The sequence below is a fragment of the Achromobacter sp. Root83 genome (assembly GCF_001428845.1).
Classification (GTDB): Bacteria; Pseudomonadota; Gammaproteobacteria; order Burkholderiales; family Burkholderiaceae_B; genus Achromobacter.
The window spans coordinates 115,344-171,610 of record NZ_LMIU01000028.1 but is presented as its reverse complement, the minus strand read 5'-3'; the positions used below and the strand labels follow the sequence as shown (position 1 = coordinate 171,610).

The 56,267-nt window shown below is 66.5% G+C and carries 51 protein-coding genes (2 of these 51 cut by a window edge); 20 read left to right on the top strand and 31 right to left on the bottom strand.

The features are described 5' to 3' along the window. The 7 genes from ASE30_RS28115 to ASE30_RS28085 form a co-directional block, all read left to right on the top strand. A protein-coding gene (locus ASE30_RS28115; RefSeq protein WP_057287560.1) for an ABC transporter permease crosses the window boundary here: on the top strand, positions 1-9 show its 3' end. It extends 894 nt beyond the left edge of the window; only the last 9 of its 903 coding nucleotides appear in the window; its start codon lies off the left edge, out of view; the stop codon is at positions 7-9. Next, positions 6-1,007 (top strand): ABC transporter ATP-binding protein, encoded by a 1,002-nt coding sequence (locus ASE30_RS28110; protein ID WP_057287559.1) that lies wholly within the window; start codon positions 6-8, stop codon positions 1,005-1,007. The genes ASE30_RS28115 and ASE30_RS28110 overlap by 4 nt, the downstream gene beginning before the upstream one ends. Further along, complete coding sequence (locus ASE30_RS28105; RefSeq protein ID WP_057287558.1) at positions 1,004-2,026, top strand: ABC transporter ATP-binding protein; 1,023 nt, start codon at positions 1,004-1,006, stop codon at positions 2,024-2,026. The genes ASE30_RS28110 and ASE30_RS28105 overlap by 4 nt, the downstream gene beginning before the upstream one ends. Positions 2,027-2,052: 26 nt before the next feature. Then, positions 2,053-3,708, top strand: coding sequence for an amidohydrolase (locus ASE30_RS28100; protein ID WP_057287557.1), 1,656 nt, complete (start codon positions 2,053-2,055; stop codon positions 3,706-3,708). A gap of 1 nt (position 3,709) precedes the next feature. Beyond that, entirely contained in the window at positions 3,710-4,711 is a 1,002-nt protein-coding gene (locus tag ASE30_RS28095; RefSeq protein WP_057287556.1) for a GTP-binding protein, read from the top strand. Between the two features lie 143 nt (positions 4,712-4,854). Continuing rightward, the gene (locus ASE30_RS28090) at positions 4,855-5,247 is read left to right on the top strand and encodes a nuclear transport factor 2 family protein (RefSeq protein WP_057287555.1); all 393 of its coding nucleotides are present in this window, start codon (positions 4,855-4,857) and stop codon (positions 5,245-5,247) included. 23 nt (positions 5,248-5,270) lie between these two features. Continuing rightward, the gene (locus tag ASE30_RS28085; RefSeq protein ID WP_057287554.1) at positions 5,271-6,686 is read left to right on the top strand and encodes an FAD-binding oxidoreductase; all 1,416 of its coding nucleotides are present in this window, start codon (positions 5,271-5,273) and stop codon (positions 6,684-6,686) included. Here ASE30_RS28085 and ASE30_RS28080 read toward each other — a convergent pair. The 7 genes from ASE30_RS28080 to ASE30_RS28050 all read right to left on the bottom strand — a co-directional run bounded on the left by ASE30_RS28080 (position 6,666) and on the right by ASE30_RS28050 (position 14,301). Further along, positions 6,666-8,243 carry a PLP-dependent aminotransferase family protein gene (locus tag ASE30_RS28080; RefSeq protein WP_057287553.1) on the bottom strand — a complete coding sequence of 526 codons (1,578 nt, stop codon included), beginning with the start codon at positions 8,241-8,243 and terminating at the stop codon, positions 6,666-6,668. The two genes, ASE30_RS28085 and ASE30_RS28080, sit on opposite strands and share 21 nt — an antisense overlap. A gap of 184 nt (positions 8,244-8,427) precedes the next feature. Beyond that, positions 8,428-9,255 (bottom strand): ABC transporter permease subunit, encoded by an 828-nt coding sequence (locus ASE30_RS28075; RefSeq protein ID WP_057287552.1) that lies wholly within the window; start codon positions 9,253-9,255, stop codon positions 8,428-8,430. After that, on the bottom strand, positions 9,248-10,081 hold the full coding sequence (locus ASE30_RS28070) for a taurine ABC transporter ATP-binding protein (protein ID WP_057287551.1): 834 nt from the start codon (positions 10,079-10,081) through the stop codon (positions 9,248-9,250). The genes ASE30_RS28075 and ASE30_RS28070 overlap by 8 nt, the downstream gene beginning before the upstream one ends. A 101-nt stretch (positions 10,082-10,182) precedes the next feature. Continuing rightward, positions 10,183-11,211, bottom strand: a complete 1,029-nt coding sequence (gene tauA / locus ASE30_RS28065; protein ID WP_057287550.1) for a taurine ABC transporter substrate-binding protein — start codon at positions 11,209-11,211, stop codon at positions 10,183-10,185. Between the two features lie 348 nt (positions 11,212-11,559). After that, a complete protein-coding gene (gene folE, locus ASE30_RS28060) occupies positions 11,560-12,105 on the bottom strand; it encodes a GTP cyclohydrolase I FolE (protein WP_057287549.1) in 546 nt (181 codons plus the stop codon). A 121-nt stretch (positions 12,106-12,226) separates the two neighbouring features. Continuing rightward, the gene (locus ASE30_RS28055) at positions 12,227-12,883 is read right to left on the bottom strand and encodes a response regulator transcription factor (protein WP_057287548.1); all 657 of its coding nucleotides are present in this window, start codon (positions 12,881-12,883) and stop codon (positions 12,227-12,229) included. Further along, complete coding sequence (locus ASE30_RS28050; protein ID WP_057287547.1) at positions 12,880-14,301, bottom strand: cache domain-containing protein; 1,422 nt, start codon at positions 14,299-14,301, stop codon at positions 12,880-12,882. The genes ASE30_RS28055 and ASE30_RS28050 overlap by 4 nt, the downstream gene beginning before the upstream one ends. 314 nt (positions 14,302-14,615) lie before the next feature. Here ASE30_RS28050 and ASE30_RS28045 point away from each other — a divergent pair, with 314 nt between their 5' ends. Both ASE30_RS28045 and ASE30_RS28040 read left to right on the top strand, forming a co-directional pair. After that, positions 14,616-16,703 (top strand): carbon starvation CstA family protein, encoded by a 2,088-nt coding sequence (locus tag ASE30_RS28045; RefSeq protein ID WP_057287546.1) that lies wholly within the window; start codon positions 14,616-14,618, stop codon positions 16,701-16,703. A gap of 24 nt (positions 16,704-16,727) precedes the next feature. Then, complete coding sequence (locus ASE30_RS28040) at positions 16,728-16,940, top strand: YbdD/YjiX family protein (protein ID WP_156407805.1); 213 nt, start codon at positions 16,728-16,730, stop codon at positions 16,938-16,940. A gap of 1,229 nt (positions 16,941-18,169) precedes the next feature. Here ASE30_RS28040 and ASE30_RS28035 read toward each other — a convergent pair. After that, positions 18,170-19,345 carry an MFS transporter gene (locus ASE30_RS28035; RefSeq protein WP_057287545.1) on the bottom strand — a complete coding sequence of 392 codons (1,176 nt, stop codon included), beginning with the start codon at positions 19,343-19,345 and terminating at the stop codon, positions 18,170-18,172. 162 nt (positions 19,346-19,507) lie between these two features. Between ASE30_RS28035 and ASE30_RS28030 the strand changes: the two genes are divergently transcribed. From ASE30_RS28030 to ASE30_RS28005, 5 genes are all read left to right on the top strand, one after another. Next, complete coding sequence (locus ASE30_RS28030) at positions 19,508-20,059, top strand: Dps family protein (RefSeq protein ID WP_057287544.1); 552 nt, start codon at positions 19,508-19,510, stop codon at positions 20,057-20,059. A 190-nt stretch (positions 20,060-20,249) separates the two neighbouring features. Next, positions 20,250-21,191, top strand: coding sequence for a hypothetical protein (locus tag ASE30_RS28025; RefSeq protein ID WP_057287543.1), 942 nt, complete (start codon positions 20,250-20,252; stop codon positions 21,189-21,191). Positions 21,192-21,285: 94 nt separating this feature from the next. Then, the gene (locus ASE30_RS28020) at positions 21,286-22,215 is read left to right on the top strand and encodes a hypothetical protein (protein WP_235515369.1); all 930 of its coding nucleotides are present in this window, start codon (positions 21,286-21,288) and stop codon (positions 22,213-22,215) included. 386 nt (positions 22,216-22,601) lie between these two features. After that, a complete protein-coding gene (locus tag ASE30_RS28010; RefSeq protein WP_156407804.1) occupies positions 22,602-23,378 on the top strand; it encodes a hypothetical protein in 777 nt (258 codons plus the stop codon). A 222-nt stretch (positions 23,379-23,600) separates the two neighbouring features. Then, positions 23,601-24,824, top strand: a complete 1,224-nt coding sequence (locus tag ASE30_RS28005; RefSeq protein ID WP_057287540.1) for a diguanylate cyclase — start codon at positions 23,601-23,603, stop codon at positions 24,822-24,824. On the opposite strand, the gene ASE30_RS28000 is transcribed toward ASE30_RS28005, so the two are convergent. From ASE30_RS28000 to ASE30_RS27970, 7 genes are all read right to left on the bottom strand, one after another. Continuing rightward, the gene (locus ASE30_RS28000; RefSeq protein ID WP_057287539.1) at positions 24,800-26,086 is read right to left on the bottom strand and encodes a type II toxin-antitoxin system HipA family toxin; all 1,287 of its coding nucleotides are present in this window, start codon (positions 26,084-26,086) and stop codon (positions 24,800-24,802) included. The two genes, ASE30_RS28005 and ASE30_RS28000, sit on opposite strands and share 25 nt — an antisense overlap. Beyond that, on the bottom strand, positions 26,079-26,396 hold the full coding sequence (locus tag ASE30_RS27995) for a helix-turn-helix transcriptional regulator (RefSeq protein WP_057287538.1): 318 nt from the start codon (positions 26,394-26,396) through the stop codon (positions 26,079-26,081). Before ASE30_RS27995 ends, ASE30_RS28000 begins: the two co-directional genes overlap by 8 nt. A gap of 279 nt (positions 26,397-26,675) precedes the next feature. Beyond that, positions 26,676-27,383 (bottom strand): peptide-methionine (S)-S-oxide reductase MsrA, encoded by a 708-nt coding sequence (gene msrA / locus ASE30_RS27990; RefSeq protein WP_057287537.1) that lies wholly within the window; start codon positions 27,381-27,383, stop codon positions 26,676-26,678. 34 nt (positions 27,384-27,417) lie between these two features. Then, the gene (gene msrB / locus ASE30_RS27985) at positions 27,418-27,918 is read right to left on the bottom strand and encodes a peptide-methionine (R)-S-oxide reductase MsrB (RefSeq protein ID WP_057287536.1); all 501 of its coding nucleotides are present in this window, start codon (positions 27,916-27,918) and stop codon (positions 27,418-27,420) included. Positions 27,919-28,002: 84 nt separating this feature from the next. Further along, on the bottom strand, positions 28,003-28,344 hold the full coding sequence (locus tag ASE30_RS27980; RefSeq protein WP_057287535.1) for a pentapeptide MXKDX repeat protein: 342 nt from the start codon (positions 28,342-28,344) through the stop codon (positions 28,003-28,005). Positions 28,345-28,384: 40 nt separating this feature from the next. Beyond that, on the bottom strand, positions 28,385-29,143 hold the full coding sequence (locus ASE30_RS27975) for a molybdopterin-binding protein (protein WP_369819389.1): 759 nt from the start codon (positions 29,141-29,143) through the stop codon (positions 28,385-28,387). 43 nt (positions 29,144-29,186) lie between these two features. After that, positions 29,187-29,894, bottom strand: a complete 708-nt coding sequence (locus ASE30_RS27970) for a cytochrome b/b6 domain-containing protein (RefSeq protein WP_082601773.1) — start codon at positions 29,892-29,894, stop codon at positions 29,187-29,189. A 144-nt stretch (positions 29,895-30,038) separates the two neighbouring features. On the opposite strand from ASE30_RS27970, the gene ASE30_RS27965 reads away from it, so the two are divergent. Next, positions 30,039-30,758 (top strand): response regulator transcription factor, encoded by a 720-nt coding sequence (locus ASE30_RS27965; RefSeq protein ID WP_057287533.1) that lies wholly within the window; start codon positions 30,039-30,041, stop codon positions 30,756-30,758. Continuing rightward, positions 30,755-32,233, top strand: coding sequence for a HAMP domain-containing sensor histidine kinase (locus ASE30_RS27960; RefSeq protein WP_057287532.1), 1,479 nt, complete (start codon positions 30,755-30,757; stop codon positions 32,231-32,233). Before ASE30_RS27965 ends, ASE30_RS27960 begins: the two co-directional genes overlap by 4 nt. Positions 32,234-32,332: 99 nt before the next feature. On the opposite strand, the gene ASE30_RS27955 is transcribed toward ASE30_RS27960, so the two are convergent. From ASE30_RS27955 to ASE30_RS27930, 6 genes are all read right to left on the bottom strand, one after another. Continuing rightward, on the bottom strand, positions 32,333-34,948 hold the full coding sequence (locus ASE30_RS27955) for a PEP/pyruvate-binding domain-containing protein (protein ID WP_057287531.1): 2,616 nt from the start codon (positions 34,946-34,948) through the stop codon (positions 32,333-32,335). Beyond that, a complete protein-coding gene (locus ASE30_RS27950) occupies positions 34,945-35,607 on the bottom strand; it encodes a TetR/AcrR family transcriptional regulator (protein ID WP_057287530.1) in 663 nt (220 codons plus the stop codon). The genes ASE30_RS27955 and ASE30_RS27950 overlap by 4 nt, the downstream gene beginning before the upstream one ends. A 76-nt stretch (positions 35,608-35,683) precedes the next feature. Continuing rightward, complete coding sequence (locus ASE30_RS27945; protein WP_057287529.1) at positions 35,684-36,841, bottom strand: nitronate monooxygenase family protein; 1,158 nt, start codon at positions 36,839-36,841, stop codon at positions 35,684-35,686. Positions 36,842-37,028: 187 nt separating this feature from the next. Then, positions 37,029-38,417: a tripartite tricarboxylate transporter permease gene (locus tag ASE30_RS27940; protein WP_057287528.1), complete on the bottom strand. Its 1,389-nt coding sequence runs from the start codon at positions 38,415-38,417 to the stop codon at positions 37,029-37,031. After that, the gene (locus ASE30_RS27935) at positions 38,414-38,899 is read right to left on the bottom strand and encodes a hypothetical protein (RefSeq protein ID WP_057287527.1); all 486 of its coding nucleotides are present in this window, start codon (positions 38,897-38,899) and stop codon (positions 38,414-38,416) included. Before ASE30_RS27935 ends, ASE30_RS27940 begins: the two co-directional genes overlap by 4 nt. A gap of 70 nt (positions 38,900-38,969) precedes the next feature. Next, a complete protein-coding gene (locus ASE30_RS27930; protein ID WP_057287601.1) occupies positions 38,970-40,259 on the bottom strand; it encodes a hydroxymethylglutaryl-CoA reductase, degradative in 1,290 nt (429 codons plus the stop codon). Between the two features lie 145 nt (positions 40,260-40,404). Here ASE30_RS27930 and ASE30_RS27925 point away from each other — a divergent pair, with 145 nt between their 5' ends. Further along, positions 40,405-41,808: a PLP-dependent aminotransferase family protein gene (locus tag ASE30_RS27925; protein WP_057287600.1), complete on the top strand. Its 1,404-nt coding sequence runs from the start codon at positions 40,405-40,407 to the stop codon at positions 41,806-41,808. Here the strand turns inward: ASE30_RS27925 and ASE30_RS27920 are convergent. From ASE30_RS27920 to ASE30_RS27905, 4 genes are all read right to left on the bottom strand, one after another. After that, positions 41,799-42,611 (bottom strand): anaerobic ribonucleoside-triphosphate reductase activating protein, encoded by an 813-nt coding sequence (locus ASE30_RS27920; protein ID WP_200964493.1) that lies wholly within the window; start codon positions 42,609-42,611, stop codon positions 41,799-41,801. The two genes, ASE30_RS27925 and ASE30_RS27920, sit on opposite strands and share 10 nt — an antisense overlap. Continuing rightward, on the bottom strand, positions 42,577-42,759 hold the full coding sequence (nrdD, locus tag ASE30_RS27915) for an anaerobic ribonucleoside-triphosphate reductase (RefSeq protein WP_057287526.1): 183 nt from the start codon (positions 42,757-42,759) through the stop codon (positions 42,577-42,579). The genes ASE30_RS27920 and nrdD overlap by 35 nt, the downstream gene beginning before the upstream one ends. A gap of 99 nt (positions 42,760-42,858) precedes the next feature. After that, positions 42,859-44,853: a ribonucleoside triphosphate reductase gene (locus tag ASE30_RS27910; RefSeq protein ID WP_057287525.1), complete on the bottom strand. Its 1,995-nt coding sequence runs from the start codon at positions 44,851-44,853 to the stop codon at positions 42,859-42,861. Positions 44,854-45,026: 173 nt separating this feature from the next. Next, a complete protein-coding gene (locus ASE30_RS27905) occupies positions 45,027-45,377 on the bottom strand; it encodes a DUF3325 domain-containing protein (protein ID WP_057287524.1) in 351 nt (116 codons plus the stop codon). Positions 45,378-45,769: 392 nt separating this feature from the next. On the opposite strand from ASE30_RS27905, the gene ASE30_RS27900 reads away from it, so the two are divergent. From ASE30_RS27900 to ASE30_RS27890, 3 genes are all read left to right on the top strand, one after another. Beyond that, positions 45,770-46,384: a hypothetical protein gene (locus ASE30_RS27900; protein WP_057287523.1), complete on the top strand. Its 615-nt coding sequence runs from the start codon at positions 45,770-45,772 to the stop codon at positions 46,382-46,384. Between the two features lie 10 nt (positions 46,385-46,394). Further along, positions 46,395-48,770, top strand: coding sequence for a catalase (locus ASE30_RS27895; protein WP_057287522.1), 2,376 nt, complete (start codon positions 46,395-46,397; stop codon positions 48,768-48,770). A gap of 117 nt (positions 48,771-48,887) precedes the next feature. Continuing rightward, positions 48,888-49,466 (top strand): YSC84-related protein, encoded by a 579-nt coding sequence (locus tag ASE30_RS27890; protein ID WP_057287521.1) that lies wholly within the window; start codon positions 48,888-48,890, stop codon positions 49,464-49,466. 66 nt (positions 49,467-49,532) lie between these two features. Here the strand turns inward: ASE30_RS27890 and ASE30_RS27885 are convergent, their stop codons facing one another. The 6 genes from ASE30_RS27885 to ASE30_RS27860 form a co-directional block, all read right to left on the bottom strand. Next, positions 49,533-50,030 (bottom strand): transporter suffix domain-containing protein, encoded by a 498-nt coding sequence (locus tag ASE30_RS27885; protein ID WP_057287520.1) that lies wholly within the window; start codon positions 50,028-50,030, stop codon positions 49,533-49,535. Beyond that, on the bottom strand, positions 50,027-51,097 hold the full coding sequence (locus ASE30_RS27880; protein ID WP_057287519.1) for a DUF2955 domain-containing protein: 1,071 nt from the start codon (positions 51,095-51,097) through the stop codon (positions 50,027-50,029). The genes ASE30_RS27885 and ASE30_RS27880 overlap by 4 nt, the downstream gene beginning before the upstream one ends. 5 nt (positions 51,098-51,102) lie before the next feature. After that, on the bottom strand, positions 51,103-52,266 hold the full coding sequence (locus ASE30_RS27875; protein ID WP_057287518.1) for an HlyD family secretion protein: 1,164 nt from the start codon (positions 52,264-52,266) through the stop codon (positions 51,103-51,105). Next, a complete protein-coding gene (locus ASE30_RS27870) occupies positions 52,263-53,810 on the bottom strand; it encodes an efflux transporter outer membrane subunit (protein ID WP_235515373.1) in 1,548 nt (515 codons plus the stop codon). Before ASE30_RS27870 ends, ASE30_RS27875 begins: the two co-directional genes overlap by 4 nt. A gap of 281 nt (positions 53,811-54,091) precedes the next feature. Continuing rightward, the gene (locus tag ASE30_RS27865; protein WP_057287516.1) at positions 54,092-56,017 is read right to left on the bottom strand and encodes a hypothetical protein; all 1,926 of its coding nucleotides are present in this window, start codon (positions 56,015-56,017) and stop codon (positions 54,092-54,094) included. Between the two features lie 14 nt (positions 56,018-56,031). Further along, on the bottom strand, positions 56,032-56,267 hold the 3' portion of the coding sequence (locus ASE30_RS27860) for a caspase family protein (protein ID WP_082601772.1). The gene runs 2,746 nt beyond the window's last position; the window shows 236 of its 2,982 coding nt (coding positions 2,747-2,982); its start codon lies off the right edge, out of view; it ends in the stop codon at positions 56,032-56,034.

Here is a 56,267-nt window from a genome sequence, read left to right as displayed (position 1 = left end):
CGGGCATGAACGCGCCCGACCGGTTGCCGGTACTGGAGGTCGATGGCCTGAGCCTGGAATTCCGAACGCGGGGACGCGCGGCGGAGGTGCTAAGCGATGTGAGCTTTGACCTGCGCCCCGGCGAAACGCTGTGCCTGGTGGGCGAATCCGGATGCGGCAAGAGCATGACGGCGCTGGCCATCATGCGGCTGATCCCGCCGCTGGCGCGCATCGGGGCCGGCAGCGTGCGGCTGCGCGGCGCCGACCTGGCCTCCCACGACGACGAAACGATGCGCCAGGTGCGGGGCAACAATATTTCCATGATCTTCCAGGAACCCATGACCGCGCTCAATCCGGTGTATTCGGTGGGCGAGCAGATCGCCGAGCCCTTGCGCCTGCACCAGGGCCTGAACAAGGTCCAGGCGCGCGAGCGCGCCATCGACATGCTGAAGTCAGTGGGCATCCCGCTGCCCGAGCGCCGCGTGGACGACTACCCGCACCAGATGTCCGGCGGCATGAGGCAGCGCGTCATGATCGCGATTGCGCTGGCTTGCGACCCGGACGTGCTGATCGCCGACGAGCCGACCACGGCGCTGGACGTGACGGTGCAGGCGCAGATCTTCGACCTGTTGCGCGAGCAGCAGGCGCGCCGCGGCACCGCCGTGCTGCTCATCACGCACGACATGGGTGCGGTGTCCGAGATGGCGGACCGCGTGGTGGTCATGTATGGCGGCCGGGTGGTGGAGCAGGGCAGCGTCGGCCAGATCCTGGCGCATCCGCTGCATCCCTACACCCAGGGACTGATCGCCTGCCTGCCGGAACTGGACCGGGCGCCCGGCGACGCGCGGCCGGACCTGCCGGAAATTCCCGGCGTGGTGCCCTCGGTGTGGGAACGCGGCGAAGGCTGTCCTTTCCAGGACCGCTGCAAACACGCCATGGCGCGCTGCCGCGACGCGTTTCCGCCCGTGACGCGCATGGACGACGGCCAGGGCGTGGCCTGTTGGCTCTATCCGGAGGCGCAGCGATGACGCATGCACAGTCGTCTTCCCTGCTGTCGGTGCGCGACCTGGCGGTGCACTTCCCGATCGGAGGCCGCGGGCGCGATGGCGCGCCCTTGGTCGTGCGGGCGGTGGATGGCGTGTCGTTCGACCTGGAGCGCGGGCGCACGCTGGCCATCGTGGGCGAGTCCGGCTCGGGCAAGACCACCACGGCGCTGTCCGTGCTGCGCCTGGCCGACCCCACCGGCGGCAGCATCCATTTCGACGGCAAGGACCTGACCGCCATGCGCGGCGCGCCATTGCGGCGGATGCGGCGGCACCTGCAGCTTGTCTTCCAGGATCCGTATTCGTCGCTCAACCCGCGCCAGCGCGCAGAGGAAATCGTGCGCACGCCGCTGGACCTGATGTGCATCGATCCCCCCGGCGGGCGCGAGGCGCGCGTGGCCCTGATGTTCGAGCTGGTGGGCCTGCGGCCCGAACAGCGCCAGCTCTTTCCGCACCAGTTTTCGGGCGGCCAGCGGCAGCGGCTGAACATCGCGCGGGCGCTGGCCAGCGCGCCGGACCTGATCGTCTGCGACGAGCCCGTATCGGCGCTGGACATCGCCATCCGCGCGCAGATCCTCAATCTGCTGCGGCGGATCCAGCGCGAACAGGGGCAGTCGTTTCTGTTCATCTCGCACGACATGGCGGTGGTGGAGCACATCTGCGACGACATCGCGGTCATGTACCTGGGCAAGATCATCGAGCGGGCCTCGCGGCGCGCCTTTTTTTCCCGCCCGCTGCATCCCTACAGCGTGGCGCTGATGTCCGCCGTGCCCACGGTGAAAGGCGGCCGCGACAGGGCGGCGCGCCGGGTCAAGCTGACGGGCGATCCGCCCAGTCCGGTGAATCCGCCGCCGGGCTGCCGCTTTGCCGGACGCTGTCCGGTGGCGCGGCCGGTGTGCGCCACGCAGGAGCCCGCGCTGCGGGAGGTGGCGCCCGCCCATCACGTCGCCTGCCATTTTGTCGAATCCCGCGACGGCGTGGCGGTATCGCCGCTGCAGGAGTGAACCCGTCAACTTCCAAGGACAGCCCGATGCTTCAGCCCGCAGCCCCGACGACCATCTATGCAGCGCGAACCATCCTCACCATGAACCCCGCGCAGCCGCGGGCGACCCACGTCGCCGTGCGCGACGGCCGCATCCTGGGGGTGGGCAGCAAGGAGGATCTGGCCGGATGGGGGCCGGCCACGGTCGACGAGCGCTACGCGGACCAGGTGCTGATGCCGGGCCTGGTGGAAGGGCACTGCCATCTGCCCGAAGGCGGCATGTGGAAGTTCGTCTACGTGGGCTTCTACGACCGCCGCGGACCCGACGGCCGGCTGTGGCCGGGCCTGAAGCGCTTTGAAGACGTGGCAGGCAGGCTGCGCGATTTCGAGCGGGCGCTGGCGCCGGGCGAGACGCTGATCGGCTGGGGCTTCGACCCGATCTTCTTCGGCGGGGACCGCATGACCATCCGTGACCTGGACGCCGTGTCTGCGGACAGGGCCATCGTGGTGATGCACGCCAGCATGCACCTGATGAATGTGAACACGCCCATGCTGGCGCAGGCGGGCATCGACCGCGATACCGATATCGAAGGGATCAGCCGCCTGGCGGACGGGCGGCCCAGCGGGGAACTCTGTGAGTTCGCCGCCATGTTTCCGGTCATGCGGCTGATCGGCAGTCCGTTCCGCACGGTGGGCATGACGGAAGAGGGCCTGCGGATGTTCGGCAAGGTGGCCCAGTGGGCCGGGGTGACGACCGCCACGGATCTGGTCAATGAACTGGGCGACGAGGGGCTGGCAACGCTGGCGCGCGTGACGGCCGAGCCGGACTTCCCGGTCAGGATCGTGCCCGCCGCGTCGGCGCTGACCTACGCCGGCGACCCGGCGCGCTGCCTGGAGAAGCTGGAAGCCGCCAGGCGCCTCAATCACGACAAGCTGCGCCTGGGCATGGTGAAGCTGGTGGTCGATGGATCTATCCAGGGCTTCACCGCGCGGGTGCGCTGGCCGGGCTACTACAACGGCGCGCCCAACGGCATCTGGGTCATCGCGCCGGCCGAGCTGGACACGATGGTGCAGACCTATCACGACGCGGGCGTGCAACTGCATATCCATACCAACGGCGACGAGGCCACGCAGCTTGCCATCGACGCCGTGGACCGGGCGCTACGGCGCACGCCGCGCCGGGACCATCGCCACACGCTGCAGCATTGCCAGATGGCGGACGCGGCGCAATTCAGGCGCATGGCCAGCCTGGGCATGTGCGTGAACCTGTTCGCCAACCACATCTTCTATTGGGGCGACGCGCACTACGCGCTGACCATGGGCCCCGACCGGGCGAACCGCATGGATGCCTGCGCGTCGGCCGCGCGCGCGGGGGTGCCGTTCGCGATCCATTCCGACGCGCCCATCACGCCGCTGGGGCCCTTGTTCACGGCCTGGTGCGCGGTGAACCGGCAGACCTCGTCGGGCCGCGTGCTGGGCGAATCCGAACGCATCGGCGTCGATGCGGCGCTGCACGCCATCACCCTGGGCGCCGCCTACACGCTGCACATGGACCACCTGGTGGGCTCCATCGAAGTCGGCAAGCATGCAGACTTCTGCGTGCTGCAGGACGATCCGGCGGCCGCGCCGGCGCAGGACCTGAAAGACCTGAAGGTGCTGGGCACCGTCATCGGCGGCCGTCCGCTGGCGCTTCAGGACGCGTGAGATGGCGCGGATTCCCCTGACGGTGGTGGGCGGTTTTCTGGGTGCCGGGAAGACCACCTTGCTGAACCATGTGCTGGCGGCGAGCGCCCGCCGCGCGGCCGTGCTGGTCAACGATTTCGGACCCGTCGACGTGGACGCCGGCCTGATCGCGCAGCGCGCCAACGACGTGATCCGGCTGGCCAATGGCTGTGTCTGCTGTTCGATGGCCGGCGGCATGGACGATGCGCTGGCGCGCGTGCTGGCGCTGGATCCGCTGCCCGAATGGATCGTCGTCGAGGCCAGCGGCGTGTCGGACCCGGGCCGGATCGCCCAGGTGGGCCTGTCGGATCCCATGCTGCAACTGGAAGGCGTCATCGTGCTGGTGGACGCGGGAGGCATCCGCGAGGCCGCGGCCGATCCGCTGCTGGCGGACACTGTCGACCGCCAGCTCGGGGCGGCGGATCTGCTGGTGCTGAACAAGACCGACCTGGTTGCGGACACGGAGCTTGCGGCCTTGCGGGCCTGGCTGCGGGACGTGACTGGCGGCGCCGCCATCGTGGCCGCGCGCGAGGCGCGGGTGGATCTGCGGTATCTGATGGGCGAAGACAAGGCGGGCGCGGTCGTGGCCTGCGCGCATCACGACTGCGGCGGCCAATGCGCGGCGCATGCGGCGCGGTTGGCCTTGCGGCCCGAGCCCGAGCATCCGTTCCAGAGCTGGCTGTGGCGCGCGCCGGCGCTGCTGGACGCCGACGAGCTTGCGCGTCGGCTCAGGCAATTACCCCGCGATCTGTTGCGGGCCAAGGGCTGGGTCCGCACGGACCGGCATGGCTGGGTGCTGGTGCAACTGGCCGCCCGCCGCGTGCGTTTTGACACGCAGGCCCGCCCGCCGGCGGATCTGGACGGGCCGTCGCTGGTGCTGATCGGCATGCGGGGCGCGATCGGGATCGATGACATCGCGGTCTGGCTGGACCCGGCGGCGGCGCGGGGCACGCGCGAGTCGGCGCTGGCCGGGGACGCACGTTGAGTCTGGTGCTGTTGAGTCTGGTGCCGTTGAGTCTGGTGCAAGCGATTTCCCGCGTCTGGTTCTAGACCCTGGCACGTCCCGAACGTACCTTGGCAATACAGCATGGGCGCATCCCGCGCTCGGCTGGCAGAGGAGGGTAGGCAATGCACAAGACCGTCACCGTGGAGATGCTGGCCGAGTTCGCGGCCGCGTGGAACCGGCACGATATCGACGCCTTGATGTCCTTCATGAGCGAGGACTGCGTGTTCGAGACCGTGGGCGGACCAGAGCAGTTCGGCAGCCGCCATGCGGGCCCTGAAGCGGTGCGCGCCGCCTTCGCCGCCGCCTGGGCCAACTTTCCCGATGCGCAGTGGGCCAACGGCCGGCATTGGGTCGCCGGCGATCGCGGCGTCTCTGAATCCACCTTCCTGGGCACGGCGGCGGACGGCTCGCGGGTCGAAGCGGACATGGTGGATATCTTCACCTTCCAGGACGGCAAGATCCGCGTGAAGAACGCGTTTCGCAAGCAGCGCCCGGCCTTGCCGGCACGGGCCTAGCGCCCAGCAACCGGAACCGCAGCATGGATACCCAAGTGTCCTTCGACTCCCATCGCCCGGCCCCCGGCCCCCGCGCCGCTATCACCGCGTACAACCCGGCCTATGATCCGCTGGTGTCCCCCCCCGGCCAGGGCCAGGACTACGCGCCCACCTATTGGGTGGCCACGGCGGGCGCGCCGCCCGAAGACGACGGCCCCATCGACGGCGATATCGATGCCGACGTGGTGATCGTCGGCTCGGGCTTCACCGGTCTGTCGGCGGCGTTGACGCTGGCGCGGGACTTCGGCGTGAAGGCCGTGGTGCTGGAGGCCAACCGCGCGGTATGGGGCTGCACCAGCCGCAACGGCGGCCAGGGGCAGAACGCGTCCGGGCGCCTCTACCGGTCGCAATGGATCGCGCGCTGGGGGCTGGAGACGGCCAGGCGGCTGGACGCCGAGATCCGCGAGGGCTTTGAATACTGGAAGAGCCTGGTGGCCCAGGTGGAATGCGACGCGCAGCCCGGGGGGCATCTGTACACGGCGCATCGGCAGAAGAAGATGGCCTTCCTGGAGAACGAAGCCCGCGTGATGCGCGAGGCCTTCGGCTACGACGCCAGGATGCTCAGCAAGGCGGAGCTGCGGGAACGCTATGTGGACGATCACGAGGCCGTGGGCGCGATGCATGAGCCGGACGGCGTGGGCGTGCATCCGCTGAAGCTGGCCTACGGCTATTTAAGGCAGGCGCGGGCGCTGGGCGTGCGTATCCATCCGGCCAGCCCGGTGCTGGGCTGGCGGGTGGAGAACGGCGTGTACCGGCTGCAGACGCCGGGCGGCGTGGTGCGCGCGCGGCGCGTGGCGTTCGCCACGGGCGGCTACACCGCGCAGGGCGTGAACCGCCTGCTGGACAACCGGATCATGCCGGTGCTGTCGAACTCGATGGTGACGCGGGTGCTGTCTTCGGCCGAGCGCGACGCGGCTGGGCTGAAGAGCACCGTGTTCATCACGGACACGCGCACCCTGCGCTTTTACTACCGCCTGCTGCCCGACGGCCGCATGCAGATCGGCAGCCGCAGCGCGCTGCGCGGGGCGGATGCCGATCACCCGCGCCATCTGGCGCTGCTGCGCCAGGGGCTGGCCCGCAAGTTCCCCTCGCTGTCGAACGTGGACGTGGCGTATTCCTGGTGGGGATGGGTGGATGTCAGCCACGACATGATGCCGCGCGTGACGCAGCCGGACCCTTCGCAGCAGGTGTATTACGCCTTTGGCTATGGGGGCAACGGCGTGGCGTTTTCGGCGCATGCCGGCAGGCGGCTCGCGCAGCGGATGATGGGCAAGGACGGGATCGCCTGGGACCTGCCGATCTATGACTCGCCCTTGCCGGGCCATATGTTCGCGCCGTTCCGCAGGCTCGGCCAGGGCTTGCTGTATCGCTGGTACTACCTACGAGACGAACTGCTCTAGCGCGCGCAGCCCGGATCGCTTTGGCGCGCCGTTCTCTTCGGCGGCGCGCAGGCGTTCGACGACCTTCGCCAGCCGGGCGATGCCGGGCTCGATGTGTTCCGGGCGGATCGACGTGAAGCCGACGCGCAGGAAGTTGCGGGGCGTGTCCGCGCCGTCCATGAAGAAGACGTCGCCCGGCTCGACGACCACGCCCTCGGCCAGCGCCGCCTGGCATAGCGCGGCGGCGTCCAGCCAGGGCGGGCCTTGCAGCCAGCACGACGACGAGCCGGTGATGGGCGTCGCCTTGAAGTCCGGCAGGTGCCGCGCCAGCGCCAGGGCGAGTTCGACGCCGCGCTTCTGGTAGGCCTGGGACTGGCGGCGCAGCAGCGAGTGATGGTGTCCCAGCGAGATGAACAACGAAAACGCGCGCTGGATATAGGCCGACGGATGACGCAGCATCAGGCGGCGCAGCGCGCGCAGTTCGCCGGTGAGTTCGCGCGGCGCGACGATGTAGCCGATGCGCAATCCGGGCGCGAAGGACTTGGCCAGGCTGCCCACGTAGATGACGCGGCCGTCCCGGTCCAGGCTTTTCAGCGCAGGAATCGCGCCTTCGCCCCAGCGGCTTTCGCTTTCGAAGTCGTCTTCGATGATCAGGGCATCGGCCTGGCGGGCCAGCGCCAGCAGGGCCACGCGGCGCTCCATCGACAGAGTGACGGTGGTGGGGCATTGATGCCCGGGCGTCACGAAGACGTAGTCGCATCCCAGAAGCTGCGTGCCCGTGCGCAGCCCTTGCTCGTCCACGGGCAGCGGCAGCAGGTGGCGGGTGTGGCTGGCGAAGATGTTGCGCGCGTCCGGGTAGCCGGGGTCTTCCATGCCGACCACGGTGTCTTCGTTGACCAGCAGGTCGGCCAGCAGGTAGAGCGCGTGCTGCGCGCCCACGGTGACGACGATTTCCTCGGCGTCCGCCCAGACGCCGCGGCGCGGCAGCACCTGGGTGCGGATCTGTTCGATCAGGGCCGGGTCGTCGTGGGTGATCAGGTCGGGCGCCCAGCTTCGGATGTCCAGCACCGACAGCGCCTTGATGCAGCATTCGCGCCATTCAGCCGTGGGGAACAGGTCCTGGTCGAATTGGCCGTAGACGAAGGGGTAGGGCTGCTTTTGCCAGTCCTGCGGCTTGATGATGTTGCGCTGGCGGGACGGCCGCAAGCGCAGCCTTTCGTCCCAGCGCACGCCGGGGACCCCGGTCTCGCAGGACGGGGCGGCGGCGTCGGCGGCCGGGCCGGAATGGCCCTGCATGACGGTGTCGCTCACGAAGTGGCCGCTGCGTTCGCGCGACACCAGATATCCCTCGCTGACCAGTTGCTGGTAGGCGAACACGACCGTGTTGCGGGCAATGCGGAGCTGGTCGGCCAGGTAGCGGCTGGACGGCACCGGCATGCCGGGAGGCAGATGGCCGCTGAGGATGGCCGACACCAGCATCTGGCGCACGCGTCCCTGCAGGCTCAGGTTGGGCGCGCTTTCTCTTTCGAACAGGCGTTCCCACAACACAGGCTTGAGCATCGAGGCCTGGCTGGACATGACGGCTCCTTGTGACGGCGTGCGGCGCGGGGGCGTCGCGTGCTGGGTCTGTGCCACAGGATAGAGGAGCGGCCGGGGGGGATGGAATGGGGGATTGCCCTGTTGGGGGCCGGATGGCGTTTCGCCGCGGGCGGACTGCCCGCCGCCCGCGGCGTTCCCGGGGGGGGCATGCCCCCGGCGGTGCTCAGACGCGTCCCTTCCAGGGGATGGCGAAGCGTTCCAGGTAACGCACCAGCAGGTCGAACGCGAAGGCGAACACGCCGATCACGATGATGCCCATGATGACCGTGTCGCTGGCCAGGAACTGGGCGGCGTTCAGCACCATGAAGCCCAGGCCGCGGTCGGCCGCCACCATTTCGGCGGCCACCAGCGTGGTCCAGCCCACGCCGATGCCGATGCGCATGCCCGTGAAGATCTCCGGCATGGCCGCCTTCAGGATGACGTGCCAGACGATCTGCCTGCTGGTGCCGCCCATGGCGTAGGCCGCGTGGATCTGCTCGATGGATACCGAGCGCACGCCGGCGCGCGCGGCGATGGCCATGGGCGCGAAGATGGCCAGGTAGATCAGCAGGATCTTGGGGAATTCGCCGATGCCGAACCAGATGATGATGAGCGGCAGGTAGGCCAGCGGCGGCAGCGGGCGGTAGAACTCGATGGGCGGGTCGAAGATGCCGCGCGCGTAGCGGTTCACGCCCATCAGGATGCCGACCGGGATGGCCGTGGCGCAAGCCAGGAAGAAGGCGCCGAACACGCGCGACAGGCTGGCCAGCGCATGCTCGGTCAGCGTGGAATTGGCCACGCCTTCGGTCATGGCGAAGACGAACTTGTCGTACACCGCGATGGGCGACGGCAGGAACAGCGGCCTTACCCAGCCGGCGCCGGTGACCAGGAACCACAGGGCGATCAGCGCCAGGCTGGTGAGCAGGCTGATGTGGCCGCTGTAGCCCGCGCCCGGCGCTCCGTAGACCTTGCCGGGCGCGGCGGGCTTGTGGCCGGACCGTGTCCTAGGCATGGAGGGCCTGCGGGGAGGAGGCGCGTTCGTCGCCGTAGATGATGCCAAGGACTTGCTCGCGCATGGCGATGAAGTCGGGACTGGATTTGATGCCACGGCCATCGCGGGTCTCCAGGTAGCGCCGGTTGAACGCCGGCTCGAACGTGTGCGTGATCCGGCCCGGGCGCGGGGACATGACGATCAGCCGCGAACCCAGGAAGAGCGCTTCTTCCACGCTATGGGTAATGAAGAAAAACATCTTGTTGGTCTGCCGCCAGATGTCCAGCAGCAGCTCCTGGATGGTCTCCCGGGTCAGCGCGTCCAGCGCAGCCATGGGCTCGTCCATCAGCAGCATGGCGGGGTCGCAGGTGAGCGCGCGCGCGATACCCACGCGCTGCTGCATCCCGCCCGACAACTGATAGATCATGTGCCGGTGGAAGTCCTGCAGGCCCACCAGTTCCAGGTTGCGGCGGGCGCGGGCGCGGCGGGTTTCCTTGTCCACGCCTTGCAGTTTCAGGCCGAACTCGGTGTTCTCCAGCACGTTCAGCCAGGGCAGCAGCGCGTGCTTCTGGAACACCACGCCGCGGTCGGCGCCGGGGCCGACGATGGGCTTGCCGCCCAGCGTGATTTCCCCTTCCGTGGGTGACAGGAATCCAGCCAGCAGGCTGAGCAGGGTGGTCTTGCCGCAGCCCGAGGCGCCCAGCGCGACGACGAACTCGCCGGGCTGGATGGTCAGGTTGACGTCGTGCAGCGCGGTTACCGGGCCGCTGTCGTGCAGGCCGGGATAGGTGACGCTGACATTTTCCGCGCAGAGGCGCTGCGCGGCGGGTGTGGACTGCAGGGTCATGCCGTTTCCCCCTGTTTTATGGGGCGGCGCCTGCGGCCGGCAGGCCCCGCCATCGTGCGCGGCGGGCGGCGCCGGGGTGGCGCGCGCCCTGGCGGCGCGAACTACTTGGCCGCCGCCTTCGCGTACTGGTCCGTGACGAAGGGGCTGTAATCGTCCAGCGCCTTGTCGATCTGCTTCTGGTCCTTCAGGAACTTGGCGCTGGCCGCGAAGGCGCGCGCCGCGCCCGATTCCTTGCCGCCGCCCAGCCAGGTCTTGGAGATCTGTTCCTCCACGGTCGGGAACACCAGCAGTCCCAGCGCCTCGACGATGTCGTCGGGCTTGCCGCCGATGAGCTTGACGATGCCCTTGACCTGCGGGGAGTCCGCGGTCCACTTGGCGCCGTTGGCGCGGTAGTCTGCATAGGACTTGGCCAGCACCCCCGTAAAGGCGGCCATGAATTTGGGGTTCTTCTGGGCCCAGGCCTTATCGACCACGATGCCGTCGAAGGTGGGCACGCTGGCGGCCCCGATCTGTTCGGAGTCGGCGATGATCTTGCCGGTCTTGGCGATCTCGGTCAGCGCGGGCGGCCAGACGTAGGCGGCGTCGATGTCGCCGCGCGTCCAGGCGGCCACGATCTGCGGCGGCTGCATGTTCAGGATGCGCACGTCGCGGGCAGGCACTTTCCAGACCTGTTCCAGGCCGACCAGCAGGTGGAAGTGGGACGTCGACACGAACGGCGTCGCGACCCGCTTGCCCTTCAGGTCGGCGGTGCTGTTGATACCCGAGCCGTTGCGCGCCACCAGGGCTTCGGACTTGCCGATGTTGTCCAGGATCCAGAAAAGCTGCATGTCGACCCCGCGCGTGGCGCCCGAGGTGATGCCGGTGGAACCCAGGACGCCCACCGGCACATTGCCGGAGGCCAGCGCGGTGGAGATGTCGCCGCCCGAGGTGAACTGGCGCCAGTCGACCTGGTATCCGGCCTCTTTCAGGGCCTTGTCGAAACTCCCGTCCGCGATGGCGGACAGGAAGGGCCCGACGATGAGCTGGTAGCCCACCACGAGTTTGGTCTGCGCGTAGGCCGGCGCGGCCAACAGCGCGGCGGCCAGGCCGGCCAGGGTGCAGCGGCGAATCAGGCGGTATATCGCGTTCATGGTGATCTCCGGGAGAGAACGGCCGCGCCCCGGCGCGACCGGCTTGCTGGTTCCAGTTTGCCCGGATGGGACCAGAACGCTAGGGCCAGATGTCCGGATCAGTAGGAGCCAAAAGCGGGTGCGGAAAGCGGGGGCCGAAAACAGGTGTTCAAAGCGGATGCGGAAAAGCGGGGGGCCGAATACAGGTGTCCGAAGCGGATGCCGGAAACAGCCGTCAAAAAGCAGCCGGGCCCGCCGGCCGCGCCGGCAATGCCCGAACTGGCATCGTCGTCGCAGCGGGCGGGCCCGCGATATGCGCCAAAAGGATGAGTGGCGCGGCCGGGGCGTCTGCCGCCCGGCGCGCGGCGCTCAGCGGATCAGGCTGAGGAATTCGGCCCGGGTCGAGGGATTGTCATGGAATTCGCCCAGCATGACGGACGTGACCATGGAGGAATTCTGTTTTTCCACGCCGCGCATCATCATGCACATGTGCTGCGCCTCGATGACGACGGCCACGCCCGCGGCGCCGGTGACGCTCTGGACGGCTTCGGCCACCTGGCGGCTGAGGTTCTCCTGGATCTGCAGGCGGCGCGCGTACATCTCGACGATGCGCGCCACCTTGGACAGGCCCAGGACCTTGCCCGCGGGCAGGTAGGCCACATGGGCCTTGCCGATGAAGGGCAGCATGTGGTGTTCGCAGAGCGAGTAGAGCTCGATGTTCTTCACCAGCACGATCTCACGCGTGTCGGACGTGAACAGCGCGCCGTTGACGATTTCGTCCAGGTTCTGCGCGTAACCCCGGCACAGGTGGCGCATGGCCTTGGCCGCGCGCGCCGGCGTATCGGCCAGCCCTTCGCGGGACGGATCTTCCCCTAGTGCTTCAAGAATGGCGGTGTAATGCTTTTCCAATGACATGGGGGGACTCCTGGGGCTGCGCGCGCGCGATAGCGCGCCATGATGCGTTCGTGTCGCAAGTCTACCTCAAGGGGAAACAGCCCCCTCGGGGGGGCAGCAAGCACGCGCGGCGTGGGGGTCCTCAAACTCCCCGGTTTTCCACCGCGTATTTGATCAGTTCCGCCTGGCCGTCGATGCCCAGCTTGCGCTTGATGTTCAGGCGGTGGGTCTCGACGGTGCGCACGGACAGGCCCAGCGCCTGGGCGATCTGCTTGTTGGCGTGGCCGTCGGCGATGTGGCGCAGCACGTCGCGTTCGCGCTGGGTCAGCAGCGTGGCCAGGGCGCTGGCCTGCGACAGCCGGACCGCCGCCGCCGCGCTGAAATAGCTGCGCCCGGCCATGACGGCGTCGATCGCGGTGATGATCTCTTGCGCCGGCTCGTCCTTGAGCAGATAGCCGCGGGCCCCCGCCTTGACCGCCTGCACCATGTATTCGGGATTGTCGTGCATGGACAGCACCAGCACCGCGATCTGGGGGTAGCGCTCATGCAGCAGCGCGGTCAGCTCCAGCCCGCCCACGCCAGGCATGTTCAGGTCCATCAACGCCAGGTGGGGCAGGGTGCCGCCCTGCGGATCCTCTGCCAGGCAGCCGGCCAGGAAGGCCTGGGCGGCGGCGGCGTGGCCGGCCTCGCCCACCACCCGAAGCTGCGGCACGGTTTCCAGGCGCAGGCGCAGGCCATCGCGCACCAGGGGGTGATCGTCGATCAGCAGGAGTCGGATGGCGTCGGGCTTGTCGGTCATGCTTGGGTCGTCGCGGGTGGGGCGCCGGCGGCCGGCAGGGGAAGCCAGGCCTGCAAGGTCGTGCCTTGGGCGGTGGAATGGAAGGTCAGGCTGCCGGACAGCGCGCTCATGCGCTCGCGCATGTTGCGCAGGCCGATGCCTCGGTGCGGATCCTGCTGGACCTCGGCATAGTCGAAGCCGCGGCCGTCGTCGGTGATGGTCAGGCGCAGGTCGCGCGTGGAATAGGCCAGCGTCAAGTCGGCGCGCGTGGCGCCCGCATGGCGCAGAACGTTCGTCAGGGCTTCCTGGGTAACGCGGAACAGCGCCGTGGCGTAGGCGTCGGGCAGCTTCACCGGCTGTCCGCTGGTGCGCAGGCCCACGGCCAGCGGCGGCGCGCCGTCTTCGCTGGGAATGGCGAACTCCCGTCCCAGGTGCTCCAGCGCGGCAGGCAGGCCCAGGTCGTCCAGCAGCGTGGGGCGCAGGTTGTGCGAGATGCGGCGGACCTCGCCCACGGCGGTGTTCAGCCGGTCCAGCGCGCCGCCCAGCGGCGTGTCGATGTGGGCCAGCGCGCGCGGATCGGCCGGCTGCGACTGGCGCAGCCGTTCGCGCGCGGCCTCCAGCGATAGCTTGACGGACACCAGCACCTGGCTGATGCCGTCATGCAGTTCGCGCGACAGCCGGGCGCGTTCGTCTTCCTGCGAGCGGACGAGCTGCTGGGCCATCAGCCGCAGCTTGGCGTCGGATTGGCGATGGTCGCTGATATTCAGGGCCAGGCCGCAGGCGGCCACGCCCAGGATCGAGACGGCGGCAATGCCCGCCACCCACGCGAACATGTCGCGGATATTCGATTGCGCGGCGGCGTCGATGCGCACCAGGGCCTGCTCCACGTCGTCCAGATAGATGCCGGTGCCCAGCATCCAGCCCCAGCGCTCCAGCACCACCACATAGCCCAGCTTTTCCTCGGTCTGGTGCGTGGACGGCTTTTCCCACAGGTAATGCACGACCTCGCCCTGCTGGCCGCCGCGCCGGGCGGCCGTCAGCAGGTTCTGGATGACGGCCTGGCCCTGGGTGTCGCGCAGATTCCAGAGATCCTGGCCGACCAGTTCCGGCTGCCGGGGATGCATCAGGTTCTTGCCCTGCAGGTCGTAGACGAAGAAATAGCCGTCGTGGCCGAACTCCATCTGCGCCAGCAGGTCCAGCGCGCGCTGGCGCGTGGCCTCGTCGTCGCCCGCCGCCTGCAGCGGCGCGATGGCGCTGTAGGCCAGATTCACATAGTGGCGCAGCTCGCCTTCCTTGCTGGCCAGCCAGGCGCTTTCCACGACCTGCTTTTCACGCTGGGCAAGCTGCAGGCCCTGCACGTAGACGGCGACCGTGATGGCGGCGACGGCCACCAGCAGGGGAACCGCCGCGAGCAGCAGGATTTTCAGGCGCAGCTTCATAAGGATTTGTATCGGCGCGGACAGGAATTGCTGCGGCGCATTAAGGGTGGGCCGCTAGACGGAAATTGGGGAATTCGTGCTGGATTTTACGATTTCCACGGAATTTTGCTGCGCTGCATAACGTAGTAACACGTAGCCCGCTTGCGTAGTTCCGCGCTTGTTACGCAATGGGGCAAGACGAAATACTAGCGGCCGCGTCCATAGGGCGCAGCGTGGACGCGTGCGTCCGCCACCCTACAACAATGAGTCTGCCTTCCGCGGGACGAAAAAAGCGTTTCACGCCAAAAGCATGGCGGGAGGCAAGAGGAGCACTTATGCATACCAGCAGTAAGGGACTGGGTCAGCACCTGGTCTGGCTGGCGGTTGCGGTACTGGGCGCGTTTGCGCTGGGCACCGTGGCGCTGGCCAGAGGGGAGACCATCAACGCGCTATGGGTGGTGATTGCCGCCGTCTGCGTGTATCTCATCGCGTACCGCTATTACAGCCGCTTCATCGCGCGCAAGGTCTTCCAGCTTGATCCGACGCGCATGACGCCGGCCTGGAAGTACAACGACGGCCTGGACTACGTGCCCACCAACAAGCACGTGCTGTTCGGCCACCACTTCGCCGCCATCGCCGGCGCGGGCCCCCTGGTCGGGCCGGTGCTGGCCGCGCAGATGGGTTATCTGCCGGGCATGCTGTGGATTCTGGCCGGCGTCGTGTTCGCCGGCGCAGTGCAGGACTTCACGATCCTCTTCATCTCCACGCGCCGCGACGGCCGTTCGCTGGGCGACCTGGTCAAATCGGAACTGGGCAAGATCCCGGGCGTGATCGCGCTGTTCGGCGCCTTCATGATCATGGTGATCATCCTGGCCGTGCTGGCGCTGATCGTGGTCAAGGCGCTGACGCATTCGCCGTGGGGCACCTTCACGGTGGCCGCGACGATCCCCATCGCGTTGTTCATGGGCGTGTACCTGCGCTATATCCGTCCGGGCAAGATCGGCGAAGTCTCCATCATCGGCTTCGTGGGCCTGATGGCGGCCATCACCTTTGGCCAGGACGTGGCCGCGCATCCGGTCATCGGCCCGATGTTCGACTTCGACGGCAAGGGCCTGACCTGGATCCTGATCATCTACGGCTTCATCGCGTCCGTGCTGCCCGTGTGGCTGCTGCTGGCCCCGCGCGATTACCTGTCGACCTTCCTGAAGATCGGCACCATCGTCGGCCTGGCGATCGGCATCGTGGTCGTGGCGCCCGAGCTGAAAATGCCCGCGCTGACGCAGTTCGTCGATGGCACCGGTCCGGTGTGGTCGGGCAACCTGTTCCCGTTCCTGTTCATCACCATCGCCTGCGGCGCGGTGTCGGGCTTCCACGCCCTGATCTCCTCGGGCACGACGCCCAAACTGATCGAAAACGAGACCCAGGCCCGTTATATCGGCTACGGCGGCATGCTGATGGAATCCTTTGTGGCCATCATGGCGCTGGTGGCGGCTTGCGTGATCGAGCCGGGCATCTACTACGCGATGAACAGCCCCACGGCCGTCATCGGCACGACGCCCGAGCAGGTGGCCCAGGTGGTGTCGAGCTGGGGCTTCGTGATCAGCCCGGCGGACCTGGTCCAGACGGCCAAGGACGTGGGCGAAAGCACCATCATCTCGCGCGCGGGCGGCGCGCCGACGCTGGCCGTCGGCATGGCGCACATCCTGCACCAGGTGATGGGCGGGCCGTCCATGATGGCCTTCTGGTATCACTTCGCGATCCTGTTCGAAGCGCTGTTCATCCTGACGGCGGTGGACGCCGGCACGCGTGCGGGCCGCTTCATGCTGCAAGACCTGCTGGGCACGTTCGCGCCTTCGCTCAAGCGCACGGATTCGCTGCCCGCCAACCTGATCGCGACCGGCCTGTGCGTGGCGGCGTGGGGCTACTTCCTGTACCAGGGCGTGGTGGATCCGCTGGGCGGCATCAATACGCTGTGGCCGCTGTTCGGGATTGCGAACCAGATGCTGGCCGCGATTGCGCTGACGCTGGGCACGGTGGTGCTGTTCAAGATGAAGCGCGACCGCTACGCCTGGGTCACGATCGTGCCGACGATCTGGCTGCTGGCATGCACGCTGACGGCCGGCTGGCAGAAGCTGTTCCACGCCGATCCGCGCGTGAGCTTCCTGGCGCACGCGGACAAGTACAACGCCGCCATCGCCGAGGGCAAGGTGCTGGCCCCGGCCAAGTCGCTGGGCGAGATGTCGCGGGTGGTGCTGAACGACTACATCAACGCCGGGCTGTGCGCGATCTTCATCTTCGTGGTGGTGAGCATCGTGGTGTTCGGCTTGAAGTCGGTCCAACGCGCCCGCAACGAGAACAAGCCGACGGCCCGTGAGACGCCGTACGAGGTGCTGCCGGCGACGGCGGCGGCCGGTGCGGATTGACCGCTTTTCTTCGGGAGACGCTGCATGTTGTTCAGTAACATGAGTTCGGCTGCCGGCGCGGCCGGCCGCTATCTGGGGCAGACGCTCCGGTTGATGGTCGGGGTGCCGGATTACGAGACGTATGTGGAGCACATGCGGCGTACGCATCCTGATCAGGAGCCGATGAACTATGAGGATTTCTTTCGGGAGCGGCAGGAGGCGCGCTACGGGGGGAAGAAGCGGATCGGCTGCTGTTGAGTTCTTTGGAAGGCCTTGCTTTTGCAAGGCCTTTTTTGTTTTGGGGGGTGCGTTGGCGAGTGCTGGTTTGCTTGGGTCTTCACTGGTCTCACGCTTTTTGCAGGTATCAGGTGCTTCGTAGGTCCTAGGATCTTCGTAGGTTCTAGGTGCCTCGTAGGTAACAGGCGCTTCGTAGGTCGCCCGGCGGCGCGGGCGCCGTGGCTGCGAGCGCCCACGATTGCGGTCCGGAGCCTTCGCTCCGGACTGCCCCCTCGTCATCGTCGTTGTCGCCTTCGGCGCCTGCCTTCCGATTCCCTCGGGCGCATCGAGGTTGCTCGCAACCACGGCGCCCGCGCCGCCGGGCTACGAGGTTCTTGGTTTGTCGCGCTGCAAGACCTGTGGTCAGGGTAGGGGATCTGCGGGGACGCCGATTGCAGCCGCGCGGGCGGCAGCAATCGGCATATGAGAGGTGGGGCGTCGAGACGTGTGCGCTTCGCGCTTGCGATGCGGGGTTTTCTAGTGGTGCCTCACCGTGGGGGGGAGGGCGGTGATGGGCGGCGCGCGTCGACGATCCGCTTCAGCTTGCCGACCTGTACGCGCGCCGCCCATCGGGCACGGGAGTTGAAATTACGATTAGCGGCGGGCGCGTTGGATTTCAAAACCCATTGCCGAGGCACACGCCAATGCGAGGGTAAGAATCCAATGAGAGGGCAAGAAACCAATGGGGGGAAAGAGCCCAATGCGGGAACAAGAACCCAATGCGGGAACAAGAACCCAATGCATGGGCAAAAGCCCAAATGCGGAGCAGCCATGCGCAAAGCGTCATCACCCCGCCGCAAGACATCGCGTAAGCCCCCAAAGGCCGCCCGCGCGGCCGGCCGGGGGCGGGCCCCGCAAGACGTTCCTGACCTTCCTGAGCGTTGGCCGGAACCTAAAGAACCCCGATGGCCGAAGCGCCCGTCAAGCTGAACCGGCAGAGCCCGGTGCGGCGTGGGCCTGGGGTGGGCGGGGCGTGTAGATGCGCCCGACGGAAACCGAAGGGAGCCGAAGGCGGACGAGGTTGAGGACGGGGTAGTCCGGAGCGAAGGCTCCGGACCGCAATCGTAGCCCCGCCCACCCCAGGCCCGCGCCGCACCGGGCGTCTCAAGAACTCGCAACGCCGCAAGATTCCAGACCCACACGAACCCACGATCCCGCACAGAAATCACATTTGTGAGATCGAATATCCCGAACGAGATAATCCATCTTCCCTATACCTGCCGCCGCCGCAACCGCTCCGAATACACCACCAACGGCACCGCGCCCGCGGCGCAGAACGCCATGACCAGGAAGCCGCCGGGGGCGAAGCTGCGGTAGAGCGCGCCGCCGAGCTGGATGCTGGCGAACATGAAAACGCCGCCGGAAAGCAGGGCATAGAGGGCGATGGCGGAGGTTTTGCAGGCCGTGGGGACGCGCCGGGTGATGTACCACATGATCGCGGCGTTGTTGCCCGCCAGCGTAAAGCACTGCAGCAATTGCAGGGCAGCGATAAGCGCGGGGTCGGTGGTTGCGGACAGCCCCGCCCAGCGGATAGCGGACATGACCGCCGAAGCCAGGATCAGCCATTGGGCGCCGGTGCGGGCCAGGATGCGCGGGGCCAGGAAGAAGAACAGGACCTCGCTCGCCACACCCACCACCCACAGCAGCGAAATCAGCGACGTGGACAGCCCGCTGGCGGTCCAGTAAAGCGTCGAATAGGAATATAGAAACCCGTTGCTGGCCTGAACCAGCGAAGCGGCCGCGATGCACATCAGCAGCTGGCGGTCGCGCAGGACTTCTCGCATGGGCAGGCGTACGCGGTCGGCTGGCGCCTCCTCGGCCACGGGGCGCGCCGCCTGCGGCAGAAGGCGCACGCAGGCCAGGCAGGCAATGATCAGCAGGATGGACAGCCACATCACCCAATCGGTATCGAAGGTCTTGATGAGGTAGCCGCCGGCAACGGTGACGGCAGCGAAGCCCAGGGACCCGCAGGCCCGCATGACCGTGTAGGAATTGCCCTGGCCGCGTCCGCTGGCGATCGCCATGCGGTCCATCAGCGGCAGCACGGCCGGGAACACCGCGTTCAGCTGCAGGGTGATCACCAGCAGCCAGGCTGGCGTCTGGCTGAACGGATAGCAGATGAACAGGACCAGGGACGCGGCCAGCGCCGACGCAATCAGCGCGTGCGCGCGGCCCGTCTGGTCGGCGACGTGGGCGACGACCGGGGTGGACAGAATCTTGGGCAGGAACGAGGTGGCGACGATCAGCCCGATCAGGGCTGGGTCCAAGCCTCGGCTGGCGAACCACAAAGGCAGAAAGGGGATGCTGACGCCCTGCAGTCCGTAATACAGGAAGTAGAACCCGTGCAACGCGATGGCGCCTTGCCTGGCGTCGGGATTGCCGCGCATGGTGATGTGTGAATCATGCTGATACGAAGCGGCGTAGCATACTCCTGACTTGACCTAGGCCCATTGGCAAAGCGCCTGTCCGGATTTACCCTGGTATCACGCGGCCCGATTCCGTTCGCGCCGCGACCGAGTTTTCCGATTCATATCCAGGAGCTGCGATTCATGGCCAAGAAACTGAATGAGAAGACCACCAAGACACTGAAAGACCGCCGCAAGGCGCCGCTGGCGACGCCCACCGACCTGGCGGCCGCCGCCACCCGGGACATCTCCGCGGCGCTGAACCAGATACTGGCCGACGTGTTCGCGCTGTATCTGAAGACCAAGAACTTCCATTGGCACGTAAGCGGCCCGCACTTCCGGGACTACCACCTGCTGCTGGACGAGCAGGGCGACCAGCTATTCGCCATGACCGACCCCATCGCCGAGCGCATCCGCAAGATCGGCGACACCACGCTGCGGTCCATCGGGCACATTTCGCGGTCTCAGCGCATTTCCGACAACGACGCCGATTACGTGCAGCCGCTGGACATGCTGGCCGAACTGCGCGAAGACAACAAGGTGCTGGCGGCCTCGCTGCGCGAAGCCCATAACGTCACCGACGAACATCGCGACATCGCCAGCTCCAGCCTGATCGAAAACTGGATCGACGAGACCGAACGGCGCACGTGGTTCCTCTTCGAGGCCAGCCGCCAGGGCGATTCGACGGGGCACTAGGACGATCTGCCGGTGCTGGTTTTTCCGTATCGGCATTTTCGCATCAGGAAGTTCCGCTGCCAGATGGCGCGGGCGGCGAATGCCGTCCGGGCGGGGCGCTTGACATTCCTATGTCGCTCGGTCGGCCGTCTAAGAATTACGTGGATATACTCCTTCCTTTTTAACCTGCTGGCATACGGGGACGGAGAATATGAACAAGAGCGACCTGGAATCGGCTTATTGCTATGAAATGGTGGATTTTGTCTCCGGGGATTCCGAAACGACCGCGTTTAAACGGCGGGCACGTTTGCAGCAAGCGCGGTGGCGTGAGAGTCGGGGCTTCCCGATAGGCACGCAACCCATTCGCCCCATGCTTGGTGAAGAGGCTCGCAGGCTGGGCAGCCGGATCGACATTGCTAGTGTCAAAAAGGGGCATAATTTTCTTACTGACCAGATTCATGACGTCGCTAACCGACGTGTCCTGGATGCCGAACCGCTGGAGATGTTGAATAGCGATCGATTGTTCTGCGACCTGCTGTCTTCGATGCCCATGTGCTTCAACCTCTTCGGCACCTTAGCTGGCGATCTGGAACTGGCTGATCGCGCCGTGCATGCCTGGTGGCCAAACGTGCCGGGTCGCGTTATCCGTGTCATGTTCGAGTGGTCGCCAATGCGTCGCAAACCTGGCCGCTTTCTGGAGAATGGCAGCGCCTTGGATGTTGCCTTCGAGCTCGATCTAGGGGGCGGAAAAAAGGGAATCCTCGGCGTGGAGACTAAATACCATGAGCACTGTAAGCGCGAAAAGCCTACACAGTCGGCACGTGAACAACGCTACCGAAAAATCACCGAGGATTCTCAAGCGTTTGTGCCTGGGGCGGCCGATCATTTCCTGAAATCAGACCTTCAACAGATCTGGCAAGATCATTTGCTGGCGCTATCGTTGCCTCTTGATGAGAGCGGCACTTGGTCTTGGGCTGCATTCTCACTAGTCTATTCGTCTGCCAACCCCAGCTTTCGCCGCGTGGGCGAACTCTATCGTCCGTGGCTGCGCGACGAGGCGAGTTTCCTGACAACCACTATCGAACAGATGCTGGACGCAAACGTGCTGCCCGCCGACATCAATCATGGGCTGAGAGAGCGGTATCTTTGGTAGCCCAGGTGCTGCGGACTACCCTCCGTCGTCCGCTGGTGTCAACGGTGGCACGAGTCGAATCCTGACATATTAAGAATCGGTCCCTTGGTGACACATGGTTCATGTCGTTCACAATGAAATTTTTGGTGCCCGCCCGCCTGAGATCGACCCAGAAGAGAGCGTCGCAGAAAGCCCCAGTGGACATCCGCGCGTTCAACCGCCATCTGATCCGCTCGCTCCAATGGCCGCCGGATTTAATGCCGTGGGCGAAGGCTTGGGCCGCCGCCAACACATCGAAAGCGGTGGAATCATGCTCAAACAAGACCTTCAATCGGTCTTGGATTCGTACTATGCAGAAGCGCTTGCCGTGGCCAAGCCCAACTTTATTCAACATTTTCGCGAGCTGTCAGCGCCATTTCTCCTTAGCGTGTCTCAGGCTTACCTCGATGCGCCCGTCCGCGTAATGTTCTTTGGGAAGGAAACCAACGGTTGGTGCGGCAAGCTGGGGCCCTTCTATGAGCGTCCGGACGGGATTGCCTGCGCGAAAGCTCGCTATGAGGATCAGCACGCCCGGGGCACCGGCAAAAGTGAGCTATTGCGGCAGTGGCAGCGATTCGCAGATGCATTCGCTGGAGGTGATCGAGCGGCTGTTTGCTGGAACAACCTAATGAAGATGGACTGGCACCGTCCGAAGCGCGGCTACTCTCGAACGTCGCTCAGACATTCCGCTCATTTATTTGATTTCTCGGTCGCGGCCGTCCGGTTCGAGATCGCACTGCTTAAGCCAGACTTAATCATATTCGGCAGCGGCCACGCGTACGATCGCGCCTTGAAGGCTGTGCTTCCGAACCGTCAGACAGTGAAGGTTGAGCCAAAGGCTCTTTGGCACTTCCAGTCGAATGGCATTGATTGTTTCAGGACATTCCATCCCGGTGCGAGGGATCATCAGGCTTCAAGGCCAATCAAAGAGTACTACCGGGAGATCATCGACACCGCTTGGAAGACGTTTGCTGCACGCCTACGGCTGCAGAAAGATTCGACATAGGATTCTTCAGTCTCAACTATCCTCCGCGCGATCGGTCGGGGTAGCGACGCTGTGCTGACGTGCGGATGAGAACCAGCAACACCAAATATCAGCGGATTGGCATCTGATCGGCTATTGCCAACAATGAAAAGTGAGAGAAAGCGAGGCCGCTTGTCTTAATTGGAGTCTGCTTCCGACCCTGACCGGGTACTTGGATAAGCCTGAAAAGTCGCACTACAGCAACTAGATGGAAGGTGCGTTTGTGTGGTCTACACTACGTCTGCCGGATCACTTGCGGCGCGCTTAGATGGCACTTACAATGCGCTCGGACCTGTGGCCGAATATGGAAAGGCACTGCGGAGTAGTCTGCAAGGTTCCCGGTTCGATTCCGGGCAGGTAAAGAGCATTTGAAAATCATAGTGTTCTTTACCTGCACGGAAGACATGGACCGAAAGAAGCAAGTCGAAGTCTTCCAAGCCCAGACACAGAACCTGCGAGTTCTTGAAAGGGGCTGGAAGCACATCAAACGCGGAATTCACCGCGACCTCTTGGCAAACAACGAAGCTTCGGCTGAGCTACAGACAAAGATCTTGGCTTTGACGTACTGCGCATGGTCCGAGACAGCATTCTCCAAGTTGATACACACTCCGCATTGCTTTGAACTAGACGAAATTCGTCAAATTAAAGCGGCGGGGGAACGCGGCAGCATTGTTACCGCATGGGAGAAATGCGTTGCGCTTGCTCTACGGAAAATCCACTCGAGGAACGGTAACTACGTTCCGAACGTGAGACAAGAGCTCAGCCGGCTAATCAAAATTTACATTGAAACGCCCAGTCAACTTCGCAACAAGGTGGCGCACGGGCAATGGCAGGTTGCGCTTAACAGCAAGAATACAGATCGAAATCCCGATTTGACTGCTTCTCTCGCAAATCTTGATTTGGTAAAGCTCGACCTGTTGAAGGAGGGATGCGAGGGGCTTTGTCTTATCGTTCAAGCACTTGTCGAGTCGCCCGAGAAAGCATTCCAACGCGATTACTGGCCGCTGTTGTGTGAAGTTAGGGAGCAGCTTGCTACGGCTTCAAAATTTACGCTTGCTCAGAAGCTCCAGTTGCTCAAGAAGAAGCGGAGCCGTACCGGAGGCATAACACTCGGCTCAACCAGTCCTGCGCGGACAGCCGTTTAGGCGAGTTAGCACGGGTTACGTGTCTGCTTCTTCATGCTGCCCTTGGTGCGAAGCGTTCACGGGTGCCGTGCATTGGCATTGGCACGATGATGCCTTCCGGATCCCGGAGCAATCGAGGGTATAGTTCGGTTCCCTGGCGCCCGCCATCGAGGCGGGCGCCGAGCGGCCTGTAGCGTTCCACGCAACAGCGCAGGAATTCGGTTCCCCTCTCTACCTCCATTCATGGTTGCATCCACTCTCGTCGGCATGCTGTGCGCGCACCTGTTGTGCTTTTCGGGCATGTTTTTACTGATCAGCCGACGTCTGCCCGGCAACAGGATGGGTATGGATTTTTTTGCCGTTGGCAACCTTCTGCTGGCGTCGGCCTATATCCTGCAACTGATCGAAGGGGGCCACGCCTGGAGCGTGATGAGCGTGGTCAACCACACCCTTACGCTGGCGGCCCCCATCGTCTACTGGCTAGGCGCCATGCGGTTCTTTGGGCGTCAGGTCCGGTTATGGCGTCCGTTGATTGTGTTTTGCGTGGCCTATGCCATTGTGCAATTGCTGGTGCAGTGGAACGCGGGGTCCGCCGCGCGTTACGCGATGCTTGCGGCGATGGCGACCCTGCTGTTCTTTGTCATGGCGCTGACCGTGATCTATGGGGTGCGCACGTTTGCAAAAGACTTGTATGGCGAGATGGTTTTTTTCGCACTTCTGATTGGCGGGATCTGCGTTCTCAACGCGCTGAAGTTCATGAAAATCGTGGATGGTGGCTTGGATGCGCTGAACATGGACAGCCGCTTTCAGATGATCTTCTACATCTACATGTCCACCCTGGCCACCATACTGCCGCCCTCGATTGTCTGGCTGGTGCTGCGGCGGCTGACGGATAATCTGCGCGATATGGCCGCGCGTGATCCCATGACGGATCTGCTCAATCGCAGAGGGCTACTGGAAGCGCTGCAACGGTATTTCAAGGCTAGGAATGCCGCGCCCGCCTACTTGCTGCTGATGGATGTCGACCATTTCAAGCTGATCAACGATACCCACGGCCACCAGGCCGGCGATGAAGTCATATGCCATGTTGCCGACCTGCTTCGCGCTACGGTGCGTCGTGGCGACTTGACCGGCCGTATCGGCGGAGAAGAGTTTGTGGCCATCTGCCTGGAAGCCGATGCCGAGGGGGTCATGAACCTGGCAGAGCGTCTGCGTGCCAGCGTTGAAAGCCATGCGATCAAAGACGCGGCGTCCGGTCATCTGCTGCGGTGTACGGTCACCATCGGGATTTCTCCGCATTTCCATGGCGCGGATGGCCTGGAGGATGCGCTTCGGCAAGCCGATGCCGCGCTCTACAGGGGAAAGTCGGCTGGACGGAACAGGATCGAATCAGCCGACGTCTTTGATCGCATTCCGGCTGAAATCTCGCTGCCGCCCGAGCTTCACCGGCGACCGCGGCCCGGGTGATCTTGGCGTAGCCCAGCTACGTTCTGGTCGATGCAGCTTTGGATCGTGCGCAAGGTGTCTTGAGTGATAAGCCCTGGGTAGAGGTTATCGGCGACAGTTGCAAATTGGCTGGCCACATCGCAGATGCCGTCGATCAGCCTGCCGGCAGCGTCCTGGGGCACCTCGGCCTCCTGGGCGAGCCGAAGCATTTGGGTGCGGGAAATCGCCTGTGCCTCTCCCATCACGTCCATCTGGTGATATCCGCCTGGCCCCTCGCAGAAGGTCACGTCATATGCCGGCGACAGTCTCCATTGACCATCTGGCGACATGATGTAGGCGAAATTCTTGGGGTGATCGTCCCTGTTGTTGAACGCAACGTTGAAGATGGCACGCTCGAAAGCTACGGCCTTCTCCCGCACGTCGTTGGTACACATCTGCGTTGCCCGCAAGAAGTTGACGTAGTCCAGCACCCCCGGAGTCCGGTAATTGGCGCCGGTAAAGGCTGCGAGACTTTGCATGGGTACGCGCAGTCCATCTTGCCGGTCAAAGCGCTTGCTCGCAAACGCGGCCAACCCACCAGACAGACTGAAGTACCGCGTGTCTGGAGTGTCGATGCCGCACATGCGCAGGCACTGGGCGTAGACCATTTCGATGGCGCACACCTCCGCATGCTCATCTCTGGCCGGGAACTTGACCAGCCAGGCTTCAAAGCCCGGCGTGACGGCAGTGGTGAACCCGTCAGTTTCGGGATTGCGATAGACCAGGGCCTTAGGTCTGGCACCTTGAGGCGAGCCACCCACCATCAACAACGTCTGCAGGAACTCACTGCCTTCCCCTTGGAGCACTTCCTGCACGTCAGCGGCTAGCTGTTCCAGCGGGATGTGGACTGTTGAATCCTGTCCTTCGGGCGCGACGGGTTCAAACGTCATGGCACCCATCGAATTGCCACCGACGTACGCCAGCCGCTCCAGTGGTCCTATGCGAGCCGCGGATAGCTTGCGGCGCCTGAACATGCGGTCCATCAGCATCATGCCCCACCCGTCAGGCAACGAGTCATAAACAGGTCCCGGCAAGTCCAGTTGGTGATCTGGAAAACCTTGGCGTAACTGAGGGCCCTGCAGCGGCAGCCTGTAGGAGGACAACTCCAAACCTCTTTGCCTGGCCTCATTGCTGTACTCGAACACGATCAATGGGCGACCGGTCAGGGCGGTGGTAGAGACCAGCGTGCCCCAATGCCATCGTTCCCCCCAGCCCTCATAGAAGACTTTCACTTGCTCAAGCATTGCCGGAGCTTCTCTTTGTGCGAAGGCGATTGGCGCTGTTTTCGTAGCGTCGAATGTCCTCGATGCTGTTCAACTTTGGCAGAAACAGATCTTCGAGGTCCTTGGTTCGACCAAGGGCCATCGCCACCCGGACCACGTTCTCGAACCCGACATTGCGGCCTGCTTCCAGGTTGGACACGGTGTTGGTGGCAATGCCGGCACGCCCGGCCAAGTCGGCTTGGGTCATGTCCCGTGCCAGGCGCTCTGTCCGCAAGCGCTGGCAGAGGCGTTTGACGACCTCATTCGGTGAACTGAAGCTTAAATCCAACATAGTGTGTGCCTACCCCGCCTAATGCCGGCTAACACCCAAAATTATAGAATTAATACGCTTTCTCGCCAAGCACTGTAATTCCCATTTTATGGGTCTAATTGACCTACATACGCGGCTAACATCCAATATATTGGAATTAGCCTCCCCCGCACAGGCGAGCCGCCGATCAGACTGTGCGGGGTTGGGTGCCTATCAGGAACAGTTCAGCGCAGCGGGCTTACTGCGGCCGGTAGGCGTCACGCCTCCAAGCCCGGCCAGGCAGTCCGCGTTTCAATCCACTTATTTCGCGTTTTCGTTGACCAGCACCGGCTTATCCCGATACCGCTCCGGAAAGGTCTTGGCCAGGTTTTCGACCTTCGGAATGTCGTTGATCACGATGTACATGCTGTTCGGGTTGCGCACCAGGTAGTCCTGGTGGTAATCCTCGGCCGGATAGAAGGCCTGTAGCGGTTCGATGGTGGTGGCTAGCGCCTTCGGATAAACGCCGGCCTGGTTGAGCTGGGCGATGTAGGCTTCGGCCACTTTGCGCTGGCTGTCGTTGGCCGGGAACACGGTAGAGCGGTATTGCGTGCCGTGATCCGGGCCCTGGCGGTTGAGCTGGGTGGGGTCATGCGCGACCGAGAAGTAGATCTGCAGCAGCTGGCCGTAGCTGACCTGCGCGGGGTCGTAGGTGACTTCCACGGCTTCGGCATGGCCGCTGCGGCCCCCGCTGACGGCGTTGTAGTTGGCGCTGGCGGCCTGGCCGCCGGCGTATCCGGAGACCGCGCCGCTCACGCCCTTGACGTGTTGGAAGACGGCCTGCACTCCCCAGAAGCAGCCGCCGGCGATGACGGCCTTTTCCTGTGCCTGGGCGCCCTGGGGCTGGTCCGCGGCGGGAGGCGGAATGATGAAGGCGCGCTCGGCGGCCGAGGCGGCGGCCGCGCCCAGCAGGCCGCAAGCGGCGGCAAGCGCGGCGCAGAGCCGGCGGATCGTGGGATGCTTGGACATGGTGTGGGGTCCTGGTAGGAATGCGGCAGGCGGTTCAGGCCTGCGGGGCGAACGTCATGGCCACGCCGTTCATGCAGTAGCGCAGGCCGGTGGGACGCGGGCCGTCGTCGAAGACATGGCCCAGGTGGCCGCCGCAATTGGCGCAATGCACGGCGGTGCGGGTCATGCCGAAGCTGCGGTCGCGGGTTTCACCCACGCCGCCGGGCAGGGGCTGCCAGAAGCTGGGCCAGCCGGTGCCGCTGTCGAATTTGGTGGATGAGGAAAACAAGGGATGCTCGCAGCCCGCGCAGGCGAACGTGCCCTTGCGGTGCTCATCGTTGAGCGGGCTGGTGTAGGGGCGTTCCGTGCCGTCGCGGCGCAGCACCTGGTACTGCTCGCGCGTCAGCCGTTCGCGCCACTGGGCGTCGGTGAGCGTGTAGGGATAAGATCCGGCCGCCTCCGCGCGGCCGCTGCGGGCGGCCAGCAGCGGGGCCAGGCCGGCGGCCGCGGCGGCCGCGCCGCCCAGGCCCAGGAAGTGTCTGCGGTTGATGCTCATGGGGTGCTCCGTGCAACGATGGGGGGCGGGGGCGCTTGCCGGCGCGTCCGGCATGCGCCTACTGCGTGCGCCTACTGCGTGCGCCTACTTTTTCATGCCATCCTTGCCCATGGCGTCCTTGGACATCGAATCCTTCGACATTGAATCCTTTGACATCGAATCCTTCGACATAGAGCCCTTGGACATGGCATCCTTGGACATGGATCCCTTGGACATGCCGTCCTTCGACATGGAATCCTTCTTCATGCCGTCATGCGACATGCCGTCCTTGGACATGCCGTCCTTCTTCATCCCGTCCTGGGCCGGGGCGTCCTTGGACATGCTGCCCTTGCTCATGCCTTCCTTGCCCATGTTGTCGGCGGCCTGGGCGGCGACGGCGCCGAAGGCCAGGCACAGGGACAATGCGGCGGTGGTCAGTTTCTTCATGATGCGTTCCTTTGGATAGAGGGGTAAGGCTGGGTTTCACCTAGCTGCCGCCGAACCAGTTGTAGCCCTGGTCCTCCCAGTAACCGCCTGGGTAGGTGTTGGTGACGAAGATCGCCTGGATGTGCTTGGGGTTCTTGTAGCCAAGCTTGGTAGGCATACGAAGCTTCATGGGGAAGCCGTATTCGGGGGGCAGCGTCTGGCCGTCGTAGGTCAGCGCCAGGATGGTCTGCGGGTGCAGCGCGGTCGGCATGTCGATGCTGGTGTAGTAGTCGTCCGCGCACTTGAAACCCACGTACTTGGCGCTCAGGTCGGCGCCGACGCGTTTAAGGAAATCAGAGAACGGGACGCCGCCCCATTTGCCGATGGCGCTCCAGCCTTCGACGCAGATGTGGCGCGTCACCTGATCGGTCTGCGCCATGGCGCGCAGTTCTTCCAGCCGCCAGCGGCGCTTGTCCGCCACCAGTCCGGTGACCTCGAGCCGGAACGATTCCTCGTCCACGTGGCGCACCTCGTCGATGCCGTAGTAGGCGTTGAACGGGAAGGGCCGGGTGATCATGGATTCGGGATAGGTCGGCGCCAGTTTGCCGGGGTCGAAGATCCAGCCTTGCACGCGGTCGTTGAAGCGCGACACGGCGGCCAGCGCCTTTTCCACGTTTTCGTCGTCGGATAGCGAGCATCCCGTCAGCATGGCCACGCCGCCCAGGGTCAGGCCGCGGCGCAGGAAGGCGCGGCGCGAGGGCTGCTCCACGCGCTTTTCCAGCAGTTTCCTGGCGTCGTTCAGGATGCCGGGGCCGTCCAGGCCCAGCAGCGACAGGCGTCTTTTTTCGCTCACGGGATGCTCCTTATTTGCCACGGATCATGGCGATGAGGCTGCGGGGCACCAGAGCCACCATCGCCAGATGGACGGCCACGAAGGCGACAAGCAATGCCATGGCAAGGAAATGGACGCGGCGCGCGGCCTCGTAGCCGCCCATCAGTTCGCGCAGCAGATCGAATTGCACGGATTTCCACAGCACCAGTCCGGACAGGATCAGCACGGCGATGTCGGCCATGACGAACAGGTAGGCCAGGCGCTGCACCTGGTTGTAGCGGCGCGGATCGGCGTGGGACAGCTTGCCGTGCAGCGCCGAGGCCAGGTCGCGGGCGACGCCGCGCGGGCCGACGGGCAGGAATTTGCGCCAGAGGCGGCCGGTGGCCGTGTTCAGCGCCAGATACAACAGGCCGTTTGCGAACAGCAGCCACATGCCGGCGAAGTGCCACAGCAGCGCGCCGCCCAGCCATCCGCCAAGGGTGATGCCGTTGGGAAAGGTGAAGCCGAACAAGGGCGAGGCGTTGTAGATGCGCCAGCCGCTCATGACCATGATGACCACGGCCAGCGCGTTCAGCCAATGCGTCACCCGCAGCCAGCCGGGGTGGATGGGCGCGGCCGGCTCAGGCGCGGCCGGCTGAGGCGCGGGCGGCTGGGCTGCTGTTGGCTGAAGGCCGGCCAGCTCATGCGCTGCCTGTCGCGGCGCGGGCGGCGTGTGGTCGATTGCGGGGCGGGCCAACATGGGGGTCTCCGGGGCGTGCTGTCGTTGGAGGCATTCTTCTCCCAGGCCGATACCGAAGTCCTCACGCAAAGTTAAATTAATCGTGATACCTGCCCGGCGCGGATTGGCGACAATAGGCGCATCGATCCTGTCCCAGAGAACCCCATGGATACGCCCCGACGCGTACTGATAGTTGAAGACGATGCCCACATCGCGGAACTGCTGCGCCTGCACCTGCGCGACGAGGGTTACGCGGTGGAGCACGCGGCCGACGGCAACGAGGGCATGCGCCGGCTGGAAGAGGGCGGCTGGGATGCGCTGGTGCTGGACCTGATGCTGCCCGGCATCGACGGCCTGGAGATCTGCAAGCGGGCCCGCGCCATGGCGCGCTACACGCCCATCATCATCACCAGCGCCCGTTCCAGCGAGGTGCACCGCATCCTGGGCCTGGAGCTGGGCGCGGACGACTATCTGGCCAAGCCGTTTTCGATGCTGGAACTGGTGGCGCGCGTGCGGGCGCTGCTGCGCCGCAGCGATGCTATCGAGCGCAATGCGCGCATCGACGCCGGCAGCCTGGCGGTGCATGGCGTGTCCATCGACCCGATCGCGCGCACGGTGGACGTCGATGAGCGCCGCCTGGACCTGACGCCCCGGGAATTCGATTTGCTGCATTTCTTCGCGCGCCACCCGGACAAGGTGTTCTCGCGCATGGACCTGCTGAATCAGGTGTGGGGCTACCAGCACGAAGGCTACGAGCACACGGTCAACACGCACATCAACCGGCTGCGCACCAAGATCGAGGCCGATCCGTCCAACCCGCAGCGGATCCTGACCGTCTGGGGCCGGGGCTACAAGTTCGCGGCGGCGCCCGAGGGGGCGGCATGAGACGCCTGACCCTGACCCAGCGCCTGTCCGCCGTCTTCGCGCTGCTGCTGCTGGCCTGCTGCGGGGCGTCGGCATGGTTGCAGATCGCCGCCAATTCGCGCTACGAGCAAGAGGTCGTGCAGCGCCTGTCCAGCGGGCTGGCGCAGCACATCGCCGGCTCCACCGAACTGATGGACGCCGGCGGCTGGAAGCCGGATGCGGTGCGCTCGATGTTCGACATGCTGATGACGGTGAACCCGGCGGTGGAGGTCTATCTGCTGTCCAACGACGGCCGCGTCGTGGGTGACGCCGCGCCGCCGGGCCAGATCATGCGCGACCGCGTGGATCTGGGGCCGGTCAAGCGCCTGCTGGCGGGCGCAATGCTGCCCATCACCGGCGACGATCCGCGTAACCCGGACGCGCAAAAGGTGTTCAGCGCCGCGCCCGTGCGCGTGGATGGCCGGGATCAGGGCTACGTCTACGTGGTGCTGCAAGGCCAGGCGCATGACGCGCTGGCCATGGACGTGTCGCGCAGTTCCGTGCTGCGGACCACGCTGTGGTCGATCGCGCTGGTGGCGCTGCTGGGGCTGGTGGCCGGCCTGGCCGCCTTCGCGCTGATCACGCGGCCGCTGCGCGGACTGACGCGGGCGGTGCGCGCCTTCGAGGGCGATGACGGCCAGGCGCTGGCCGCGCTCGAGCAGCCGGGGGATGCGTCCGAACGCAGTGGCGACGAGATCGCGGTCCTGCGGCGCACATTCGCGCAGATGGGGCGGCGGATCTCGGACCAGTGGCGAGAGCTTACGCGGCAGGATCAGCAGCGCCGCGATCTGGTCGCCAATATCTCGCACGACCTGCGCACGCCGCTGACGTCGCTGCACGGCTACCTGGAAACGCTGCGGCTCAAGGACGACACCCTGGAACCCGGCGAGCGCCGCCGCTACCTGGACATCGCCCTGGCGCAAAGCCGCAAGGTGGGCCGGCTGGCGCAGGAATTGTTCGAGCTGGCGCGGCTGGAATCCGGCCTGGTGCGGCTGGAACCCGAGACCTTTTCCCTACCGGAGCTGGTGCAGGACGTGATCCAGAAGTTCGAGTTGGCCGCCGAGGCGCGCCGCCAGCAACTGACCACGGACATTCCGCAGGCGCTGCCGCCGGTGCGGGCGGACCTGGGGCTGATCGAACGCGTGCTGACCAATCTGCTGGACAACGCCATCCGCCACAGCCCGCCGGGCGGGCGGATCGAGCTGCAGCTCGGTTTGGCGAGCAACCGCGTGCAAGTGCAGGTCAGCGATTCCGGCACGGGCATTCCCGAGGAATTGCGCGCGGGCCTGTTCACGCGCGCGTCGGCGCTGAACCGGGGCCCCAGCGACAGCGGTGGCCTGGGGCTGGTGATCGTGCAGCGCATCCTGCAATTGCACCAGAGCGAGATCCGGCTGGTGGAGCGCACGGGCAGCGGCGCGGTGTTCCAGTTCGATCTGGCGACGGGCGGTCAGCTCTAGCGAGTGCTACGAACGGGGCTGCGGACGAAACTCGTGGCGGACCGTGCCTGCCCAACCCCAACCCCAGCCCCAGGCCGCTATCCGTCCCGGCCAAGGCAGCTAACTATCCCGCCCGCCGTCCGGCATGCGGCTGATGGTGCCCCGCGACGCGTCCACGTCCAGCATGTCGCCGGTGGCGACGCCTTGCAGGATGCCTTGGACGTTGACCACGGCGGGGATGCCGAATTCCCGCGCCACGATGGCGGCGTGCGACAGGAAGCCGCCGGCTTCCATCACCACGGCGCCCGCGCGCAGGAACAGCGGGGTCCAGGCGGGATCGGACGATGCCGCCACCAGGATGCCGCCGGCGGGCATGGCCAGGCCCTCGTCTGGCGTGCGGGCAACGAATGCGCGCCCCTGGGCGCGTCCGCCCGCTACCGGGGTGCCGCGCCAGGCGTTGGGGGAATCGGCGGCTGCCTGCGCGCGCGGTTCGGGCGCCGCCGCGCCTTCCTGCGATTCTCTCTGCGAGTCTTTCCGCGATTTTTCCTGCGAATCCTCCTGCGTATATTCGGCGATCACATCGGGGTCCGGCAGGGCGGCCCACGCCGCCAGTTGCTCGCGTCTGGCCGCCGCGCGCCGGCCCAGGGCGGCGGGCGCCAGCCGGCCATCGGCCAGCGCGAATATCTCGGCGGCGTTCAGATGGAAGATGTCTTCGGGCGCGACCAGCCCGCCGGGGCCACTGGTGCGGCGGCCCAATTCCAGCGCGCTCTTGCGCGCGACGGCCAGGTAGGCCACCAGCACGCTGCGGGCGGCTTCGCGCTGATTGCCTTCGAGGCGGGACGAGGCCAGCAGCTTGGCGGCCATCACCCGCTGCCAGAAGGGCAAGGCGCGGCGGACGCGCTGCCACGCCTGCCGCGCGGCGGTGTCCTGGCGGGCGCGCAGCGCGGCGGGATCGGCGCCGATCAGGTTCAGCACGCTGTCCAGCAGGTAGGCGGGCGCTTCGCGCCAACGCGGATTGCGCAGATAGGTTTCATAGACGGCGCGGTGGCCGTAGCGGTCCAGGAAGGCGGCGAAGGCCTGCCTGAAGGCGCTGCCCTCCGCCAATGCGTTCGCCCAGCCGGGGCTGTCGCGGTCAGGCGCGCGCAGCCATGCCAGCGCCTGTGCATCGTGCTCGGCAAGCTGCGCCAGCGCCATGAGCGCATAGCCTTGCGCCGCGGTGACGCTGGGTTCGCCACCCGCCATCAGCGCGGCGGTCAGCGCGTGTCCTTCGCCGGGCACGGCCTTTTCCACCAGTTCCAGCAGCTTGGAGAGCGCGCCGCCGCCCGAGCCTTGCAGAAAGAACAGGTCGTCGGCGGCCAGCACCGTCTGGAATTGCTCGCGCAGGCGGGCGCCGAGCGCCGCATTGGCGTCGGGCAGGGGCGCGTCCAGCCAGTCCTGCGCGCGGGCCAGCAGCACGGGCAGGTCGGCGGCGGCCTGCCGGCGCAAGGGCGCGGCCCGGCGCAGATAGCGCAGGATGCGCAAGCCGTGCCGCAGGCGCTGGGCGGTGGTCAGCGGCGGCACGCGGATCTCGGGCTGGGGGCCGCCCAACAGCGCATTCATGTCGCGGGGCTTGACGCCCAGCGCGTCGTAGCCGACCCACTGTATGACGGAGGCGTTGAGGTAGGCGCGGCCCTGGAACAGCGCCGCCAGCCGCACGCCGGGCAGGGTGGCGTAGCCGCTGAGTTCAAAGCCGCGGGTCAGCATGCGCTGGGCCATGACGCGGCCGGCGTCCCATTCCAGCGCCGACATGGCTTGCGGCAGGACCTCGCGGGTGTTGCCGCGCGACCAGTAGTCGGGTTGTGTCTGCAATGCGGGATAGGTGTGGCGCGCCGACGCTGTTACCGGCCTGGCCTGCACGATCCAGAATTGCTGTCCGTCCCAGGCCCATTCGATGTCGTAGCCTGCGCCTGCGTAGTCCAGCGCACGGGCCGCGTCGCGGACGATATCGCCCAGCGCCTCGGCCTGCGCACGGGTCAGCACGGCTTGGGTTGCACGCGGGGCGGGCGTTTCGGCCAGCCGGGTGCCCTGGCCGTCCGCGGCGGGCAGCGTGGCGTGGCGCTTGGCGCCGATCCGCTGCGCCGCAAGCGGCCAGGTCTGGCGCAGGTAGTCTTCGCGCAGGCGGTATTCGTCGCCGTCCGCCTGTCCGTTGACCAGGGATTCGCCCAGGCCCCAGTTGGCGTGGATAAGCATCTCGTCGTGGCGGCCCGTCGCGGGGTCGATGGTGAAGGCGATGCCCGAGGCTGCCGCGTCGATCATCGGCATCACCACCACGGCCATGCCGCCGTCGGCGGAAAGACCCAGGCGTTGCCGGTAGGCCTGCGCCTGTGGCGTCCACAGGGAATCCCAGATGCGTTGCACGGCCTGCAAGGCCGCGCCGTGCCCGCGCACATTCAGGCAGGACAGGTGGATGCCGGCGAACGAGGCGCCGGCGGAGTCCTCCTGGGGCGCCGATGAGCGCAGCGCCAGCGGGCGTTCCAGCCATCCTCGAGCGCGCAGCGCTTCATGCAGGGCGTGCGCCACGGTGGACGGCAGGTCCTGGCCGAGGCGGTGTTCCCGGCTGGCCTGCGCCGCCAGCACGAAGCCATCGGGCACGGGCACGCCGAATTCCGCCATCCGGCCCAATTGCCAGCCTTTGCCGCCCGCGGCCCGGGGACCGGCCAAGGCCGCGGCTGCCCAGTCCAGCACGAGGACAGTCATGCCGCGCCTTCGCCGGTGGCGCCGCGCACGAAGAGGCTGATCGCGGCGTCGAATTCCGCCTTGAGGCTGGCGCCCGGCAGGTCCAGCCAGCGGAGCATCGCGCCCAGGTAGAGGAACTGCATGTGATGGGCCAGCAGGTCGGCGGGGAGGTCGGCGCGCACCTGCCCCGCCGCCTGGGCTTCCTGGATCAGCGTGGCGAACACCGTGTGCAGGCCGCTGCGCGGATAGCGATCGGTGTCGCGCCCGCCCGGCTGCAGCGTGGCCAGGCGGTAGCGAAGGTAGGGGCCCAGATAGGCGCGGTGCGATTCGGACCAATGCGCCGAGGCATGCAGTATCCGGGTCAGCCGCGGGGCAAGGGCGGGCAAGGCCTGCAGGGCCGGCCACAGCTCGGCCAGCGTGGCCGCCAGTTCGCCGTGGAAACGGTGCGCCAGCAAGGCCTCTTTGACGGGAAAGTGGTTGTACAGCGTGCCCTTGGACACGTCAGCCTGGGCGGCAATCTGCTCCATGGTGACCGCGTCGTAGCCCAGCGATTCGAACAGGCGGTAGGCGGTCTGGGCCAGATGGTCCAGCGTCTGCAGGCGCTTGCGTTCGCGGCGGCTGGTGTCTGGGCTGGTGTCAGGTTCGCTGGCGCCGGCCGGGACGGATTCGTAAGAGAGCATAGCGGATAAAATAATTGAACGACGTAAAAAATTATACGTCGTTCAATTATTTGACGGAAATCCGCCTTGCCGGGATTTACGCCGCCGCTGGCATTTCCCCGTGCAGCAGGTAGTCCATCAGTTCGCGCACCGAGCGTACGGCATTGCCGAAGGGCAGCTTGGATGCGCCCCGGAAGAACAGGCCTCGGCTGACCTCGCCGCGCATGGCGGCCGCCAGTTTCAGGTCGATGCAGAACTGCCCGAATTTGGCGATGCCGTCGCGCAGCCCGCATTGCGACAGGCAGTCCATGCGCTGGCTGCAGCGGCGCGGGTCCGCGCGCGTGTTGGCCTGCAGGGTGCCTTCCTGGCGCAGATAGCGCGTCAGCCACGGCGTGGCCACGGCGCGCGCGGGCAGGCCCGCCACGCTGGTGAATTCGGCCAGCTCGGCCGGGTCGGCGTCGATCAGCACGCGCTTGAAGTTTTCGTGCGCGTCGCCTTCGTGGGTGACGGCGAAGGCGGTGCCCACCTGCACGCCGTCGGCGCCGTTGGAGAGCCAGTGGCGCACCTGTTCATGGCTGCCGACGCCGCCGGCCACGATCAGCCGCGGGGCGTCGCGGCCCAGTCCCAGTTCGGTAAAGAGCGAATGGCAATCGGCCAGGACGCGCTTGAAATCGAATTTTTCGTTGTGCAGGTCGTCCAGCCGGGCCGCGCCCAGATGGCCGCCCGCGTAACCGGGATGTTCAATGACCACGGCATCGGCCATACGGCCTTTTTTCATCCATTTTTTCAGCACGGCGGCCACGCCGCGCGATTCGGAAAGAATGGGCACCAGCGCCACTTTGGGGAAGTCCGCCGTCATTTCCGGCAGGTCCAGGGGCAGGCCCGCGCCCATGACGATCGCGGCCGCGCCGCTTTCACATGCCTGGCGCACCAGGGCGGGATGGTCGCGCACGGCCTTCATGACGTTCACGGCCACCAGGCCGCGGCCCTGGGCGGTGTCCAGCGCGGCGCGCACTTCGCGGTGCAGCGCTTCGCGGTTGGCGGTGTCGATCGCGTCGCGGTCATTGCATTTTTCGGTCTTTTCCACGAGATCGGCGTGGTGATGGCGCAAATCGACGCTGGCAATGGTGCCCATTGCGTTCTGGCTGGCAACCGCGCCGGCCAGGCGATGGGCGGATACGCCGACGCCCATGCCGCCCTGGACAATGGGCAGCAACTCGCGTCCGGCGAGGGTGAGTGATTTGAACCACGTCATGATATGAGTCTTTCCTCTGGTCAAGAGAGCAGAGGCTAGAACAAGGGTGGGGTTGCCGCTTTGCGCAGAATCAAGGTCGGCCCCAAATCCGGGTCGTGGCCCCGTTTGCAGACCGATACGGTCCTAGATTTTGCGCGAGGGACAGAGAGGGGGGGCGGGGCGCGCAGCCCCGCCCATCAGGCGCCGGTTAACCCAGCAGCTTGATGATCGCCGGCACGGACAGCACGGCGGTGTAGTAGCCCATGAACTGCACGCCCGTGTTGAAGCCGAACAGGCGCGACAGCAGGCCGCCGAACAGGCCCATGGTCAGGATGACGAGCAGGCCCAGGAATTGGCCTTCCCAGATGCTGATCACGATGATCAGGCCCACGAACGTGGCGATGATGGCTTCGTGGCTGACCTTGCGCGACACGAACAGCGCGGCGCGGCGCGCGAAGTTCATGGCGAAGGGGTAGGACACCACCGCGGCCAGCAGCACCGCCAGCATGCCGTAGCCCAGGAATTCCCAGTGGTTCAGCAGGTTGTGCAGGTTATGCGTCTGGCCGGTGGCGGCGTCCACCGTGAAGCGCGGGGGGGCGTTGAACAGCGGCGCGGCCGGGCCGGCGGCCACCGGGCTCAGGGGCAGCCCGAACGCGATCAGCGGGATCAGGGCCTCGGCGATGTAGGTCGCTTCGGTGACGCCGTTGCGCGCGCTCAGCACCGTGGTCAGGCGATGGTAGGCGTGCTTGACGCGCGAACCCACCAGTTCGCCCAGCACCACGGTCATGGCGACCGGGCTGAACACGAACGTGGCGCTGGAGATCGCCGCCGTGGCCAGCGTCCAGCGCGTCTGCACGCGGTCCATGACCTTGAGCGGGTTCGGAAAGTAGCCCGACCAGCCCTTGACGTCGGGCGCCAGCGAGAACGTGCGCACCTTGTCGCGCATCATTTTGCTGCGGCCCTGCGGCGAGATCACGGTGAACAGGTCGGCGATCAGCGGTCCGATGGCGATGCCCAGGAAGTAGCTGATGCTGAGCTTGACGCCGTATTTCGCGGTCAGGCTTTGCAGCGCGATGATGACCATGACGAACGGCACCAGCAGCGCCACGGCGGCCCAGCGTCCGGCCGAGAAGTAGGCGATCAGCACGGCGGCGGCCAGGAAGATCCACGGCGCGGACTTGGTGATGGCGGCGCCGAACGGCGCCAGCAGCACGGCGAACAGCACGGCCAGCGGCACCGCCACGAAGGCCGCGACGATGGCGCCGGACACCATCTTGCGCAGCGCGATGTGCGGCACGCCCAGCTTGCGCAGCATGTTCGCGTCCTGCAGCAGCGGCGTGGCCAGCGTGTCGCCCGGTATGCCCAGCAGCGCCGTGGGCACGGCGTGCGTCATGTGCTTGGCCACCGCGCCCGCCAGGAAGAAGGTGAACACGCCGGCGGGCGGCACGCCCAGCAGCACGACCAGCAGGGTCAGCGGGGCCAGCGTGGTGGTCTCGTCGGTGCCCGACACCAGGCCGATGGCCGCGAACACCACCGCGCCCAGCAGCCCCATCGCGGCGGCCACCATGATTTGTTCGAGCAGTAGAGGATCGCTCATGCCAATGCCTCCTTGCCGGGACCGCGCCGCGCGTCGACGGGGTCGGCCGCCGCGGCCGCCTGGGCCGCGGGCTCGGCGAACAGGTCGTACAGGTCCAGTTCCTTCAGTTCGCGCACCACCGCTTCCGGCAGGTCCGCAAGCGTGCCCAGGCCGCCGGGCTGTTCGGCCAGTTCGGCCAGCACTTCGGCGCGCCATGCGGGGTCATGCGTGGAGCTGTGTTCGATGACTTCGCGCTTGGGCGGGAACAGCCGGGCGCAAATGACGCCGGCCAGCACGCAGCCGGCCAGTCCGGCCAGCATGGCGTAGGCGTGGGCCAGTTCGGGCGACGCCACCACGCCGCGCAACCAGCGGCTGGCGGTATAGAAACCCGCCACGCTGATCGTGATGCCGATACCGATGGCCCAGGCAAGCTGCCTGAGATCCACCGTGTCGCTCCATACTTCGGCCAGGCGCGTGGACGGCGCCGGGGGGCTTTGTTTCATGTCTCTCTCCTGTGTGATCGGGCGGCGCCCGGGGGTTCCGGACGCCGCCTCTGTTCTGGTCCAGCCGGGGTTATCGGGACGCGCGCAGTTCCTCCAGCAAGGCCAGCGCGCGGTCGGTGCGGACGTCCTTCTCCGCGGCCATGCGCTTGGCGATCGTGTCGATCTCCGCGCCCGTCGCGCCGGCCACCAGCGCAATGTTGCGGGCATGCAGCGCCATGTGGCCGCGCTGGATGCCTTCGGTGGCCAGCGCGCGCAGCGCGCCCAGATTCTGCGCCAGGCCCACGGCCACGGCGACTTCGCCCAGTTCCTGCGCCGAACGCACGTCCATGATCTTCAGCGCCAGCCGGGCCAGCGGATGCGTCTTGGTGGCGCCGCCCACCAGGCCCACGGGCATGGGCATTTCAATCGTGCCGACCAGCGCGCCCGAGGTGTCTTTCTCCCATTGCGTCAGCGAGGTGTAGCGGCCCGAGCGGCTGGCATAGGCATGCGCCCCCGCTTCGACGGCGCGCCAGTCGTTGCCGGTGGCGACGATGACCGGGTCGATGCCGTTCATGATGCCCTTGTTGTGCGTGGCGGCGCGGTAGGGGTCGATGGCGGCAAAAGTATAGGCGTCCAGCACGCCTTCGATGATCTCGGCGCCGCTGCGTTCCTTCGTGTCCAGCACCTGCGGCGTCAGGCGCACGCGGGCGCGGGCCAGGCGCAGGTCGGCCAGGTTGGACAGGATGCGCAGGCGCACCGAGCCGCCGGCGATCTCCTCGACCAGCGGCGCCACGGCCTCGGCCATGGTGTTGACCGTGTTGGCGCCCATGGCGTCGCGCACGTCGACGATCAGGTGCATCACGATCATCGGGCCGCGCGGCGTGTCGGGGAAGACGTGGACTTCGATGTCCTGGCAGCCGCCGCCCAGGTCGATCAGTACCTTGTCGCGGCTGTTCGCCAGCGTCAGGATGCGCTCGCGTTCGCGCAGCAGCGCCAGGCGGGCGCCGTACGGGTCGGTCAGCCCCAGCACCTGCACCTGGGCACGCATCAGCGGACGGGTGCTGGACGTTTCGAAGCCGCCGCATTCGCGCGCCAGCTTGGCCATGTAGGACGCCGCGGCGACCACCGACGGCTCTTCCACCGCCATCGGCACCAGCACGTCGCGGCCATTGACCTGGAAGTTGCCCGCCACGCCCAGCGGCAGCTCGAACGCGCCGATGACGTTTTCGATCATGCCGTCGGCGCGGTCCAGGCCGAGCGCGCCGGGGGCGGCCAGCAGTTGCCGCTCTTCGGGCGTGAGCGAGGCGGCGTCCGCGATGGCGGCCAGGCGTTGGGCGGGGGTAAGGGCCCGGAAATTGGGCAGGCGTGAATCGGCCACGATGGCTTGTCTCCGTAGAAGCATTGAGTGGCCAGATTCTAGGTAAACTGTACCGCTATTCAGAGGTACAGTTTGGGCAAACAGTACCATCGCACTGCACCAATTTTGGCGACAACCCAGCGGGAATCCAAGCGTGGATGAAGTGAACATGCCCGGCAGGCCACAGCGCGCGGCGCCCATCGCCGAAAGCCTGGCCAGACTGATCGGCCAGCAGATCGCCGACGGCGTCTACCGTCCGGGCGACAAGCTGCCGTCCTTGCGCGAACTGGCGCAGCTTCATCGCTACGCGAAGAACACGGTGGTCGTCGCGTTTGAAATGCTGGTGGCCCGCGGGCTGGTGGAACCGCGCCGCGGCTCGGGCTTTTTCGTGCTGGGCGTGGACCGCGCGCGCGCACCCGCCGACGAAGAATCCGGGCAGCTCAGCCGCGCCATGGACATCGTGTGGCTGATGCGCGAACAGTTGAAGACCCAGCCGGACGCGGTGGCGGTGGGCGACGGCTTTCCGCCGGTGGAGTGGCTGGCCGATATGCGCATGGACCGCTACCACCAGAAGGTGGTGCGCACGGGCCTGGGCGCCTTGTTCCGCTACGGCAGCCGCTTTGGCTACGCACCGCTGCGCGAAAGCCTGGTGCGCAAGCTGGGTGACGTGGGCATCAGCGTGGCGCCGCCTCAGCTGGTGCTGACGCAGGGCGCGAACGAGGCCATGGATCTGGTGATCCGTTACTTCCTGCCGCCGGGGTCTACCGTGCTGGTCGACAACCCGGGCTACTACCCGCTGTTCGGCAAGCTGAAGCTGGCCGGCGTGCGGATGCTGGGCGTGCCGCGCCTGCCCGACGGCCCCGACCTGGCCGCGCTGGAAGCCTTGCTGCAGCGCGAGAAGCCGCGCCTGTTCTTCACGCAGTCGCTGGCGCACAACCCCACGGGTTCGGATACAACGCCCGCCAAGGCCTACAAGATCCTGCAGCTCTCCGAACGCTATAACCTGATGGTGGTCGAGAACGATCCGCTGGCCGACTTCAAGCCCACATCCGCCGTGCGCCTGTCGGCGCTGGACCAGTTGGAGCGCACAATCTACATCGGCAGCTTCTCCAAATCGTTCTCCGCGGCCTTGCGCGTGGGCTTCATCGCCTGCAATGCGGCGCTGGCCAGCGACCTGGCCGATCTGAAGGCGCTGGTCCACGTCAGCAGCTCTGAATACTGCGAGCGCATGGTGGACGTGATGCTGCGCGAAGGGCACTACGAACGCCACCTGGTCAGGCTGCGCCAACGGCTGGAAGCGGCCACGGGGCAGGCCTTGCAGGTGCTGGATTCCCTGGGTGCGGAGGTGTTTGCCCGGCCGACCAGTTCGCTGTACCTGTGGTCGGCCTTTCCGGGCGTGGCGGACTCGTTGACGCTGGCGGCGGATCTGATGCCGGAGAAGGTCATCATGGCGCCCGGCCGCGTGTTCAGCGTGGATCCCACGGCGGTGTCGCCGTGGTCCCGCTGCAATGTGGGCGCGGTGGGATCGCCGCGCTTTTACGCCACCCTCAAGGCGCGGCTGCCTCAGCGATAGGTGAATTCCTCGAAGGTGTAGCGCAGCGTCGCTTGCGCCTGGGTGCTCAAGGCCCGGGCGACGGGCGCGGCGGGGCCGCTGCGCGCCGTCTGCACGGCAAACCGCCGCACGCCGCGGCGTGCGAGTTCCACGGCCAGTGCCAGGAGCCGCGCTTCGTCCAGCCAGTCGGGGTGCCAGGTGATGCGGCATTCGAAATCCGGACCGGTCGACAGCAACTGCGTCAGGCAGGCCAGGGCGGGGCGTTGCGAGTCGCGCCGGCCGGTGATGTCGTCATAGCCCTTGGCGTCGGCCTTGATGTCCATGCCCACCCAATCCAGATGACGCAGCACGTCGGCCAGGCGCAGCGGATAGATGCCGGCGGTGTGCAGCCCCACCCGGTAGCCCATGCGCTTGACGTCGCGGATCATCGCCGGCAGGCGCGGTTCGCTCAGGGGTTCTCCACCGGAAAACACCACGGCATCCAGCAGGCCCTTGCGGGTTTCCAGGAATTCGCGGACCTCGCGCCAGTCGTAGCGGGCGGCGCGCGTCTGCAGTTCGGTGTTGTGGCAATAGTGGCAGCGCCACGGGCAGCCGGAAATGAAGACCACGGCGGCAAGCTGGCCCGGCCAGTCCACGGTGGAAAAGGGCACCAGTCCGCCCACCGCGGGCGCATGCCGCGGCAGGGGCTGGATGACGGGCTGGGGCGGCGCCGCGTAGGCCGGCCGGGCGGCCAGCCTGCGCAAGGGATGGCTGGCCGCCTGCCCGGCTTCGGCGGTTCGCGGGACGCCCTCAGGCGCGGCGTTCGACGAAGAATTGGCGTTCATTGAATTCGCCTTGCTTGCCGGTGTTGAAGGAAGACACTGGACGGTGGTAGCCCATCACGCGGGTCCAGACTTCGCAGCGCACGCGCTGGCTGTCGTCCAGCCCGGCGGCGGGCATGGATATGGCGGCGGGGGCGGTCAAGGTTTGCATAGGATTTCCTTGGAAGTGGTGCCGGACGGATGCCCGGCGGGATCAGGGCCTGCCCGCACGGCCGTAACCTTGCGCGCGCGGCCCGTAACCGGGGGTGGCCTAGGCCGGATCGCAGCACGCCGATTGCTTGGCCAGGAGTTCGGCGTCGCACTTGGGGCAGAACTCGTGGTGGCCGGCCAGATAGCCGTGATTTGGGCAGATCGAGAACGTGGGCGTCACGGTGATGTACGGCAGCCGGAAGTTGGACAGCGCCCGGCGCACCAGTTGCTTGCACGCGTCGGCGGAAGACACCGCTTCGTTCATGTACAGATGCAGCACGGTGCCGCCGGTGTACTTGCCTTGCAGCGTCTCCTGCAGTTCCAGGGCATGGAACGGATCGTCGGTATAGCCCACCGGCAGCTGGCTGGAATTGGTGTAGTAGGGCTGCGCGTCGGTGCCCGCCTGCAGGATGCCGGGGTAGCGCTTCCGGTCTTCCCGCGCGAAGCGGTAGGTGGTGCCCTCGGCCGGCGTGGCCTCCAGGTTGTACAGATGGCCGGTTTCTTCCTGGAACTCGGTCATGCGTTCACGCACGCGGTCCAGCAGCCGCACGGCCAGCGCGTGGCCCTCCGGGGTGGTGACGTCTTCGGCGTCGTCGGTGAAGTTGCGGATCATCTCGTTGATGCCGTTCACCCCCAGGGTGCTGAAGTGATTGCGCAGGGTGCCCAGGTAGCGGCGGGTGTAGGGGTAAAGCCCTTGGTCGATGTAGCGCTGCACCACCTTGCGCTTGGTCTCCAGCACGTCGCGGCCCAGGCCCAGCAGATGGTCCAGGCGGTCCATCAGTTGCGTCTCGTCGCCGCGGCAGGTGTGCCCCAGGCGCGCGCAGTTCACGGTGACCACGCCCACGGAGCCCGTCTGCTCGGCCGACCCGAACAGGCCGTTGCCGCGCTTGAGCAATTCGCGCAGGTCGAGCTGCAGGCGGCAGCACATGGAGCGCACCATGTGCGGCTCCAGGTCCGAATTCAGGAAGTTCTGGAAGTAGGGCAGGCCGTAGCGCGCCGTCATCTCGAACAGGCGTTCGGTGTTGGGATGGTCCCAGTCGAAGTCGGGCGTGATGTTGTAGGTGGGGATGGGGAACGTGAACACGCGGCCCTTCGCGTCGCCCGCCATCATGACTTCAATGTAGGCGCGGTTGATCATGTCCATCTCGGCCTGCAGGTCGCCGTAGGAGAAGGGCATTTCCTCGCCGCCCACGTAGGGGATCTGTTCCTTCAGGTCGGGCGGGCAGGTCCAGTCGAAGGTCAGATTGGTGAACGGCGTCTGTGTGCCCCAGCGGCTGGGCACGTTCAAGTTGAAGATCAGTTCCTGGATCGACTGCTTGACGTCGGCGTAGGTCATCGCGTCGCGGCGGATGAAGGGCGCCATGTAGGTGTCGAAGGAACTGAACGCCTGCGCGCCCGCCCATTCGTTCTGCAGCGTGCCCAGGAAGTTCACGATCTGGCCGATGGCGGCCGACATATGCTTCGGGGGCGTGGATTCCACCTTGCCGGGGATGCCGTTGAAGCCCTCGGTCAGCAGTTGGCGCAACGACCAGCCGGCGCAATAGCCGCTGAGCATGTCCAGGTCATGGATGTGGATGTCGCCCTCGCGGTGGGCGCGTCCGGCCTCGGGCGTGAAGACGTTGGACAGCCAGTAGTTGGCGGTGACCTTGCCCGCCACGTTCAGGATCAGGCCGCCCAGGCTGTAGCCCTGGTTCGCGTTGGCGTTGACGCGCCAGTCGCGCTGTTCAAGATACTCTTCCATGGCGCTTTCCACGTCCACCAGCGTGTGGCGCAGCGAACGCAGGCGGGCGTGCTGCTCGCGGTGGACGATGTAGGCGCGCGCGGTGCGCCAGTGGCCGGCCTGGACCAGCGCATCCTCCACCCGGTTCTGGATGGTTTCGACGCCGGGACACAGGTTGTCGGTCAGCGCCGCGATGACCGCGCCGGTCAGCGCCTGCGCGCCGGCCAGGTCCAACTCCCCGGTGCTTTGGCCTGCCGCCGCCATGGCTTGGGCGATCTTGTCGCGATCGAATGCAACGACGCGGCCGTCGCGTTTGAGGATGTGTTGGATTTGCATGACTGGCACCATATGTAGTGGAGTGCAAAGACTCTACCACCACATATGGTGCTGAAGGGGGGCTGTCAGCCGCGGATATCGGTCTGGCTTGATGCGCGTCAAACGCCGGGCGGCGGGTGCGAAACCGCGCAATCCGGCCCCGTCGGCAGGCTTTGCCCGATGAAACGCCGCTATCAGAAGCCGATGCCGACGCCCGCCAGCGCGATCGCCACCGCCAGCGCCGCGGTGCGGGCCGCGGGACGAGGCCCCCAGGACAACATGCCGACCGACAACAGGGCGCCGGCCGACAACCAGCCCAGCCAGGCCAGCACGCCGATGGTGTTGCCCCACAGCCCGACGCAGGGCAGCAACGCCAGCGCCAGCAGCAGCACGCCGGCCCCGCGCAGCACGCGGGTGTGGCCGGCGGCGGCGTCGCGCGCCCAGACCTGGTCGTAGTGGCGCGGCATCGCCAAGCCCAGGCAGGCCATGCCCGAATAGGTCAGCAGCAAGGCCATCGCGATGGCGAATATGTCGTTCAGGTTCATGCGGCAGCCTCCTGGTTTGCGCGGAATTTGCGCTGGGGCGGCGCGGATGCGGCCGTTTTCAACCTTGATCACGGCCCAGCCGGATAGTACGCCGAATGCGGAGGCGGCGGGTCGGGCGCCGCGGCTGTCCGGCCGCCAAGCGAGCAGGCGCGGGCCGGGCCGGGGCCGGGCGCGGGGCACGGGGTTGGGGCGGCCACGGCGATGCACGCAAGAAGCCTTTGTACTTTCTGCGCTCGCGGCCGGACGCCGCCTGCCGGGTGTACGGACGCGAGCGCTCGCCTTCGCCGCCGGACCTGCCCGGGCATGGCGATTGCTGGGAACCCGCTTCGTTCCCCAAAGACCGTCCGTCCGTGGGGGCTCATCGCCGATGCCCAAGAGACAAGGAGCACCCTATGAAACGCAAAGCAGGAAACACCCGGCAAATCCGGGAACTGCTGTATCAGGCGCTGGAAACCGAGATCGGAGGCCTGACCGTCTACGAGACCGCCGTGACCTGTGCCGTCAATGACGACCTGAAGAAGGAATGGCTGGGCTACCTGGAAGAAACCCGCACGCATCGCCGCGTGCTGCTGACCGTACTCGAACAGTTGAAGCTCGATCCCGAGGCGAAGTCGCCCGGCCGCGACGTGGTCCGCCATCTGGGCGAATCCCTGGTCAAGGCCATGAAGATGGCGCTCAGCGCCGGCGACCCGGATGCCGCGCAACTGGTGGCGACCGAATGCGTGGTGCTGGCCGAAACCAAGGACCATGCGAACTGGGCGCTGATCGGCATGATCGCCGACCAGCATACCGGCCAGGAAGCCAAGATCCTCAAGCAGGCGTACGACGCCGTGGCGACCGACGAGGACCATCACCTGTATCACACGCAGGGCTGGTCGCGGGAGCTGTGGATCGAATCGCTGGGCTTTCCGGCGGTATTGCCGCCGCCCGAAGAGGTGAAGCAAGTGGAGTCCGCCATCGGCGCGTCCAGGGCGGAGCAGTCGCGCGACAAACTGCTGGCACACTAGGAGACCACTCATGGCAAGCAAGAAACCAGGCAAGGCCGGCCCCAGCGCCGCGCTCGATACGGCCTATATGAATACCGACAGCGGCCCGGCGTCCGGGCCCGCCGGCAACGCCACCCATCCGGCGCTCAAGCGCGCGGCGGCGGTGGGCGCCACGGCCGGCGCCATTGCCCACAATGCGAACAAGCCGGCCGAATATGGCGAGGAAGCGGCGCGCTGCCCCTATGCCGGCGCCCACATCGGCACGGTGGACCCGTCCGTCGGGGCCAGCTCCCTGTCCGAAAGCGAGGCCTCCGACAAGACGGGCGATCCGGCAGCGCCCGGCGTCAACGAGGTCGACGGCCGGCTGGCGCGCGTGCGCTCGGACGACGGCGGGCAGGCGCTGACGACCAATCAGGGCGTGCGCGTGTCGGACAATCAGCATTCGCTGAAGGCCGGGCTGCGCGGGCCGGCCCTGCTGAAGGATTTCATCCTGCGCGAGAAGGTCACGCACTTCGACCACGAGCGCATCCCAGAACGCATCGTGCATGCGCGCGGGTCGGCGGCGCATGGCTACTTCGAGTGCTACAAGCCGCTGACCGACCTGACCGCCGCGTCGCTGTTCGCCGAAGAGGGCAAGCGCACGCCGGTATTCGTGCGGTTTTCCACCGTGGCGGGCGAACGCGGGTCCAAGGACACGGCGCGCGACGTGCGCGGCTTTGCGGTCAAGTTCTATACGGACGAGGGCAATTGGGATCTGGTGGGCAACAACATGCCCGTGTTCTTCATCCAGGATGCGATGAAATTCCCGGATCTGGTCCATGCGGTCAAGCCCGAGCCGCACCACGGCATGCCGCAGGCCGCGTCCGCGCACGATACCTTCTGGGACTTCGTGTCGCTCATGCCCGAATCGACGCACATGCTGATGTGGGTGATGTCGGACCGGGCCATCCCGCGCAGCTTCCGGATGATGCAGGGCTTTGGCGTGCACACCTTCCGCTTCGTCAACGCCCGCGGGGAATCGCATCTGGTGAAGTTCCACTGGAATCCCATACTGGGTACGCATTCGCAGGTGTGGAACGAGGCCGTCAAGGTGTCCGGCGCCGATCCCGACTTCCACCGGCGCGATCTGTGGGAAGCCATCGATGCCGGCAATGGGCCGCAATGGGAGCTGGGCGTGCAGGTGTTCACGGACGATCAGGCGGAAGGCTTCAGCTTCGACGTGCTGGACGCCACCAAGATCGTGCCCGAGGAGCTGGTGCCGGTCGTGCCCATCGGGCGTATGGTGCTGGACCGCAATCCCGACAACTTCTTCGCGGAGACCGAGCAGGTCGCCTTCTGTGCGGCGCATATCGTGCCGGGCCTGGACTTCACGAACGATCCCCTGCTGGCCGGCCGCATCCATTCGTATGTGGACACGCAGATATCGCGGCTGGGCGGCCCGAACTTCCATGAAATCCCCATCAACGCGCCGCTCGCGCCCGTGCACAACAACCAGCGCGATGGCATGCACCGGCAAACCATCCATCGCGGCCGCGTCGCATACGAGCCCAACTCCCTGGCGGGCGGCTGTCCGTTCCAGGCGGGGATGGAAGGATTTGTGTCGTTCCCCGAGCCCGATACCGGGGACGAATTGCGCGGGCACCCGGAAAAGTTCGCGGAACATTACAACCAGGCCACGCTGTTCTACAACAGCCAGGCCGCCTGGGAACGGAAGCACATCATCGATGCCTTCGCGTTCGAGCTGAGCAAGGTGACGGTGCCTCCCATCCGCCAGCGGATGGTCGCGTCCTTGCGCAATGTGTCCGACGCCCTGGCGCAGGGCGTGGCCGATCAACTCGGCATGGCATTGCCGGACCCCTTGCCGCGCGCCACGGCCACGCCGCCCAAGCCCGAGGTGGAAATGTCGCCGTCGCTGTCATTGACCGCCAGGCCGGGCGATGGCGGCGTGGCGACGCGCAAGGTCGCCATCCTGGTAGCCGAAGGCGTGGACGAAAAGTCGGTCGCCGCGGTGGCCGATCCTTTGATCCAGGCCGGCGCCGTGGTGCGGCTGGTGGGGCAGCGCATCGGTCCGCTGCAGGGGGCCGGAGGCGGTGCGCTGGACGCCGATGCCTCGCTGGACAATCATCCTTCGGGACTGTTCGACGGCGCGGTGGTGGCGGGTGGCGAAGCCGCGGCGGCAAGGCTGCAGGCCGATGGGCGGGCGCTGGAATTCCTGCGCGATGCGTTCCGCCATGGCAAGACGCTCATGGGCATGGGCGAGGGAGCGCAGGTGTTCGCTGCCGCCGGCATCGCGCCGGATGCCGCCGACGGCGGCCTGTTGCTGGCCGACGATGGCGCGGCCGCGTTCATCGCGGCGCTGGGCAAGCACCGGCATCCGGAAAGGGAGACGACGCCGCCCAAGGTGTGAGGGCCTGCGCGCAAGGGTAAGGATTCACCATTGACAAGGGTGCGGCGCCTGCGAATACTGCGCTGGCAAGTCGGGCGAGCGCAACCGGCGCTTGCCGTCCTTACCCAAGGAGGCCGTATGAACAGCGCGTCCGTTTTGCCCATGAAGTTCCTGAGTTGGCTGTGCGCCAGCTTGCTGATGCTGACCTCGCTGCTCTGTCTGGCGCCGCCGGCCAGCGCGGCGTCGGCGGCGGAACTCAGCACCGACGCGCTGGCCGCGCTGGAGCAGCTCTACAGCCAGGAGCCCCGCACGCGCGAACTCGCCAAGAAGGCGGTCGGGGTGCTGGTGTTTCCGAGCATCATCAAGGGCGGTCTGCTGGTTGGCGGAGAGCACGGCGACGGCGCGCTCATCCGCGATGGCAAGGTCCAGGCGTTTTATTCGATCTCGGCGGTGTCATTCGGATTCCAGGCGGGCGCCCAGCAGTTCGGCTATGCGCTCTTCTTCATGAACGAACCGGCCATGGCGTACCTGGACAAGAGCGACGGCTGGTCGCTGGGCGCCGGCCCCAGCCTGGTGATGGTGGACAAGGGCTACGCCGCCAGCGTCACCACCACCACGTTGACGCAGGATGTCTACGCCGTGCCGTTCGGTGAACAGGGGCTGATGGCCGGGGTGGGCCTGGAAGGGTCCAAGATCAGCCGCCTGGAGCTGAACTAGGCGCGTCGCTCCAGGCGCGGGCGCGGGCGCGGGACTCGGACCCGGGCCGAGCCGCGCCCGCCGCCTTTACACGGACCGGACGAACAGCGCCCGCAGCTTGCTCCAGAAGTCGCCGCCCAGCACGAAGAAGCTGGCGACCAGCATGGCGTCGCCCAGCAACTGGGCCTGCCACAGGTTGGGCCGCAGTCCGGGCCAGAACTGGTCGACATAGGGCTCCAGCATCGAGGTCAACAGCGGCAGCACGAACATCACGAGGCCGATGGTGTGGCGGACCGGGCCGACTTTCTGTACCGGCGCCAGCCGTTTCGCGTGTCCGCCGATAATCGCCTTGAGCTGCTGAAAACCCTCTTTGCCCATGACTGCGATGCAGGTGATCAGCAGCACCTTGTTGGCGATGAAGATGGCGCCGGTCAGCGCCGCGATGCGCGAACCCGGCGCGTCCATGCCGGCCGCGATCGGGATCAGGAACCACAGGGCGAAGGCAAGAATGAACAGCCCTATCCCGCACTTGAAGCGCCATCCCGCCGCGGGAGCGGGTTTGGTTTGCGTGTCTGGCGATGTCATGGCTGGCTCCTTTTGAGCCGTCCAAATGGACGGCGGATTGAAATTCGGGGGGTGCGCGGCGCGCGCCGGCGCGGTTCAAGCAGTTGCAGCATCAGGCAGGCATACAGCGTGACGGCAATGAACAGGCCCATGCGCACCGCGAAGGCGGTGTAGACATCCTTGCCGGCGACGCTGTCCTGCACGGATTGCCCCAGCAGGATGATCAGGGTCACCAGGGTGTTCAGCCAGAAGCTGGGCGGATACCGCGTCGGGCTCAGGCGGTAGAGCTTGCGCGCGGCCACCAGGGCGAACAGCAGCATCCATAGAAAGTACATCCACAGGCTGACAAAGGGTCTCAGGGCGCACCAGAACAGGATCGCCAGCGCGCCGCCCAGCAGCGTGGAACCGATGATTTCGCGCGCGGCGCCGTGCGCGGCGGTGACGCAGCTTTGCCGGCCCAGGCTGACCGACTTCAGGATGATGGGCATGTAGCCCAGCGGATCGGTCAGCGCCAGCAGAAAGGCGGGGATCACGACCAGGGCGGCGCGCAAGGCCATGCGGCTGGCCTCGACCGCGGGCAGGAGCGGGGCCGGAGGCGGCGCCGGCATGCCGGGCGGTTCCGGAAAAAGCCAGTGGCAGCAACCCAGCACCAGAACCGCCACCAGCAACCCCTTGGCCAGGGCTTCGATCACCGTGACGGCCAGTCCGAAATCCACGGTGCCGGCCGAGGAAATCATGGTCAGGCCGATGATCAGGAAGGTGGACACCAGGTTGTTGCCGCCGCGCAGGCCATGCCGAAAGGCGAGAAAGAGGCACAGGGCGATGAGCAGCACGCCACTGGCGGGGTGGTAGCGCAGCAAGGGAATGAGCAGCAGGCCGCTGCCGGTGGTGAACAACACGACCAGCGTCAGCCCCAGCCCGGCCTTCAATGACAGGGGCCGGTTCATCGAAGCCAGCAGGAACACGCCCAGCACCGGCGCGACCATGGGAATCGGCAGGTCCAGCCCGAAACCGATGGCCAGGCACAAGGCCGTGCCGACGCCCAGCCGCAGGGCACGCTGGCCGCGAGGGTCGAAATCAGCAGGCATGGGCGTCAGTAGGCATAGGACAGCCAGCTCATCAACCGCAGGTACAGCCGGCCAAGCGGATTGAGCGGATTGCCGGGGCTGGGAAAGGCCATCACTTCCGCCTGGCCGCCGACGCGCACGCCGCGCAGGGTAGGCAGTTCCCCGGGGTTGATCTCGATGGCGACCGGAAAGCGCTGGGCGGGGCGCAGCCAGTCGCGGCTGTTCTGCACGGTCGGCAAGCTGCCGGGCGGCGTGCCCGGTCCGACGTTGACGCCGTAGCCGACGCTGCGCACGCGGCCTTCGAAGACCCGTCCGGGCAGCGCATCCAGGATGATGGCCACCGGCGTGCCGGGGTCGACATGGCCCAGGTTGTTTTCCGTCATTTCCGCATTGATCCAGACGTCGTGGATCGCGATCAGCGTCATGACGGGCTTGCCGGCCGCGGCGTACTGGCCGGCGTCGGTGCGCAGGTCGGTGATCAGCCCGGCCGAGCGCGCGCGCACCTGCGTGTTGGCCAGATCCAGTTCGGCCTTTTCCAGCGCGGCGGCCGCGCTGCGCAGCTTGGCGTTGTCTTCCTCGCTGCCGCCTTCCTGTTCGCGGGCCCGCTGCACCTCGGCGCGCGCCGCCGCCACCTGGCTGACGGCCTGGGCCAGGTTGGCCCGCGCGATCTCCAGGCGGCGCAGCGACACCGTGCCCCGGTCTTCGCGGTACAGGCGTTCGAGCCGGGTGCTGTCCTGCCGGGCCCGGACCTCATTGGCTTGCGCGGCGCGCAACGACGCCTGCGCCGAATCGATGCCGGCGGTGCTGGCGCCGATCTGCCGCCGCGTGGCGTCCAGATCCGCCCGGGCGCGGTCGACGGCAATCCGGTAATGCTCCGCGTCGACGTCGAACAGGACGGCGCCCGCCTGCACATCCTGGTTGTTCCGCACGTATACCTTGTTGACGCGCCCCGACACCTCGGACGCCACGGGCACCACAAAGGCCTCGACCCGCGCCTGCTGCGTATAGGGCGTGTAGCGGTCGGCCAGCAGATACCACACCAGGCTCACGGCGATCAGCAGGACGACCCAGCGGATCCCTTTCTTCGCCGGGTCGGCGGCGGGCGGCGGCGCGGCGGGCGGTGGGGCCGCCGGAGTGGCCGCGGGAGGCGCCGGCGGGGGCGCGGCGGGCGGAGGCCGGGAACTGCTCATCGGTTCGAACCTTCTGGAGTGGGAAGCGCGGAGACCGCGGACGGGCGCGCCGTGTCGGACAGCAGATCGCCCCAGTCGGTGCGCTGCTGCATCTGGTCGCGGGTGGCCGGGTCCAGCAAGGGTTCGCCGCTGTACCAGCCGCCGCCCAGCGCCTTGTACAGCGCGATCAGGTCGCTTACCGCGTTGCCCCGGTTCACGACGTAGGTGTCCTGCTGCGTGGCCAGGGCGCGCTGGGCGTCGAGCACGCGCTGGAAGTCGGAATAACCCTCGCGATACAGCGCATTGGCCAGCGTCAGCGACCGTCTCGCGGCCTGCGCCGAGTCATGCAGAATGGCGTCGCGCTCCAGGGCCTTGACCAGCCCGGTGGCGGCATCGTCGGCTTCGCGCGCCGCCTGGCGCACCGCGTCCTGATAGACGACGATGAGCTGCTGCAGGCGGGCGTCCTGCACCCGCACCGCGTTTTTCAGCCGGCCGTGGTCGAACACGTTCCAGTTCAGGGTGGGCCCGCCGATCAGCGCCGCGCCGCCCGACGTGCCCGCCAGCGACGTGGCGGTCCAGACGATGCTGCCCAGCAAGGTCAGCGAGGGATAGAGATCCGCCTCGGCCACGCCAACCTGCGCCGACTGCGCGGCGATCCGATACTCCGCGGCGCGGATGTCGGGGCGGCGCAGCAGCAGATTGGCAGGCACATCCTGCAGGACCGCGCGGTCGATCAGCGGGATGACCGCTTCGTTGGTGGCCAGGTCCGGCAAGGCCGCCAGGGGGCCGGGCGGCCTGCCGATCAGGATCGCCAGCGCATTGCGGGTGCGCGCGATCTGGGTTTCGAATTCGGGAATGGTGCCCAGCGTGCTCAGGTACTGCGTGCGCGCCTGCTGGAGGTCGAGTTCGTCGGTTTCGCCGCTCTTGAACAGCCGCTCCGTGATCTCGTAGCTGCGCTTCTGGATGGCGGCGTTGTCGCGCGCGATGCGCAGACGGGCCTCGGCGGTGCGCAAGGCATAGTAGCTGTCCGCCACCTGGGCATGCAGCAGCACCAGCACGTCCTCACGATTGGCCTCGGCCGCGAAATACGCGGCATCGGCGGACTCGATGGCGCGGCTGAAGCGTCCCCAGAAATCCAGTTCCCACCCGATATCGAACCCGGCGCTGTACTGCCAGAAACTGCTGGGGCGCGTGTTGCCTTCGGCCGAGCGCGACGAGCGGTGCTGATAGAAAGCGTCGGCGCCGATGACCTGGGTCTGGGGATAGCGGCCGCTGCGGGCAATGCCGAGCTGCGCGCGGGCTTCCATGATCTGCAGGCCGGCAAGCCGGACGTCGGCATTGTGGGCGTCAGCCTGGGCGATCAGGTATTCAAGGATGGGGTCTTCGAAGATCCGCCACCATTGCCGCGCGTCCGGTTGTTGAAGCTCGGTGGTGGCCTGACGCAGCGCCGGCGAGTCCCACTGACCGGACCAAGCTTCGCGTTGGGGCGCGAAATCCGGCCCCACCTGCACGCAGCCGCTGAGGCAAAGCGCGCCGGTCAGCAGCAGTCGATTCAACCAAATCATCGGCCGCATTGGGCACCAGGTCCGTCAAAAGCTAAAACTCAACGGTCCAGGCGGCCGCCTATGACGCAGGGCGAACCGCGTGAACACCAGGAGTGCCCGGGGTCGACGCTGTCTGGCGTCTTTACCGCACCCCTCTGCATGCCAGTGGATTCTATTGGGCTTTTTGTCTTGAGGCTAGTGAAAGGTGCGGGAATGGCAAAGCGCCAAAACCTCAGCGTCCGGGCAGACCGGTCGGCCCTTACGGGCGCTGTAAGTTTCGGCGTTCAACGGCAGAGGGCTTGTCAGCTATGCAGTGGACGGAAGGGGTTCTCCTCGCGCAGATAATCGCCGCCTTCCAGCCGCCATAGGCCGCGTGCGGATGGGCTGGCAAGCCAGGCCCGGCGATCTTCGGCGGCGCCGGGGCTGACCACGCTCTTCAGGATGGAATAGCGAATGTTCCCGTCCGCCCCGAGGATGACGGTGGCGCCTCCATGGAACTCGAAACCGGGCTGGCCGGGCAGCGCCGCCACCCGGCGCGCTTGCGTGATCTCGGCCACCACGTCCAGCGCCAGTTGACCCTGGGGTCCCATGCGTCTTGCGGGCCGGATCGACTGTACGCAGGGCCTGTCCACCTGGTCTCCGTCCAATCGCGGGTCGCCGGGCGAGGCCAGGCCGAATTCCTGCAGGCGGTCGGGTTGCGTGACGAATTTTGCCAAGGCATGGGCCTGGCGCAGCAGTTCGGCATCATTGGCCGCGGGGCCCGAGCTTTCGGAGAGACGCAGCGCCGCGCAACTCAGTCCGGGAACCGCCGGCAACTCGATGCGCGGAGGACACCAATGCAGGGCATCCTCGGATAGACTTGCCGTCGAACTTGGGTATATACGGCGTCGGCGGAAGGCGTCGATCAGGGCGCCTCGATAGTCCCAAGGATCGTCGGGCACGAGATCGTAGTCGGCCGTGATCATCGCGCGCAGGTAGTCGCCGAAGGTAAGACCGGCGGGCGGGCAGTAGTCGACCGCCCTGATACAGATATTCAGGAACTGACGCGCGAGCTTGCTGGCCGCGTCGGCCAGAAGCACCAGAAGATCGTAGGGCAGTTCACCCGCCGGCAGCACGCCGGTCCCACGGGTAGCCAGGCGCAGAAGCCGCTCGGTTCTGCGCCGGAACACCTGTGTGTAGGCCTCGAACACGGCGCTGATCAGTACCGAGCCCAGGGTATGCGCATCCAGCGCGCTGTCGTATTGCAGGGGCTCCGCCGCATCGCGGTCGATCGCCATCCGAAGCGGCCCTTTGCGGCCCGTGGCATGGCCGAACTGCGTGGCCAGATGCGTCAGCAACTCGGCTTTCTCGGGCGCTCCGCGGAACTGGCGCAGCGCCTGCGTGACGACCTCGGTATGGCGAAAGCGTTGGAAGATTGCCACCAGGTCGGCGAATCCTTCATGGAAACCCATCACATCGGCGTTGGTGGGTTCCATGAAATGTTCGCGCAGACCGTCCAGCAAGGCGTGGGTGGTTTCATGGACGACGATGTCGTGCGACAGGCACGTGAACACATAGCCGCCGGGAAGCGTCCGGTTGTCCATGGGCGTATCGGACGCCCGGAAGTAGCCGAAGCGCAGTTCGCCGCGTGACGGTTCCCGGCAGTAGTAAGCGTTCTGTTCTTCACCGTAGTGCGGCCTGATGAGCAGCTTCGCGGGGGCCTGCGCAGACCCAAAACCCCAGGCCAGGTTGCGGCCCAACGCGACTCGGAAGCTGTGATAGGTGGTGCTGCACACCGCATAGACCATCTGTTGATGAAAGCGGGGGTCGGACATCGAGGGCGAATAGCCGTCCGAGAGCAGAACGGCGGGGGCGTCCAGGTTGGCGGACCGGTAGGTTTCGCGCTGGCCGGGGTCGCTGCAATCGACCTCGAACAGGGAGCCCACCGGACCGGGCGACAAGGGCTCATATTCCACCTGCACGGTGGCAATGGCGCCGTCCAGCTTTGGCAACGAGGGATCGGCCGCATAGATTCGCAGCCGCCGATGCAGCGGGTCATCCTTCTGCCGCTGATAGGGAACGGCGTGCCGGCGCAGCAAGGCGGCGCCGATGCTGTAGCAATCGTCGGGGGCGCCGTGGCACGCGCCCGGCGACGCCGGGTGGCTGGCGCCGCCGTCAGCGGATTGCCCGTCATCCGCCGTATCGTATGTTTTCGCTTCGAGCGCGAGGAAAGAGAGGTCGGTAGGCATGGATACACCTGCCTTCAAGGCTGGGTCAGGACTTGCATCGCCCGGGATAGCAGTTGCACGGCTTGCTGTGATCGCGCGTTGCCCATGGCGATCGGCGACTCCTCGCGGTCCTGGCCTGTCGACGGCTGCGCGTGGCCGCTCAGCGGCTGCAGCAGAACGCGTGTCTCTATGCCGTCCGCACAATCGAGCCGCGGCCTTTGCAGCGTCTGTGGGCCGAACGCCTTCAGCAGTCGGGCCTGGAACTGCGCAT

What these genes read in the sequence shown, in the direction of transcription:
- ASE30_RS27995 (WP_057287538.1), bottom strand. Translation starts at nt 26,396, where the DNA reads ATGTTGGATTTAAGCTTCAGTTCACCGAATGAGGTCGTCAAACGCCTC.
- ASE30_RS27945 (WP_057287529.1), bottom strand. Translation starts at nt 36,841, where the DNA reads ATGACGTGGTTCAAATCACTCACCCTCGCCGGACGCGAGTTGCTGCCC.
- ASE30_RS27960 (WP_057287532.1), top strand. Translation starts at nt 30,755, where the DNA reads ATGAGACGCCTGACCCTGACCCAGCGCCTGTCCGCCGTCTTCGCGCTG.
- ASE30_RS28025 (WP_057287543.1), top strand. Translation starts at nt 20,250, where the DNA reads ATGAACAAGAGCGACCTGGAATCGGCTTATTGCTATGAAATGGTGGAT.
- ASE30_RS28085 (WP_057287554.1), top strand. Translation starts at nt 5,271, where the DNA reads ATGGATACCCAAGTGTCCTTCGACTCCCATCGCCCGGCCCCCGGCCCC.
- ASE30_RS27935 (WP_057287527.1), bottom strand. Translation starts at nt 38,899, where the DNA reads ATGAAACAAAGCCCCCCGGCGCCGTCCACGCGCCTGGCCGAAGTATGG.
- ASE30_RS28005 (WP_057287540.1), top strand. Translation starts at nt 23,601, where the DNA reads ATGGTTGCATCCACTCTCGTCGGCATGCTGTGCGCGCACCTGTTGTGC.
- ASE30_RS27865 (WP_057287516.1), bottom strand. Translation starts at nt 56,017, where the DNA reads ATGCCTACCGACCTCTCTTTCCTCGCGCTCGAAGCGAAAACATACGAT.
- ASE30_RS27955 (WP_057287531.1), bottom strand. Translation starts at nt 34,948, where the DNA reads ATGACTGTCCTCGTGCTGGACTGGGCAGCCGCGGCCTTGGCCGGTCCC.
- ASE30_RS27885 (WP_057287520.1), bottom strand. Translation starts at nt 50,030, where the DNA reads ATGACATCGCCAGACACGCAAACCAAACCCGCTCCCGCGGCGGGATGG.
- tauA (WP_057287550.1), bottom strand. Translation starts at nt 11,211, where the DNA reads ATGAACGCGATATACCGCCTGATTCGCCGCTGCACCCTGGCCGGCCTG.
- ASE30_RS27970 (WP_082601773.1), bottom strand. Translation starts at nt 29,894, where the DNA reads ATGTTGGCCCGCCCCGCAATCGACCACACGCCGCCCGCGCCGCGACAG.
- ASE30_RS28110 (WP_057287559.1), top strand. Translation starts at nt 6, where the DNA reads ATGAACGCGCCCGACCGGTTGCCGGTACTGGAGGTCGATGGCCTGAGC.
- ASE30_RS28095 (WP_057287556.1), top strand. Translation starts at nt 3,710, where the DNA reads ATGGCGCGGATTCCCCTGACGGTGGTGGGCGGTTTTCTGGGTGCCGGG.
- ASE30_RS27900 (WP_057287523.1), top strand. Translation starts at nt 45,770, where the DNA reads ATGAAACGCAAAGCAGGAAACACCCGGCAAATCCGGGAACTGCTGTAT.
- ASE30_RS28045 (WP_057287546.1), top strand. Translation starts at nt 14,616, where the DNA reads ATGCATACCAGCAGTAAGGGACTGGGTCAGCACCTGGTCTGGCTGGCG.
- ASE30_RS28080 (WP_057287553.1), bottom strand. Translation starts at nt 8,243, where the DNA reads ATGTCCAGCCAGGCCTCGATGCTCAAGCCTGTGTTGTGGGAACGCCTG.
- ASE30_RS27965 (WP_057287533.1), top strand. Translation starts at nt 30,039, where the DNA reads ATGGATACGCCCCGACGCGTACTGATAGTTGAAGACGATGCCCACATC.
- ASE30_RS28070 (WP_057287551.1), bottom strand. Translation starts at nt 10,081, where the DNA reads ATGACCCTGCAGTCCACACCCGCCGCGCAGCGCCTCTGCGCGGAAAAT.
- ASE30_RS28055 (WP_057287548.1), bottom strand. Translation starts at nt 12,883, where the DNA reads ATGACCGACAAGCCCGACGCCATCCGACTCCTGCTGATCGACGATCAC.
- ASE30_RS27875 (WP_057287518.1), bottom strand. Translation starts at nt 52,266, where the DNA reads ATGAGCAGTTCCCGGCCTCCGCCCGCCGCGCCCCCGCCGGCGCCTCCC.
- ASE30_RS27940 (WP_057287528.1), bottom strand. Translation starts at nt 38,417, where the DNA reads ATGAGCGATCCTCTACTGCTCGAACAAATCATGGTGGCCGCCGCGATG.
- ASE30_RS27905 (WP_057287524.1), bottom strand. Translation starts at nt 45,377, where the DNA reads ATGAACCTGAACGACATATTCGCCATCGCGATGGCCTTGCTGCTGACC.
- ASE30_RS28000 (WP_057287539.1), bottom strand. Translation starts at nt 26,086, where the DNA reads ATGCTTGAGCAAGTGAAAGTCTTCTATGAGGGCTGGGGGGAACGATGG.
- ASE30_RS27925 (WP_057287600.1), top strand. Translation starts at nt 40,405, where the DNA reads ATGCCCGGCAGGCCACAGCGCGCGGCGCCCATCGCCGAAAGCCTGGCC.
- folE (WP_057287549.1), bottom strand. Translation starts at nt 12,105, where the DNA reads ATGTCATTGGAAAAGCATTACACCGCCATTCTTGAAGCACTAGGGGAA.
- ASE30_RS27980 (WP_057287535.1), bottom strand. Translation starts at nt 28,344, where the DNA reads ATGAAGAAACTGACCACCGCCGCATTGTCCCTGTGCCTGGCCTTCGGC.
- ASE30_RS27950 (WP_057287530.1), bottom strand. Translation starts at nt 35,607, where the DNA reads ATGCTCTCTTACGAATCCGTCCCGGCCGGCGCCAGCGAACCTGACACC.
- ASE30_RS28090 (WP_057287555.1), top strand. Translation starts at nt 4,855, where the DNA reads ATGCACAAGACCGTCACCGTGGAGATGCTGGCCGAGTTCGCGGCCGCG.
- ASE30_RS28020 (WP_235515369.1), top strand. Translation starts at nt 21,286, where the DNA reads ATGGTTCATGTCGTTCACAATGAAATTTTTGGTGCCCGCCCGCCTGAG.
- ASE30_RS28030 (WP_057287544.1), top strand. Translation starts at nt 19,508, where the DNA reads ATGGCCAAGAAACTGAATGAGAAGACCACCAAGACACTGAAAGACCGC.
- ASE30_RS27920 (WP_200964493.1), bottom strand. Translation starts at nt 42,611, where the DNA reads ATGAACGCCAATTCTTCGTCGAACGCCGCGCCTGAGGGCGTCCCGCGA.
- ASE30_RS28040 (WP_156407805.1), top strand. Translation starts at nt 16,728, where the DNA reads ATGTTGTTCAGTAACATGAGTTCGGCTGCCGGCGCGGCCGGCCGCTAT.
- ASE30_RS28035 (WP_057287545.1), bottom strand. Translation starts at nt 19,345, where the DNA reads ATGCGCGGCAATCCCGACGCCAGGCAAGGCGCCATCGCGTTGCACGGG.
- ASE30_RS27910 (WP_057287525.1), bottom strand. Translation starts at nt 44,853, where the DNA reads ATGCAAATCCAACACATCCTCAAACGCGACGGCCGCGTCGTTGCATTC.
- msrA (WP_057287537.1), bottom strand. Translation starts at nt 27,383, where the DNA reads ATGTCCAAGCATCCCACGATCCGCCGGCTCTGCGCCGCGCTTGCCGCC.
- ASE30_RS28100 (WP_057287557.1), top strand. Translation starts at nt 2,053, where the DNA reads ATGCTTCAGCCCGCAGCCCCGACGACCATCTATGCAGCGCGAACCATC.
- ASE30_RS28105 (WP_057287558.1), top strand. Translation starts at nt 1,004, where the DNA reads ATGACGCATGCACAGTCGTCTTCCCTGCTGTCGGTGCGCGACCTGGCG.
- ASE30_RS27895 (WP_057287522.1), top strand. Translation starts at nt 46,395, where the DNA reads ATGGCAAGCAAGAAACCAGGCAAGGCCGGCCCCAGCGCCGCGCTCGAT.
- msrB (WP_057287536.1), bottom strand. Translation starts at nt 27,918, where the DNA reads ATGAGCATCAACCGCAGACACTTCCTGGGCCTGGGCGGCGCGGCCGCC.
- ASE30_RS27870 (WP_235515373.1), bottom strand. Translation starts at nt 53,810, where the DNA reads ATGATTTGGTTGAATCGACTGCTGCTGACCGGCGCGCTTTGCCTCAGC.
- ASE30_RS28075 (WP_057287552.1), bottom strand. Translation starts at nt 9,255, where the DNA reads ATGCCTAGGACACGGTCCGGCCACAAGCCCGCCGCGCCCGGCAAGGTC.
- nrdD (WP_057287526.1), bottom strand. Translation starts at nt 42,759, where the DNA reads ATGCAAACCTTGACCGCCCCCGCCGCCATATCCATGCCCGCCGCCGGG.
- ASE30_RS27880 (WP_057287519.1), bottom strand. Translation starts at nt 51,097, where the DNA reads ATGCCTGCTGATTTCGACCCTCGCGGCCAGCGTGCCCTGCGGCTGGGC.
- ASE30_RS27890 (WP_057287521.1), top strand. Translation starts at nt 48,888, where the DNA reads ATGAACAGCGCGTCCGTTTTGCCCATGAAGTTCCTGAGTTGGCTGTGC.
- ASE30_RS28050 (WP_057287547.1), bottom strand. Translation starts at nt 14,301, where the DNA reads ATGAAGCTGCGCCTGAAAATCCTGCTGCTCGCGGCGGTTCCCCTGCTG.